Source organism: Desulfofalx alkaliphila DSM 12257, assembly GCF_000711975.1.
Lineage (GTDB): Bacteria > Bacillota > Desulfotomaculia > Desulfotomaculales > Desulfohalotomaculaceae > Desulfofalx > Desulfofalx alkaliphila.
In genome coordinates this window covers 1-57,671 of sequence record NZ_JONT01000012.1, presented here as the reverse complement: position 1 = coordinate 57,671, position 57,671 = coordinate 1, and the positions used below count along the sequence as shown (strand labels likewise).

General features: G+C 43.5%; 63 protein-coding genes (1 of these 63 running past the window's edge). 13 read left to right on the top strand and 50 right to left on the bottom strand.

The window, feature by feature from the left end; all coding sequences use genetic code 11:
• From BR02_RS0107970 to BR02_RS0107950, 5 genes are all read right to left on the bottom strand, one after another.
• A protein-coding gene (locus BR02_RS0107970) for a hypothetical protein (protein ID WP_031515942.1) crosses the window boundary here: on the bottom strand, positions 1-168 show its 5' end (the start). The gene continues 372 nt to the left of window position 1, outside the view; 168 of the gene's 540 nt are visible here — the first part of the coding sequence; its start codon is at positions 166-168; its stop codon lies beyond the left edge, outside the window.
• Between the two features lie 125 nt (positions 169-293).
• Entirely contained in the window at positions 294-776 is a 483-nt protein-coding gene (locus BR02_RS0107965) for a hypothetical protein (RefSeq protein ID WP_051688218.1), read from the bottom strand.
• 151 nt (positions 777-927) lie between these two features.
• Positions 928-1,377 carry a universal stress protein gene (locus BR02_RS0107960; RefSeq protein ID WP_031515938.1) on the bottom strand — a complete coding sequence of 150 codons (450 nt, stop codon included), beginning with the start codon at positions 1,375-1,377 and terminating at the stop codon, positions 928-930.
• 107 nt (positions 1,378-1,484) lie between these two features.
• Entirely contained in the window at positions 1,485-1,652 is a 168-nt protein-coding gene (locus BR02_RS15435; RefSeq protein WP_157834944.1) for a hypothetical protein, read from the bottom strand.
• A 27-nt stretch (positions 1,653-1,679) separates the two neighbouring features.
• The gene (locus tag BR02_RS0107950) at positions 1,680-2,759 is read right to left on the bottom strand and encodes a YeiH family protein (RefSeq protein ID WP_238442430.1); all 1,080 of its coding nucleotides are present in this window, start codon (positions 2,757-2,759) and stop codon (positions 1,680-1,682) included.
• A gap of 375 nt (positions 2,760-3,134) precedes the next feature.
• Between BR02_RS0107950 and BR02_RS15630 the strand changes: the two genes are divergently transcribed.
• Positions 3,135-3,272, top strand: a complete 138-nt coding sequence (locus BR02_RS15630) for a hypothetical protein (RefSeq protein WP_169738589.1) — start codon at positions 3,135-3,137, stop codon at positions 3,270-3,272.
• Here BR02_RS15630 and alr read toward each other — a convergent pair.
• The 8 genes from alr to BR02_RS0107910 form a co-directional block, all read right to left on the bottom strand.
• Positions 3,269-4,393: an alanine racemase gene (alr, locus tag BR02_RS0107945; protein ID WP_031515934.1), complete on the bottom strand. Its 1,125-nt coding sequence runs from the start codon at positions 4,391-4,393 to the stop codon at positions 3,269-3,271. The two genes, BR02_RS15630 and alr, sit on opposite strands and share 4 nt — an antisense overlap.
• 16 nt (positions 4,394-4,409) lie before the next feature.
• Positions 4,410-5,957: a bifunctional ADP-dependent NAD(P)H-hydrate dehydratase/NAD(P)H-hydrate epimerase gene (locus BR02_RS0107940; protein WP_031515933.1), complete on the bottom strand. Its 1,548-nt coding sequence runs from the start codon at positions 5,955-5,957 to the stop codon at positions 4,410-4,412.
• A 6-nt stretch (positions 5,958-5,963) separates the two neighbouring features.
• Positions 5,964-6,338: a holo-ACP synthase gene (gene acpS / locus BR02_RS0107935; protein ID WP_031515931.1), complete on the bottom strand. Its 375-nt coding sequence runs from the start codon at positions 6,336-6,338 to the stop codon at positions 5,964-5,966.
• 120 nt (positions 6,339-6,458) lie between these two features.
• Positions 6,459-7,238, bottom strand: coding sequence for a LytR/AlgR family response regulator transcription factor (locus BR02_RS0107930; RefSeq protein ID WP_031515929.1), 780 nt, complete (start codon positions 7,236-7,238; stop codon positions 6,459-6,461).
• The gene (locus BR02_RS0107925) at positions 7,210-8,490 is read right to left on the bottom strand and encodes a histidine kinase (RefSeq protein WP_420795387.1); all 1,281 of its coding nucleotides are present in this window, start codon (positions 8,488-8,490) and stop codon (positions 7,210-7,212) included. Before BR02_RS0107925 ends, BR02_RS0107930 begins: the two co-directional genes overlap by 29 nt.
• Positions 8,491-8,731: 241 nt before the next feature.
• The gene (gene acs, locus BR02_RS0107920) at positions 8,732-10,678 is read right to left on the bottom strand and encodes an acetate--CoA ligase (RefSeq protein WP_031515925.1); all 1,947 of its coding nucleotides are present in this window, start codon (positions 10,676-10,678) and stop codon (positions 8,732-8,734) included.
• Between the two features lie 251 nt (positions 10,679-10,929).
• Positions 10,930-11,880 (bottom strand): NAD(P)H-dependent flavin oxidoreductase, encoded by a 951-nt coding sequence (locus tag BR02_RS0107915; RefSeq protein WP_031515923.1) that lies wholly within the window; start codon positions 11,878-11,880, stop codon positions 10,930-10,932.
• Between the two features lie 153 nt (positions 11,881-12,033).
• On the bottom strand, positions 12,034-13,113 hold the full coding sequence (locus BR02_RS0107910) for a branched-chain amino acid aminotransferase (RefSeq protein WP_031515921.1): 1,080 nt from the start codon (positions 13,111-13,113) through the stop codon (positions 12,034-12,036).
• A gap of 185 nt (positions 13,114-13,298) precedes the next feature.
• On the opposite strand from BR02_RS0107910, the gene BR02_RS0107905 reads away from it, so the two are divergent.
• Both BR02_RS0107905 and BR02_RS0107900 read left to right on the top strand, forming a co-directional pair.
• Positions 13,299-13,994: an MtnX-like HAD-IB family phosphatase gene (locus BR02_RS0107905; protein ID WP_051688217.1), complete on the top strand. Its 696-nt coding sequence runs from the start codon at positions 13,299-13,301 to the stop codon at positions 13,992-13,994.
• A gap of 69 nt (positions 13,995-14,063) precedes the next feature.
• Entirely contained in the window at positions 14,064-14,531 is a 468-nt protein-coding gene (locus tag BR02_RS0107900) for a glycoside hydrolase family 73 protein (protein WP_051688216.1), read from the top strand.
• A gap of 51 nt (positions 14,532-14,582) precedes the next feature.
• Here BR02_RS0107900 and BR02_RS14800 read toward each other — a convergent pair whose 3' ends face one another.
• From BR02_RS14800 to BR02_RS0107860, 7 genes are all read right to left on the bottom strand, one after another.
• On the bottom strand, positions 14,583-16,442 hold the full coding sequence (locus BR02_RS14800) for a patatin-like phospholipase family protein (RefSeq protein ID WP_051688215.1): 1,860 nt from the start codon (positions 16,440-16,442) through the stop codon (positions 14,583-14,585).
• A gap of 128 nt (positions 16,443-16,570) precedes the next feature.
• Complete coding sequence (locus tag BR02_RS0107890; RefSeq protein WP_031515914.1) at positions 16,571-16,924, bottom strand: NifB/NifX family molybdenum-iron cluster-binding protein; 354 nt, start codon at positions 16,922-16,924, stop codon at positions 16,571-16,573.
• A 12-nt stretch (positions 16,925-16,936) separates the two neighbouring features.
• Positions 16,937-17,803 (bottom strand): nucleotide-binding protein, encoded by an 867-nt coding sequence (locus BR02_RS0107885; protein ID WP_031515912.1) that lies wholly within the window; start codon positions 17,801-17,803, stop codon positions 16,937-16,939.
• Positions 17,781-18,644 (bottom strand): nucleotide-binding protein, encoded by an 864-nt coding sequence (locus BR02_RS0107880; protein WP_031515910.1) that lies wholly within the window; start codon positions 18,642-18,644, stop codon positions 17,781-17,783. Before BR02_RS0107880 ends, BR02_RS0107885 begins: the two co-directional genes overlap by 23 nt.
• A gap of 23 nt (positions 18,645-18,667) precedes the next feature.
• Complete coding sequence (locus BR02_RS0107875) at positions 18,668-19,030, bottom strand: NifB/NifX family molybdenum-iron cluster-binding protein (protein WP_031515908.1); 363 nt, start codon at positions 19,028-19,030, stop codon at positions 18,668-18,670.
• Positions 19,031-19,347: 317 nt separating this feature from the next.
• Complete coding sequence (locus BR02_RS0107865) at positions 19,348-20,349, bottom strand: hypothetical protein (RefSeq protein WP_051688214.1); 1,002 nt, start codon at positions 20,347-20,349, stop codon at positions 19,348-19,350.
• Positions 20,350-20,455: 106 nt separating this feature from the next.
• The gene (locus BR02_RS0107860) at positions 20,456-21,088 is read right to left on the bottom strand and encodes a metallophosphoesterase (RefSeq protein ID WP_051688213.1); all 633 of its coding nucleotides are present in this window, start codon (positions 21,086-21,088) and stop codon (positions 20,456-20,458) included.
• A gap of 171 nt (positions 21,089-21,259) precedes the next feature.
• Here BR02_RS0107860 and BR02_RS0107855 point away from each other — a divergent pair, with 171 nt between their 5' ends.
• Positions 21,260-21,541 carry a transcriptional regulator gene (locus BR02_RS0107855; RefSeq protein ID WP_031515902.1) on the top strand — a complete coding sequence of 94 codons (282 nt, stop codon included), beginning with the start codon at positions 21,260-21,262 and terminating at the stop codon, positions 21,539-21,541.
• A gap of 59 nt (positions 21,542-21,600) precedes the next feature.
• Here the strand turns inward: BR02_RS0107855 and BR02_RS0107850 are convergent, their stop codons facing one another.
• Positions 21,601-22,125 carry a protease complex subunit PrcB family protein gene (locus BR02_RS0107850; RefSeq protein WP_031515900.1) on the bottom strand — a complete coding sequence of 175 codons (525 nt, stop codon included), beginning with the start codon at positions 22,123-22,125 and terminating at the stop codon, positions 21,601-21,603.
• Positions 22,126-22,288: 163 nt separating this feature from the next.
• On the opposite strand from BR02_RS0107850, the gene BR02_RS0107845 reads away from it, so the two are divergent.
• On the top strand, positions 22,289-23,053 hold the full coding sequence (locus BR02_RS0107845) for a hypothetical protein (RefSeq protein WP_031515898.1): 765 nt from the start codon (positions 22,289-22,291) through the stop codon (positions 23,051-23,053).
• A 73-nt stretch (positions 23,054-23,126) separates the two neighbouring features.
• Here the strand turns inward: BR02_RS0107845 and BR02_RS0107840 are convergent, their stop codons facing one another.
• Complete coding sequence (locus tag BR02_RS0107840) at positions 23,127-23,453, bottom strand: YlbF/YmcA family competence regulator (protein ID WP_051688212.1); 327 nt, start codon at positions 23,451-23,453, stop codon at positions 23,127-23,129.
• 74 nt (positions 23,454-23,527) lie between these two features.
• A complete protein-coding gene (locus BR02_RS0107835; RefSeq protein WP_031515895.1) occupies positions 23,528-24,256 on the bottom strand; it encodes a YkgJ family cysteine cluster protein in 729 nt (242 codons plus the stop codon).
• 173 nt (positions 24,257-24,429) lie between these two features.
• Here BR02_RS0107835 and BR02_RS0107830 point away from each other — a divergent pair, with 173 nt between their 5' ends.
• Positions 24,430-24,765: a DVU0772 family protein gene (locus BR02_RS0107830; RefSeq protein ID WP_051688211.1), complete on the top strand. Its 336-nt coding sequence runs from the start codon at positions 24,430-24,432 to the stop codon at positions 24,763-24,765.
• Positions 24,766-24,783: 18 nt separating this feature from the next.
• Here the strand turns inward: BR02_RS0107830 and BR02_RS0107825 are convergent, their stop codons facing one another.
• The 3 genes from BR02_RS0107825 to BR02_RS0107815 all read right to left on the bottom strand — a co-directional run bounded on the left by BR02_RS0107825 (position 24,784) and on the right by BR02_RS0107815 (position 26,143).
• Positions 24,784-25,107 (bottom strand): hypothetical protein, encoded by a 324-nt coding sequence (locus BR02_RS0107825; RefSeq protein WP_031515891.1) that lies wholly within the window; start codon positions 25,105-25,107, stop codon positions 24,784-24,786.
• 83 nt (positions 25,108-25,190) lie between these two features.
• Positions 25,191-25,763, bottom strand: coding sequence for a stage II sporulation protein R (gene spoIIR, locus BR02_RS0107820; RefSeq protein ID WP_031515889.1), 573 nt, complete (start codon positions 25,761-25,763; stop codon positions 25,191-25,193).
• Between the two features lie 80 nt (positions 25,764-25,843).
• Positions 25,844-26,143, bottom strand: coding sequence for a hypothetical protein (locus BR02_RS0107815; RefSeq protein ID WP_031515887.1), 300 nt, complete (start codon positions 26,141-26,143; stop codon positions 25,844-25,846).
• Positions 26,144-26,662: 519 nt separating this feature from the next.
• Between BR02_RS0107815 and BR02_RS0107805 the strand changes: the two genes are divergently transcribed.
• The 5 genes from BR02_RS0107805 (at position 26,663) to BR02_RS0107785 (ending at position 30,220) form a co-directional block, all read left to right on the top strand.
• Entirely contained in the window at positions 26,663-26,899 is a 237-nt protein-coding gene (locus tag BR02_RS0107805) for a hypothetical protein (RefSeq protein WP_031515883.1), read from the top strand.
• Positions 26,900-26,932: 33 nt separating this feature from the next.
• A complete protein-coding gene (locus tag BR02_RS0107800; RefSeq protein ID WP_031515882.1) occupies positions 26,933-28,093 on the top strand; it encodes a THUMP domain-containing class I SAM-dependent RNA methyltransferase in 1,161 nt (386 codons plus the stop codon).
• A gap of 39 nt (positions 28,094-28,132) precedes the next feature.
• On the top strand, positions 28,133-28,639 hold the full coding sequence (locus tag BR02_RS0107795; protein WP_031515879.1) for a flavin reductase family protein: 507 nt from the start codon (positions 28,133-28,135) through the stop codon (positions 28,637-28,639).
• A 127-nt stretch (positions 28,640-28,766) separates the two neighbouring features.
• On the top strand, positions 28,767-29,765 hold the full coding sequence (locus tag BR02_RS14795) for a M23 family metallopeptidase (RefSeq protein WP_051688210.1): 999 nt from the start codon (positions 28,767-28,769) through the stop codon (positions 29,763-29,765).
• Positions 29,766-29,791: 26 nt separating this feature from the next.
• Complete coding sequence (locus tag BR02_RS0107785) at positions 29,792-30,220, top strand: bactofilin family protein (RefSeq protein ID WP_031515875.1); 429 nt, start codon at positions 29,792-29,794, stop codon at positions 30,218-30,220.
• Between the two features lie 45 nt (positions 30,221-30,265).
• Here BR02_RS0107785 and BR02_RS0107780 read toward each other — a convergent pair whose 3' ends face one another.
• The 4 genes from BR02_RS0107780 to BR02_RS14790 all read right to left on the bottom strand — a co-directional run bounded on the left by BR02_RS0107780 (position 30,266) and on the right by BR02_RS14790 (position 34,194).
• Positions 30,266-31,687 (bottom strand): RtcB family protein, encoded by a 1,422-nt coding sequence (locus BR02_RS0107780; RefSeq protein ID WP_031515873.1) that lies wholly within the window; start codon positions 31,685-31,687, stop codon positions 30,266-30,268.
• A gap of 106 nt (positions 31,688-31,793) precedes the next feature.
• Positions 31,794-32,123, bottom strand: coding sequence for an ArsR/SmtB family transcription factor (locus BR02_RS0107775; RefSeq protein WP_031515871.1), 330 nt, complete (start codon positions 32,121-32,123; stop codon positions 31,794-31,796).
• Positions 32,124-32,250: 127 nt separating this feature from the next.
• Positions 32,251-33,480 carry an NAD(P)/FAD-dependent oxidoreductase gene (locus tag BR02_RS0107770; RefSeq protein ID WP_031515869.1) on the bottom strand — a complete coding sequence of 410 codons (1,230 nt, stop codon included), beginning with the start codon at positions 33,478-33,480 and terminating at the stop codon, positions 32,251-32,253.
• A 162-nt stretch (positions 33,481-33,642) separates the two neighbouring features.
• Positions 33,643-34,194, bottom strand: a complete 552-nt coding sequence (locus tag BR02_RS14790) for a DedA family protein (RefSeq protein WP_169738588.1) — start codon at positions 34,192-34,194, stop codon at positions 33,643-33,645.
• A 126-nt stretch (positions 34,195-34,320) separates the two neighbouring features.
• Here BR02_RS14790 and BR02_RS0107760 point away from each other — a divergent pair, with 126 nt between their 5' ends.
• A complete protein-coding gene (locus tag BR02_RS0107760) occupies positions 34,321-35,529 on the top strand; it encodes an MFS transporter (RefSeq protein ID WP_084170981.1) in 1,209 nt (402 codons plus the stop codon).
• Between the two features lie 28 nt (positions 35,530-35,557).
• Here the strand turns inward: BR02_RS0107760 and BR02_RS0107755 are convergent, their stop codons facing one another.
• The 5 genes from BR02_RS0107755 to BR02_RS0107735 all read right to left on the bottom strand — a co-directional run bounded on the left by BR02_RS0107755 (position 35,558) and on the right by BR02_RS0107735 (position 40,976).
• Complete coding sequence (locus BR02_RS0107755) at positions 35,558-35,851, bottom strand: hypothetical protein (protein ID WP_031515862.1); 294 nt, start codon at positions 35,849-35,851, stop codon at positions 35,558-35,560.
• A gap of 88 nt (positions 35,852-35,939) precedes the next feature.
• Entirely contained in the window at positions 35,940-36,869 is a 930-nt protein-coding gene (locus BR02_RS0107750) for a peptide arginase family protein (protein ID WP_169738587.1), read from the bottom strand.
• Positions 36,870-36,879: 10 nt separating this feature from the next.
• On the bottom strand, positions 36,880-38,136 hold the full coding sequence (locus BR02_RS0107745; protein WP_031515858.1) for a hypothetical protein: 1,257 nt from the start codon (positions 38,134-38,136) through the stop codon (positions 36,880-36,882).
• A 36-nt stretch (positions 38,137-38,172) separates the two neighbouring features.
• Positions 38,173-39,141, bottom strand: a complete 969-nt coding sequence (locus tag BR02_RS0107740; protein ID WP_031515856.1) for an ABC transporter substrate-binding protein — start codon at positions 39,139-39,141, stop codon at positions 38,173-38,175.
• A complete protein-coding gene (locus BR02_RS0107735) occupies positions 39,138-40,976 on the bottom strand; it encodes an ATP-binding protein (RefSeq protein ID WP_207640999.1) in 1,839 nt (612 codons plus the stop codon). The genes BR02_RS0107740 and BR02_RS0107735 overlap by 4 nt, the downstream gene beginning before the upstream one ends.
• Here BR02_RS0107735 and BR02_RS15625 point away from each other — a divergent pair.
• On the top strand, positions 40,932-41,102 hold the full coding sequence (locus BR02_RS15625) for a hypothetical protein (protein WP_169738586.1): 171 nt from the start codon (positions 40,932-40,934) through the stop codon (positions 41,100-41,102). The genes BR02_RS0107735 and BR02_RS15625 overlap by 45 nt on opposite strands.
• Before the next feature lie 11 nt (positions 41,103-41,113).
• Here BR02_RS15625 and BR02_RS0107730 read toward each other — a convergent pair whose 3' ends face one another.
• The 15 genes from BR02_RS0107730 to BR02_RS0107660 all read right to left on the bottom strand — a co-directional run.
• A complete protein-coding gene (locus BR02_RS0107730) occupies positions 41,114-41,638 on the bottom strand; it encodes a hypothetical protein (protein WP_031515852.1) in 525 nt (174 codons plus the stop codon).
• A gap of 224 nt (positions 41,639-41,862) precedes the next feature.
• On the bottom strand, positions 41,863-42,738 hold the full coding sequence (locus BR02_RS14785) for a VanW family protein (RefSeq protein ID WP_157834943.1): 876 nt from the start codon (positions 42,736-42,738) through the stop codon (positions 41,863-41,865).
• 54 nt (positions 42,739-42,792) lie between these two features.
• A complete protein-coding gene (locus BR02_RS0107720; RefSeq protein ID WP_031515848.1) occupies positions 42,793-43,491 on the bottom strand; it encodes a Crp/Fnr family transcriptional regulator in 699 nt (232 codons plus the stop codon).
• Positions 43,492-43,592: 101 nt separating this feature from the next.
• Entirely contained in the window at positions 43,593-44,489 is an 897-nt protein-coding gene (gene rsiV, locus BR02_RS0107715; protein ID WP_031515846.1) for an anti-sigma-V factor RsiV, read from the bottom strand.
• Entirely contained in the window at positions 44,486-44,986 is a 501-nt protein-coding gene (locus tag BR02_RS0107710; RefSeq protein WP_031515845.1) for a sigma-70 family RNA polymerase sigma factor, read from the bottom strand. The genes rsiV and BR02_RS0107710 overlap by 4 nt, the downstream gene beginning before the upstream one ends.
• A gap of 204 nt (positions 44,987-45,190) precedes the next feature.
• Entirely contained in the window at positions 45,191-46,552 is a 1,362-nt protein-coding gene (locus BR02_RS0107705; RefSeq protein ID WP_051688207.1) for a TIGR02679 family protein, read from the bottom strand.
• A 21-nt stretch (positions 46,553-46,573) separates the two neighbouring features.
• Positions 46,574-50,743, bottom strand: a complete 4,170-nt coding sequence (locus BR02_RS0107700; RefSeq protein WP_051688206.1) for a TIGR02680 family protein — start codon at positions 50,741-50,743, stop codon at positions 46,574-46,576.
• On the bottom strand, positions 50,733-51,938 hold the full coding sequence (locus BR02_RS0107695) for a TIGR02678 family protein (protein ID WP_031515839.1): 1,206 nt from the start codon (positions 51,936-51,938) through the stop codon (positions 50,733-50,735). Before BR02_RS0107695 ends, BR02_RS0107700 begins: the two co-directional genes overlap by 11 nt.
• A gap of 12 nt (positions 51,939-51,950) precedes the next feature.
• Positions 51,951-53,429: a TIGR02677 family protein gene (locus BR02_RS0107690; protein WP_031515837.1), complete on the bottom strand. Its 1,479-nt coding sequence runs from the start codon at positions 53,427-53,429 to the stop codon at positions 51,951-51,953.
• A gap of 285 nt (positions 53,430-53,714) precedes the next feature.
• Positions 53,715-54,956 (bottom strand): HD domain-containing protein, encoded by a 1,242-nt coding sequence (locus tag BR02_RS0107685; protein WP_031515835.1) that lies wholly within the window; start codon positions 54,954-54,956, stop codon positions 53,715-53,717.
• Positions 54,957-54,970: 14 nt separating this feature from the next.
• The gene (locus tag BR02_RS0107680; RefSeq protein WP_031515834.1) at positions 54,971-55,261 is read right to left on the bottom strand and encodes an HD domain-containing protein; all 291 of its coding nucleotides are present in this window, start codon (positions 55,259-55,261) and stop codon (positions 54,971-54,973) included.
• Positions 55,262-55,275: 14 nt separating this feature from the next.
• Complete coding sequence (locus BR02_RS0107675) at positions 55,276-55,515, bottom strand: hypothetical protein (RefSeq protein ID WP_031515831.1); 240 nt, start codon at positions 55,513-55,515, stop codon at positions 55,276-55,278.
• 124 nt (positions 55,516-55,639) lie between these two features.
• Positions 55,640-56,752: an RNA-guided endonuclease InsQ/TnpB family protein gene (locus BR02_RS0107670; RefSeq protein ID WP_031515830.1), complete on the bottom strand. Its 1,113-nt coding sequence runs from the start codon at positions 56,750-56,752 to the stop codon at positions 55,640-55,642.
• 11 nt (positions 56,753-56,763) lie between these two features.
• Positions 56,764-57,162: an IS200/IS605 family transposase gene (gene tnpA / locus BR02_RS0107665; protein ID WP_031515828.1), complete on the bottom strand. Its 399-nt coding sequence runs from the start codon at positions 57,160-57,162 to the stop codon at positions 56,764-56,766.
• A gap of 242 nt (positions 57,163-57,404) precedes the next feature.
• Positions 57,405-57,671 (bottom strand): ATP-binding protein (locus BR02_RS0107660; RefSeq protein ID WP_031515826.1); only part of this gene is annotated, 267 nt, incomplete at its 5' end.

Here is a 57,671-nt window from a genome sequence, read left to right as displayed (position 1 = left end):
TTCCCATTTTTCTTCCTTTAGCCTAGCCACGGCTTTTTGATACCTATTTTCCACCATTACATTGGTACTTAAATACACTGCTCCCACAAAAAACAGTAGAGCCGTTATAATTATGAGTGTGTATTTAAAGTCTGCTTTATCAACCGATGTTCTAAATACACCTTTCAAAATAACCTCCCCCGTTTACAACCTATTCCTAAATCCCAGCCATATAGGAGAGCAAAGCCTCTGACAGCCTTGCTTTAAAAACAAAAACCAACCTAGTTGGGCAGCTGCCTGCAACTAGTTGGTTTTTAATAAACTGATAAGACCGGTTCTGTGGTGTATACTTTTTCCGTTTCTACAACTCTGACATTTCTAATTAAAAAGACCTTGTCTTCTTTGTCCATTTTTCCAGTTATTTCCAATAGGTTGGATTCTTTGATCTCCGGCAGTATTTTAGTATCTTTACCCACATACTTTAGAAAGGTACATTTTATCAATTGTCCTTCTTCATCCTGCACAATTATTTCACCCTGCACTGAATCTACACCGTCTTCATTTTTTAATCCAAAGTTTACCTCTTGTGCCCTGCCAGACAGCCAGTCAACTTCCGGCACCCGGGATTCTTTTAACATTTTATTGATTTTGCTGGTATTTAACATCAATAAAGGTAAAAACACCAGCACAAGGGGCGTAATACATATTACTAAAATGGTAATCCAGCCGTACCATTTAATTAATTTATCCTTTTCTTCCTTTGGTGTCTCAATATGTATTTGGGGTCTGCCGTTCAACGAAAGCACCTCACATAACTATTCTATATTTATTATATTGTCCATTGGGCAGAAAAAGATCTGGCTTTTTACTTACTTCTCCTTGCTCTTTTTAAAACCCTCCTTGCCATGGCCCTTTTGCTGGAACTGCGTCGTCTCTTTGATTTATCATCTATTTTACCATTAATACTGTGCAGAGGTGATCTTTGGCCAGTCTTTCCTTTACCCGGCTGGAGGTATTTCCCGGGCCGGGTTCTTTAGTGCCTAACACCACAAGATCATAGTTGTTCTCCTTTAATTCTTTTATTATTTCATCGGCGGGCTTGCCCTCTCTGGTTTTCCAATTGAACTGAATGCCTTTCTGGGAGGCTGACTCTGTAAAGGCTTGCAGCACCTTTTGGGATTGTTCCCTACCAATTTCATTTATGTAGTCAATAAACCGCTGTTTTGCAGTGGCAGTGAGAAGCGTATCCACCTCCCCGTAGTGAATTAAATTGGTTTCTATAACATTGAGCAAGGTAATCTTGCATTGGGACCTTTCCACCAAATACAAGGTTTGTTTAATAAGCTGATCAAAGTTAACCTCTTCCCCATGCATGGCCAGCAATATATTTTTATACATGGCTTTATCCTCCGTTATCAGCAAGTGTCAAAAATTGATATACAAATGGCAGGCGAAGCTCAACTTCTACCTGCCATTTGTTTCTCCCGGTAACCTACATTTTATACTTATGAGAAAAGCTTAGCCAGTAAAACCAGCGAACAGCCCAAAATTATTACCGCATAATCCTGTCTGCGCACCTTTCTGTCCGCTGCCCTAGCTTCTTCGAGAGCCTTTTTGTTATCTTCATCTACACTGTTATTTACAACGGTAGCATTTTTTTTCTCTTCAGTCATCAATGGCACCTCCTGCTCAGCTAATCATTATAGGGGTAAAATCAGTTTGATAACCGCCAGGGCAAGAACAGCTTTAATTAAAGCTACCATGAAGCCGAGAATCAAACCGTCTTTACCTGCGGCCTTCATATCACTAAACCGGGTGGTTAAACCAATACTGGCAAAGCCCAGTGTAAAGGCGTAATCCATAAGCTTAGATGCAGTTTTAAGTTCCTCAGGGCTAAATGCACCGGCAGTGTTCAGCGCCATTAGAGCTAAGAACGCCAACACAAACACGGGAAACTTATCCATAACAAACTGGGTTTTATTGATTTCACCGGCTTCTTTGGACTCACGACCCAATACGTGCATTACAATATATAGTACAACCAGGGGTAACAGAACGACCCTACCCATGTTATAGATACCGGCCACTAAACCGGCCTCTTCACCAAAGGCAAAACCTGCTGCCAACACCTGAGCGGAGTTTACAATGGCCACACCGGCCCAGGCACCAAATTCCACATCTGTTAAACCGATTAATTTACCAATGGGTGGCAGTATAAACAGCATTCCCAAACCAAAGATTAAGATAGCTGCAATGGCGTAAGCCATTTCTTGCCCCTTGGCCCGAATGGCAGGACCGGTGGCAACGGTGGCAGAAACACCACAAATTGAAAAACCTGCTGCTAAACAGCCGCCCAATTTATCAGACAGCTTAAACTTAGGCATAAACTTGAATAATACCCATACTGTACCGAATAAAAATACTGCGATGAAAACCATACTTACGGCACCCACCTGAACCAAGCTGGCCCAAGTGTATTTAGTACCCATAATTACGATACCGGTTTTGGTAAAAATTGTTGAGTATTTTAAACCGGGTTCAAATACAGTGGGCACACCCACAGTATTTCTAATTAGCATACCGGCAAGGATAGCTATGAAAACGTAGTTCAAGCTCAAGGCACTTTTAACGGATTTGGCGTTGGCTGACATCCAGCCGTCTGCTTGAACTGCCCCGTAACCCACCAGGGCCACTAAAATTAGTCCGGGTATAGATTTAATGACGGTATCTACCAAGCTAGTTTGTTGTTTGGCTAGTTGTGTCTGACCCAAAATAAACACCCCACATTCTTAAGTAAGTAATAATCAAGACAAGCAAAAAACTAAAAAACTAAGATTTTATTATAATATACTAATGTAATTAAGTCTTTAATCCACCTATCACCTCAATTCTATGGTATTAGGGATTAATATTAGTTGCAACTTTCCCTATGTAAAACTATTCTACTGCCTGCCCATTAATATTTGTCATCACTGCGACAAAATTAATAGCTTTGCATGACCTATGTAAATTTTAGTACAGCCATGACAAAAATGCTGTCATGTGAATGATAGTGGGGGTGTTTTTTTAAAAGATTTTATTATAAGCCTTCTTTTTGAGTGGTAAAGTTCCTTATCTCTCCCAGTATTTCTGGTTATTTCGCTGCAAGTTGACAAATGATGATAGTTATATGTTTCACATCCCGCAATCCTTCTACCATTTACCGCCATCATTTTAGCAGTGCCAGTATTCCTGAACGGGCATACCGAAATCCCCGCCGCCATTGGCCGTCGGGCCATTATATCACCCCTTAGGCGTGTATATACAGCCGCGGTACCCGGGCCGTCACCATGCATATTACTTCATAATTGATGGTGCCAAGTTTATTAGCCACTTCTTCCACCGGAATGGCATCCCTTTGTTCACCGCCAAACACCGCCACCTCATCGCCGGGTTTTACACCCTTTATGTGGCCCACATCAACCATGCACTGATCCATGCAAATGGTGCCCACCACCGGCGCCCGCACCCCATGGATTAAGACCTCACCCTTTGTTAGCATTCTGGTGAAGCCGTCGGCATAACCCACCGGCAGCGTTGCAAGTGTGGTTTTATGTGGCGTGCAGTAGCTGCACCCATAACTGACAAAGGTGCCCGCATCCACTTCCTTAACATGCCCGACCCTTGTTTTTAAGGTCATGGCCGGTCTTAGTTTTACCCTGTCTGTGTTAACATGGGGGGAGGGGTAAAGACCATAGACCATTATTCCCGGGCGTACCATATCCAGGTGCGTTTCCGGAAGATCTATTATGGCTGCACTGTTGGCTGCATGGCGAATTTCAAAGTCTATTCCCTCCCCATGCAGCCGGTCTAAAAAGTCCATAAACCTGGCAAACTGCATATGGGTATAACTTTTATCATTGTTGTCAGCATCGGCAAAGTGTGTATATATACCTTCAGCCTGTAACATTGGCAGCTCAAGCAACTGCTTTATTTCTTTTACAGTTTCCTCCTCCGGAATAAACCCTAACCGGGCCATACCGGTGTCAACTTTAATATGCACCTTCACCCTTTGCCCCTCTTGCAGGGCAATTTGGTTTAGTTTTTGTGCAGATTCAACGGAATACAGGGTTGGGGTAATATTATGATTAATTACTTCCGGGTATTGTTCCGACGGAATGTAGCCCAATACCAGTATCGGGCAGTCAATATCATGGCTGCGCAGTTCCAGTGCCTCATTGACCCGGGCCACCGCAAGGCTGTCTGCCCCACTGCGCAGGGCAGTTTTCGCCACTTCCACCGCCCCATGGCCGTAGCCGTTTGCCTTAACAGCCACCATCACCTTGGTACCGGGCTTGATCACTCTACACACTTCACCTATGTTATGAGCAATTGCCGCTAAATTCACTTCCGCCCAAATGGGATACAATGACATAGATCAGTCTCCTAAACTAATAATCTTCAACTTCCTTTATGCACCGGGGCAAGTTTTCTAATATATCGCCTGCCGTCAGTCCGGTCATGCCCAACTGCAAAGCCCCGTAATCACCGGCCATGCCGTGTAAATAAGCTCCGGCCGCAGCTGCCTCAGCCGGCGGCAGACCCTGGGCCATTAAGGCAGCAATAACGCCGGTAAGCACATCCCCACTGCCGGCGGTGGCCATGCCCGGGTTTCCGGTGGGATTAATATAAATTTCACCCTGGGGGGTTGCTACCAGGGTTCGCGCCCCCTTCAGCAACACTGTACAGGCCCATTTTTCCGCACACTGCCTGGTGAGAGATATGCGATTTTGCTGCACCTCATCCACTGTCACACCTAATAGGCGGGCCATTTCGCCGGGGTGCGGGGTTAACACCACCGGACCGGCAACCCGCTCCAGGACAGCAAGATCTTTAGCCACAGCATTAAGCCCGTCTGCATCTATAACCACCGGTATATTGACATGGGGCAGTAACTGGTGCACCAGGTCCACAGCTTCATCCCGCCGGGTTAAACCGGGCCCCACAGCCAATACGTCCATAAATTTCAATTTATCCACAAGGGCGCCTAAGGCCTTTGCCGTTAACACACCGTTCTCCTGGGGCAAAGGCAGCGTCATTACCTCGGGCGCCGCACCAACTATTCCGTCATGTAATTGCTCCGGCATGGCCAGGGTAACCAAGCCCGCACCGCTTCTTAGGCAGGCAGTGGCAGTAAGCAGGGCAGCACCCCCCATGCCCACCGAGCCGGCCACCACCAGCACCCGACCGAAGTTCCCCTTATGGGCTGCCAACCTGCGCCGGGGTATCCACTGCCGCACCCTATTTCTTTGCAGCAGATTCATTTTTCTTCCCGCCAAGAGCGGCTTAGGCAGGGAAATATCGGCCACCACCATCTCACCGGTAACAGCTACTCCAGCTTCCAACACCATTCCCAACTTGGGCAGCCCAAAGGTAACTGTCACATTTGCCCGGATACAAGGGCCCTTAATCTGCCCTGTATCCGCCTCCAAGCCCGAAGGTATATCCACTGCAATCACCGGCAGGCCGCTGGCATTAATTAAATCAATAATGCGGCCAATTTTTTCACTTACAGCACCCCTGAAGCCGGTACCATACATGGCATCCACCACAAGATCGGTGCTCATTAAGGAAACCTTAACCATGTTTATGCCATTGGGCTGATGCACCGGGTATACCTTCTGCCCCATTTTGTGCCAAATGTTTAGGTTTAGGGCTGCATCACCCACCAGCTGCTCAGGGTCTGCCACCATCAAGACCCGTACATCGGCACCTTTGTTTAACAGGTGCCGGGCCACCACCAGGCCGTCTCCGCCGTTATTACCTTTGCCAACAAATATGGTAACTACTCTGCCCTTAACACAGCCGCCCAACTGTTCACAAACCGCTTCCACCACCTTGATACCGGCGTTTTCCATGAGCACAACACCCGGGATGCCATACTGTTCAATGGCAGTCCGGTCAATATCTCTCATTTCCGCAGCGGTTACCACCCTCATCAAGCATCACTCCTTTACTGCCACAGCAAAGGCCACAGCACGTTCCTTATCATGGGAAATACTGAGCAGCACCCCACTGACCCCCTGTTTTAGGGCTGCTTGGCGGGCCCCTCCATAAAGTTTTACCTTGGGCGGCCCCCCTTGGGCTGCTGTCAATATTTCCACATCAACAAACCTGCACCCGGCCAAACCCGTACCCAAGGCCTTTAGCACCGCTTCTTTGGCAGCAAAGCGGCCAGCCAAACAAGGGTAAGGATTTTTACGGGCCAAGCAGTACTCTTGCTCCTGCCGGGTAAAAATTCGCTCTAAAAATCGAGGGTTTTTAGCAGCACCGGCTATACGTTCAATCTCAATAATATCTGTACCAACACCCGTTAACAATGAATTCATCATTCCCTTGTCAGAAAAAATATCCTACTCTAATAAAAAGTATCCCCTGGGATAGGCAAAGTCAATATCCCAGGGGGTTTTTTTATTGTTAAATATATTTATCCTGTTCCGTCAAAAGCCTAATATCTTTCTTAGCTTCTTAGCCTGGGCCCTGGAAACGGGCACTTCACTGCAGGATTCATCTTCCAACAGGAGGTTGTAGGTCCCGTTAAAAAAAGGTATAATTTCCTTTACCTTATGCAAATTTACCAAATAACAGCGATGGGTTCTAAAAAACATGGCCGGATTAAGCCTGGCCTCTAACTCTTTCAAGGTAAACTTAGTGAGCAGTTTGTCATTGTTGGTTTTGATATATACATAATCCTTTTCAGTAAAGGCATAGAAAATGTCCGCCATGTCCACCAGCATTGTTTTGCCCATTTTCTCAGCCGGTATGCGATCAATTTTTATTTCTTTACCGGTGTTAGACTTTTTCCTCTCCGCCACTGCATTCCCCTGCCGGGCACTGCCGTCCTGATCACAATCCTGACATGCCTTCCATACCTTTTCCACCGCCCTGCGCAACCGCTGTTCCTCCACCGGCTTTAATATATAGTCCACCGCATTAACCTCAAAGGCCTTTAAAGCATGTTCATCGTAGGCACTGACAAATATCACCTGGGGACGTTTGGGCAATTGCTGTATTACCTCTCCCAACTCCAATCCATTCATTCCGGGCATGGAAATATCTAAAAACAGCAGGTGATAGTCCAAAGCCTTTATTAGTGCCAATGCCTCATTGGCATTTGTGGCTTCACCCACAATTTCAACATTGTCAAATCCACTTAAGAGATAGCGCAGTTCCTGCCGAGCGGGGTATTCGTCATCGACTATTAACGCTCTCAATTTCATTGACTTCTCCCCCTTTCTCAGATATTTCAAGCAGTAAGGGTATTCGTACAAATACCGAAGTTCCTTTGCCGGGTGTACTGGTTATGGTAATACCGTACTCCTCACCAAATAATATTTTTAATCTTTCATGAACATTACTTAAACCGACCCCGCTGCCGGAACCAAATCCGGGCTTCAGTACCTTAGACAACATTTCGGGCTGAATCCCCACCCCGTCATCGTGAACGGCAATGTGTATTTCGCCATCGGATATTTTGGCTGTCAGTTTTACGGTACCCTCCTCCACCTTGGGCGTAATGCCGTGGCGAATGGAGTTTTCCACCAGCGGCTGTAAGGTCAGCACCGGAATTTTATACTTCAGCACCTCACTGTCTATTTCCTTTTTAATCCGCAGTTTTTCCCGGAAACGGGCCTTTTCCAAAACCAGATAGTGGTGCAGGTATTCCAGCTCCTCCTCAAAGGTTACCAGGTGCCCGCGGCGTTTTAGTGAATGGCGGAAAAAAGCCGCCAACCTTTGTAATAGCCGCCTGGCAGTTTCGGGATCGGTGCGTATAAACATACTAATGGTATTTAAGGTATTAAACAGAAAGTGGGGGTTAATTTGTGCCTGCAGTGCATCCAACTCGGCCTTTGTCACCAGCTGTGTCTGCCGATCCAGCTCTGCCAATTCCATCTGTACCCCCAACAACTGAGCAATGCCCACCGCCAGTTTAACCAAATTGGTGGGCACTTCACCTTCCTTAGTCTGGTACAATTTAATGGTGCCCATTACCTCTCCTTTGCATATTAGCGGTGCAATAACTGCAGATTCCAAGGGGCAGTCACATTGGTCTTGGTAAGGGCAGTTAAAATCTTGTTTTTTCTCTACTATTTTCAGCCTGCCGGAAGCAATAACCTCCTTGGTGGCATTGGTAATAATAGATCCACCGGGTGGATGCCGCTCACAACCGGCACCAATAAAAGATAACACCTGCTGGCGGTCAGTCAATGCCACCGCCGGCACATCACTGATCTCCTGAATAATTTCCGCTGTCTGTTGGGCTGTTTCCTGATTTAGGCCCCGGCGTAAAAAAGGCAAGGTGACGTTAGCAATCTGCAAACTGCGATCGAAGGATTTGGAATCTATCCTAACCCGTGATAAGCGGTTAAAGTGGGGATAAAGTATCACCAAATACACTAATAGGGCATTGCCCAACACTATAATTAAAGTCAGCTCCCAACGCCGGGTAACTATCAGTGCCACTGCCAGCATAATCAGTTGCATCATTAAAAATATCCAAAATATTTCCTTTGGCACCTTGTTTTTAAACTGCAAAAATATACCCTCCGTTATATATATTAAGAAACAGACACAATTTTCTCAATTTTACTATTCTACATTAAAAACTATTTTCCTTTACATAATAATAAAGCGGCATATGTATACACTGCCCGATAGTTAGAAAATCCGAGGCTTAGCCTCGGATTTTCCTATACAGTTAAGACTTGTGGTTTTATTCTGCATATTTTTCTTTTAGACCGGACACCACGTCTGGGTTAGCCAGGGCGGAGGTGTCACCCAATGCACGGCCCTCTGCAATGTCCCGCAACAGCCTTCTCATAATTTTTCCACTGCGGGTTTTAGGCAGTTCCGCTGTGAAGAAGATATCGTCGGGTCGGGCCAAACCACCTATTTTTTTAGCCACATAGGCCTTTAACTCGTTAACCAGTTGTTCATCATAGGTAACATTATCCTTTAGGGTAACAAAGGCCGAAACCGCCTGCCCCTTCAGTTGGTGATCCTTACCTATTACCGCTGCTTCAGCCACCGCAGGGTGCTCAACCAGGGCACTTTCTACTTCCATGGTGCCAATGCGGTGACCGGATACGTTAATTACGTCGTCCACACGACCCATTATCCAAATATAACCGTCTTTATCCCGTCTGGCACCGTCCCCTGTGAAATAAACTCCCTCAAAACGGCTCCAGTACTGATCTATATAACGCTGTGGGTCATTATAAACGGTGCGGAGCATGGCGGGCCAAGGCTTTTTAATTACCAAAAAGCCGCTTTGGCCGTTGGGCACCGAAAATCCCTGGGCATCCACAACGTCCACCTCAATACCGGGAAGCGGCAGCGTTGCCGAACCCGGCTTGGCTGGCGTAATGCCCGGCAGGGGACTAATCAGTATTTGACCGGTTTCGGTCTGCCACCAGGTGTCCACAATGGGGCAGCGTCCGCCGCCGATATTTTTATGATACCACATCCAGGCTTCCGGGTTGATGGGCTCGCCCACAGAACCTAAAAGCCTTAAACTGGATAAATCACGGCCTGCCGGCCACTCTTCTCCCCACTTCATAAATAATCTAATGGCAGTGGGTGCAGTGTAAAGTATTGTTATGGCATACTTTTCTACAACGGCCCAAAAACGATCCTGGGCAGGAAAATCCGGTGATCCCTCATACATCACTGTGGTTGCACCGTTGGACAGCGGTCCGTAAACAATATAGCTGTGTCCGGTAATCCAACCGATATCTGCGGTACACCAGTAAATATCGTTTTCTTTTATATCAAACACATATCTATAGGTGGAGCTGGCGCCCACCAAGTAACCGCCGGTACTATGTACCACCCCTTTAGGTTTTCCAGTGGTGCCGCTGGTATATAGTATAAAAAGCATATCCTCTGCATCCATCGGCTCGGCGGGGCATCCAATGGGTGCATTTTCCATCAGCTGGTGGTACCACAGGTCTCTGCCCTCCACCATATTTACCTCACCGCCGGTGCGCTTAACCACAATTACCTTTTCAACATTGGGGCAAGAATCCAAGGCAGTATCTACATTCTTTTTCAAAGGTAATTGCTTACCGCGGCGGTAGCCGCCATCGGTGGTAATCACTATTTTGGCTCCGGCATCGTTGACCCTGTCCCTTATGGATTCCGGCGCATAACCGCCGAAAACAACACTGTGCACCGCTCCGATACGTGCACAGGCCAGCATTGCAATGGGCAGCTCGGGTATCATAGGCATGTACATACATACACGGTCGCCTTTCTTTACCCCTAAGTCCTTTAGCACGTTGGCAAATTTAGTTACCTCACGGTATAGATCCTGGTAGGTTAAAATCCGCGAGTCGCCGGGTTCACCTTCAAATATAATGGCCGCCTTGTTTTTGCGTTCTTTTAGGTGGCGGTCAATACAGTTATAGGATACATTTATTTTCCCACCGGTAAACCATTTAGCAAAGGGATGGTTCCACTCCAATATCTGATCCCACTTGTTGAACCAGTCAAGCCTTTCCGCTTCCTGGGCCCAGTAATTTAAATAATCTTCACTGGCATCTTGATATATACGGGCATCGGTTATATTTGCTTGTTCTACAAATTCCGAACTGGGGTTAAATACCCTCTCCTCAAAGAAGGCCTCCAGCAAATTTGCATCTGTTGCTTTAGCATTCATTGTATTTGCCTCCTTAAAAATAATCAATGTGTTATACAATATAATACACAGTAAAACACATTTGCGTAATAAATCGCCGCTGAATTAACTTATTTGGCCCCCCAATGACAATTAATCTTGTGTATACCTGTATACACCCATTTACAAGCAAATAATAACCATTCGGGCCCGTATAGAACCATTTGGCTGAAATGATAGGCGAACAAGCCTGCTGTGATCCGGATAATGAAAAAAGGACGCCTTTAGCGTCCTCAGTTAGCTGCCCGGTATTCCTTCAGCAATCTATCAAATATGGCTTGTACCGGTAATATGTCTTTTATTTTATAAACATTTTGCCCGGCAAAAACAACCCCTTGATGCACCATGCCGTCCCTTGTGTTGGTGAGGGCCTTTAAAATACAATACTCCTGGGAACAGTTTTTTAAACAAGCAAAGCATTCTTCAGGTTCCGGTGCTTGGCCCCTTTGTATGTTGTTATAAAACTCATTTTTCAATGCCCTGCCAGGCATGCCTACCGGGCTTTTTATCAAGACCACATCATCTTTACTTGCATTAAGGTACATTTGTTTGAACTCGTCTGCAACCGAACACTCTTCGCTGAGCACAAAGCGGGTGGCCATTTGCACACCGCTGGCCCCCAGTTTAACCATATCGGCCATATCTTGTCCCGTTACTATTCCCCCGGCAGCAATTACCGGTATCTTAACCGCCTTTACAACTTCAGGCACCACTTCTTTTACCGACAGATCTGTGCCCAAATGCCCGCCGGCCTCGGTGCCCTCGGCCACCACAGCGGCGGCCCCGTATCTCTCAGCAACCCTGGCAGCCTTGGCCGATGATACAATGGATACGATTGGCACCCCGGACTCTTTGGCCCAGCGGAAGATATCACGGGAAAAACCGGCACCGGTAAATATAAGATCAATGGCTGCCTCAATGGCAGCTTGCACCAGCTGGGCAAACTGGGCAGAGGCATACATGACGTTAACACCAATTATTCCCCCATTGGCAAGGGCACGGGCCTTCTTTATTTCGCTCTTTAACTCATGGGCATCCATCCCGGTGGCCCCAATCACACCAATGCCCCCGGCCCTGGCCACCGCCCCGGCCAAGGAAGATGTGGACACTCGCACCGCCATGCCACCCTGTACTATAGGATATTTAGGCGCCAAAGGTCCAATACGCAGCTCCGGCAAATTCAATAAAGTTCCCTCCAAAACAATCGATAATATGCTAATATTAACAGTTAATCATAATAAACAACAATTTTCAACTATTATTATAACCAAATTGGCAAATTGCTAAATAAAAAAGGCGCTTGGTACAGGCGCCTTAGTAATGTAGAAAAATATAACTTATTTTCTTCCCAATACATGTACCCAGCCATATTTATCTTCGGCCCTGCCATACTGTATATCCACCAGTCCATTATAAAGGGTGCGGGTTATTTGGCCAACCTCATTGTTATTTACAACATAGTTCTTGTCTTTATAGTACAGTGAACCCACCGGGGAAATCACAGCCGCCGTGCCGGAACCAAATACCTCTTTAATTCTACCCTCTGTTATGCCTTCGATGGCTTCATCTATGGTGATGGGGCTTTCTTCCACTTGGTATCCTAAATCCCTGGCCATTTCAATGATGGATGCCCTGGTAATGCCGGGCAAGATCGATCCGGTCAGCGGTGGGGTAACAAGCTTGTCTTGGTATACAAAAAAGATGTTCATTGCGCCAACTTCTTCAATGTATCTTTGCTCTTTGGCATCCAGCCACAGTACCTGGGAAAAACCTTTTTCCTGGGCCTTTAAACCGGCCATTAAGCTGGCAGCATAGTTTCCGCCGGTTTTTACATCACCTACACCGCCTACCACCGCCCTGACCAGCTTGTCTTCCACATAAATGCTCACCGGGTTAAAGCCTGCCTTAAAGTAAGGCCCCACCGGTGAAAGAATGATATAAAACAAGTATTCAGCCGACGGATTTACCCCTAAAAAGGGCTCTACCCCCAGCAGGGTGGGACGTATATAAAGTGACGTACCCGGGGCATCGGGTATCCAGCGCCTTTCCATCAGCACCAACTCTTTCATGCCTTGGAGGAAATATTCTTCGGGAATCTCCGGCATACATAGTCGCTTAGCACTGCGGTTCATACGGCGGGCGTTTTGCTCCGGCCGAAACATTAGCACCTTGCCGTCTTCTGAAAGGTAGGCCTTTAGCCCCTCAAAAATTTCCTGGGAATAGTGGAGCACACAGGCCGCCGGATCTAAAGAAAAGGGCTTATATTTTTCAATTTTCGCATCATGCCAGCCCTTATCTTTGCTATACTTCATGGTAAACATGCGGTCAGTAAAAATACTGCCAAAACCCAGCTGCTTTGGATCGGTAAATAAGGGTTTTAATTGTTCTTCTTCAATTGGTTCGACGTAGATGTCCATTTAATTTCACTCCTAATATATTATAGGTTTATATATTCCGATAAGTTATTAGTATTCTACAGAATAAGCAAATGTTCCTTCAGGTGTCAGAGGTATTTTTGTACTATTTTTATAATTTGCCTGTCCAAAATACTGACACACCTATTTGCTTGTGCAATACGGCAGGGTTGTAAGTTAGTATAACCATGGGTTATGATATTGACTGCCAGATTATTTTAAATAAAGAAGGGGAAGTAATGAGCAGGGTGTTTTTTTTAGACTTTGACGGCACTGTAACAAAAGAAGACGTGGTGGCATCCATGGTGGTTAAGTTCAGCCGCAATGATGGCTGGAAGGAGTTAAACCGCCGCTGGCAAAGGGGGGAGCTCTCCACCAAAGATTGTGCAGAGCAAACCTTTGCCTTGTTTGACGCCACCCTTGATGACCTTTATCCCTTTCTTAACACCATCGAGCTCGACGACTATTTTGTGGATTTTGTGGCACTGTGCAAAGCAAATAATTATCCCCTATACATTATCAGTGACGGCTACCGCCTGTTGATTGATTATATACTGCAAAGGCATGGCTTAACCGACCTGCCTGTATTTGCCAATAAAATGTTGTGCGAGGCTGACCGGTTTTCTATTGAATGTACTCACTTTAATCCCCGCTGCGGCAAGTGTGGCACCTGTAAAAAAGTATTGTACAAGCGGCTTAAAAAACAAGGGCATCAAAACATTTATGTGGGGGACTCATATTCAGATATGTGTGTTTGCCATTATGCCGATGTGGTTTTTGCCAAGGATGCTTTGTTAAAGTACTGCCGGCAAAATAAGGTACCCGCCATACCCTATACCACTTTTAAAGATCTTATCGATTGGGTAAACAAGGAGAGTTTTTAGCAGCCATTGGTAACCACTTTTTATGCCGGAGCATAGTGTATAAGAGCACAATTTAAGGAAGGTGATACCTTGTTGCATCCTCATGAATTTATTAAGAAAATCGCGCCGGCAGCCCAGGAACGGTACAAAAGAACAGGCATTTATGCCAGCTGCACCATTGCCCAGGCTGCCCTGGAAAGCGGTTGGGGTAAAACGGTACCGCAGGACATGAAGACAAAAAAATACAGCTATAATTTGTTTGGTATAAAGGGCGAAGGGCCGGCCGGTTATGTTGAGTGCCCCCACGAGGAATTTATTAAAGGTAAAAAGGTAAAGCAAATGGCTAAGTTCCGTTGTTACCACAATTATGAAGAATCTATCGCTGATAACGAGAGAATATTAATGTTGGACCGCTATAAGCCCTTTCGGGAGGCAGCCACCGCCGACGAGGCGGCCCACCAATTATATAAATGCGGCTACGCCACCGATCCCCGCTATGGGCAAAAGTTAATTTCCATTATGAAACAATACCGCCTGTATGATTATGATATTGATTAACCGCCCGGCTTGTCTTAATCCGGCTATAAAATCCACTCCCTTTCTTGCCAATCATCTCTGCCAGGCGTTAATTAGTTCTTTAATTCTTGGTATTGCCTGTTCGGCCGCCTCTTGGCCGGCCTCAATGTATTGTTTTGCTTCTTTGAAATTGTAACCGCTTAAGCCCGGTTTGCTGACTTTTACCAACACATCTGCCCACTGACCCTCTGCTTCCAGCACCTGTTTTTTCATAATCATATCCATGTAGTGCAGCACGGACATGTAGATATTTTTCGGCGGCCCGCTTTCAAAGGAAAAGTCGTTAACCGATACCGCTATCACTATGTCTGCCCCCATGGATTTGCATACGCTGGCCGGAACCATGTTTGCCGGGGCACCGTCCATCAGTGTACGCCCGTAAAGCTCCACCGGTTTAAAAATCACCGGTATGGCGGTGGATGCTCTTACCGCATCTGAAACCTTGCCGTAACTAAGCACCACCTCTTCCCCGGTATAGGCATCCGTGGCCACCGCCACAAATGGAATGTTAAGCTGGCAGAATTCTTTTTTTCCAATAACCCGCTCTAGGTACTGTCCCAATTTGATGTTATCCAGTAGCGATCTTTTGGGCCACAGTGGGCTGGCTATGCGAGACCAGCTCATGTTTTCCACTATTTTTTCCAGTTTCTCCGGTTCCACCCCTGCAGCTAAACAACTGCCCACCAGCGCCCCGGCGCTGGTGCCGGCAATCATGTCGATGGGTATGTTGTGTTTATACAGCACCTTGGCCACGCCAATGTGGGCCACACCCCTCACTGCACCTGCCCCCAATGCCAACCCAATTTTGGGCCGTTCTGTGGTTCTAATGGTTTGGGCCTTAAAAACAATATCCTGCTCACTTACCACCGGTTCCCTGGACAGTATCACCGCGCGCTCCACTATTTTAGCCAGCTGCTCAACATTGCCGTCCAGATAGCTGTAGCGGCACAGTTTATTTATGGCAGCGTCGGAAAAGTAGTATACCCGCAAGTTATGCTTTAAGGCATAGTGCTTTAGGAACATGGCTGCAAGTTGTGGTATATCCTCGCTCCGTTCCCTCAAGGTCGGCATCTCTATGTAGGTTACGTTGCCAACCAACTTCTTGCGAACTAAATCCACTGCGGCATTAACCCGGCGGCAGCTTAGAATAAACCGGGGCGGCTTTTGTTTTTTAGACTGGAGTTCTACCGCCTCAGCCAATTGGTAAGCCAGGTTATATGGCAGCAGCTCCGGCCGGTGAATAATCACAGTGCCGCCCTGGGCGGCATTAACTGTTTGCAGCAGGCTGCCGTGGTCCATTGCCTCCACTTCCACTAAAGGATCTAAACCACTGCCCTGCTGAATGTGCCGGGCTAAAAATCTTTTTCCCACACCCCTCTCACCTATTATCAACAAATGATGGCCGGATTCCTTATGAAACTCTGCTCTGTCTTTTATGGCCCGCATTGCTGCACTGTTACAAATTAATTGTTCCGGGTCCAAAAGCCCGTTATTTTGTTGACTAACAGATATGGGCTGACGGCCCTGCTTGAATATATTTATTTTTTGGCAGAGGGAATTAATAATATAGCTGTTGAATTCGGGAAGCTCCGCCGTTAGTTGTATTAAGGTATCTCTGGGGGCCCGGTATAGGTCCACCTCATTGGCTGCCACCGCAGAGTAGGGGTAAGGTTCCCCCGTCAGACATTCCACTTCCCCAAAACACTGGCCCTGGGAAAGGTATTTAATATGTATTTTTTCGGCTTCTTCATTTAACATTTCCACAGTGCCGGCTTTGATGACAAAAAAATAATTGGCCGACTGGTGCTGGTTAATGATTTTTTGCCCGGGCTGAAACTGCACAGCTTCCCCCACTTCGGCCATACGCTCCTGAAGTTTTGGAAAGGTATTCATTTAGATCACCTCATAAAAAATCATTCAACAAAAGAATGATATATCCTGCGAAAGAAGCATTGATTGAAAGGAATTAAGGGACCCAATAATTGGGCCCCTTCTAAAAATAAGTATTAAATTTTAACTTCCTAGTGTCCGTGATGGCCGCCGCAGCCGCATACCACCGGCTTAGTTTGTAAAGTACCGGCGGCATATGCCTCTGCCACCTCTACCACTTCACCGGCCGCACCATTAACAACTTTTACGCCCATCTGCTGCAGCGCTTCTAACATATGCCCGCCAATGCCGCCCATAATGGCCACGTCCACACCTTCATTTTTAATTAATCCGGCTAAGCCACCATGGTTATGCTGTAAGCCTTCCGCCGAAATAATCTTTTTGTCTACCACCTTGCCTTCTTCCAATTGCAAAATTGCAAACTCTCTGGTGGTCCCAAAGTGCGGGTTAATTTTTCCCTCTTTAATAGGCATAGCAATTTTCATGTTCTCTTCCTCCTAGCTTATGTTTTTTATAATACGCTCTACCCCATGCCACAGCTTCTTTATTTGCTCTTGTACAGCACCGTCAGGCAGTTCTGTCACCGGTTTTCCTTTAATCACTGCATCATGCATAAGTTTTTCATAGGGCAGGCGTGCCAAAACCGGTACCCCTAAGTTTTGGGCAACTTCTGCAATGGCATTACTATTATCTTCACTGAGATCGGCCTTGTTGATACACACCCCAAGGCGACAATCAAAATTGCCGGCCAAGTCACATATTCTTTTTAAATCATGTATACCCGACTGGGTGGGCTCAGTGACCACCAGGGCCAGGTCAGTCCCGGCCAGGGAAGATATTACAGGGCAACCTATACCGGGCGGGCCGTCGGTGAGAATCAGCGATGCCTTTTTCTCCTCTGCCAACTCTCTGGCAGCCTTTCGCACCTGGGCCACCAGTAGGCCGGAATTGCCCTCGGCCATGCCCAGTTTAGCATGCACAAAGGGCCCATAGGCGGTTTCCGAAATATACCAGTGACCGGAAAGATGATCAACCATTTCCACCGCCCCCCGGGGACATACATGATAGCACAATTTACAGCCCTCGCAGGCCAGTGTTTTTACACTGTAATCCACAATGGCATCAAATTTACACAGCTGTGCACAGGTGCCGCACCGATCACACCTTTCACTGTTAATTACCGCCTTTTGCGAACCGATAAATTCAGCGGTCTTATGTACCTTGGGCTTTAGCATTAGGTGCAAATTTGCGGCATCCACGTCACAATCACAAATTACAGCATTTGAAACCAATGTGGCCAAGGCCGCTGTAATGCTGGTTTTACCCGTGCCCCCTTTTCCGCTAACCACTGTGACTTCTTTCAAGGAGATGCACCTCCTCTGCAATGGCCTTGTATAGATTGTTAAATGCCTGCTGCCAGTGGGCTTCTTCATCCGCCGGCAGGGCTCCACGGGCGTAACTCTTGGCGATATCAACACTAAGGGGAATCCGCATTAATACCTTGATGCCATGCCGGCTGCAAAAGCCATCAATAAGATCACTGTCGGGACCGTCCCGATTAATGACCACCCCGCAGGGAACATTAAGCTCCTTCAACATTTCTAAAGCCAGCCTTAAATCGTTCAGGCCGAAGGGGGTTGGCTCTGTCACCAGCACACAATAATCTGACCCCTCCACCGCCTCCATGGCCGGGCAAGAGCTTCCCGGTGGCCCGTCAAGGATATTAACGGCATGGTCACTGCACCGGGCTTTAACAGCCTTAATCAGCGGCGGGCTGATGTGGCTGCCCACCTTTAATCTGCCGGTTACCAAAGTAATGTTATTTAACTTGCTTTCTTCCACAACACCGATTTCCCTTGGCACCGGTTCTATACATTGATGGGGGCAAAGATGCCAACAGGCACCGCAATTATGGCATAGGTCCTCAAAGGTTACCACCGCCTTATCAAAGACCGCTATGGCATTAAAGGCACAGACCTCGGCACAGGTGCCGCAATAGAGGCACAGTTCTTCCTTCACCCCGGGAATTGAAGCATATACCTTACTTTCCTTCAGCCTATCACCCTTGATAAACAAATGGGCGTTGGGCTCTTCCACATCACAGTCCAATAGCCGAACAGGATACTCTTTAATAGAACGGACCAGGTTGGTGGCCACCAGCGTTTTGCCGGTGCCACCTTTTCCACTGGCTACAGAGATACGCATTAAAACACCCCACCTAATGATATTTACATACCGCTATGGGCACCGGCGTTTGGCGACTGCGCTATACTAAGTTTATTTTGCCTAAACAGTTCATAGGTCTCTTCAACTGTACCCCGGGCTCCGGTATACATGGTAATACCGGCCGCCTTTAAGGCACTAAAGGCCTTAGGGCCGATGAACCCGGTAACCACTGCATCAACACCCATATCCGCCAGATTTTTGGCAGTGGCAATACCCGCTCCCCCCGGGGAAAAACGAGCCTTATTCTCCACCCTTTCACTTTTGCCGTTTTCAGTATTATAAATAATGAAGTACTGGCATCGCCCTAAACGTGTACTGACCTGGCCGGTGCTTTCTTTGCCCGATGACGAAATTGCAACCTTCATTGATTAACCTCCTTTGCCAAGGCCTCCCCTGCGGCAGTTTCCATTACCTCTACCTCCGGCCCTACCGTTAAAAGCCCTTGCATTCCTACAGTGACTCCTGTGTACCATCCCACCGCACTGGGGGCACCTTATCTGCCGACCGCTTTGCCCGCTTCCATATGGAAAGGTCATTTCGTGACCGCAGTTTGAACAGATAAAAGATCTCACAACAAACACCCCCCTTGTTATGGACACTTGTTCATAACCATAATAATACTGTTTTGAAATATTGTCAATAACATAAATAAAAAAGATTCTGTTCTTCATTGAACAGAATCTCAATAACCGCTTCTATCTAAGTTCCTTTCTAGCTCAATAATTTTTTCCCTGGTTTTTGCACTAAGTTTGGCATATAGCTGTTCTCGATAATATTCACCGGATTTTCTCCGGCCAAAGGGGGTCCTTTTGGCAATGGATGCCCATTCTATTTTGCTGCGCCGGTGATACAAATCTATATCCACAAAACGTTCACCCTTATGGTCGTACTCCATGCCTAAGAGCATTATCTTTAATTCTAAGGGATCGATGATGGTAAACAGTCTAATTTGATAGGCCACCACCGAGAATAAAGCCAAGGCGTGGTCCTTGGTCCAGGTTTCCCCCAGTATTAATCCCGCCTCTAAATCTTCAAGCACCAGCTCTAATCTGCGGGCATGTATTTCATAGTTTTCATCTGCATCATAGATGTTGATGCGCACCTCATACCATTCACTTTTTTCCAGCCCATGGGTAAAGTAGCGCACTGCCTCCCTTCTCAGTTTGCGGTACATTTTAGTAATGGGCTGATTAATTAACAAACAGGGCTGTACCATTCTTTCGTTTTGCACAGCCTTTAGCAAAGAAGCATCGGTAAAGATTATAGCGGTATCATCAGCCCGGCCGGTATTGATGGCATCCTTTATTTCAAAGGCTTGGGCCTGATAATCTTCTTTAATCATATCTATAACCTTGGTACCGTTCTTAGGCAGACGCTGTACAAGCAAACCGGCACCCAATTCTGCCTTGTTTATTAAATCCGTTGTCTTTATGTTTATTAGCTTGGCAAGGATTAACGAAGAACCCATGGGGATTAGCACAGTGTGTCTTGCCTTCGTTACCCGCAGCTTGTCCACATCCCGGTCATTGATCATCACAATGGTGTCATTTTCCCCGGCAATACCTATGGCCTCGTTAAAATCTACCTCTATGCCGTCAAACTGTTCCAAAAGCAGTTTATTAAGCTGACGGGTTTGATCACTGGCTAAAAACAAAAAACGAGGACCTGTCCGCACAAAAATCATATGCACACCCCCTCTATATCAGTAAAAAGACAGACTATGGCAGCCCAGGTGAACCCCTGCTGCAGCCACGGTCACCGACACCCATAGCCCTTATAATTAAAGGAAGTCAAATAGAATTAGGAAACATATATTTACCCTCCATTTTCCGGTGATAGTTAGTACCCATGGGGTAAGGAATTACTGCCACCTTGCCGGACTGCAGTAATATTACATGGGCATTTTTAATCCCGTTCAAATATACAGCCCTTTCGTCTTTATTTATATGCTCTTTAAAATTATGACCATACAGGTTATAACTGACCCCCCTTGGCAGCAAACCCACCCTGTGGGCCACACCAATTTTGCCAAAGCCGGTGTCAATAATGTCTCCTTCCTGTAAAATTATAATGTTTTTGATGTTATCTCCAATGACCTTCACATCATCGTGGTTACCCGGCACTATATAGACCTGCTCTGCGGAGCACTGCTCCAACATGTTAATAAAGGGCACCACCTGCCGCTTATATCTATACTCACAATAGTTGTCATTTCCTAACTTAATATCGTCGGCTAAATCCCCGGTATGAATAATTATCTCCGGTTTTAAAGTGGCCAGCAAATTATTAATGGCAGGATATAAAAAAGTAGGGGTATCACTGATATGCAACACCTTAGTGTCATTGGATTTCAAAACCTCTTGGGGTACATACAGGTGGCCGATTAATTGCGAAAATATGTTTTTCAGTTTTTCAGAATTCACTGTAGTACAACCCCTCTCACCACAGATGCCAGGCTATTATTTGAACTTAATATAGACTTTTAATTATACCCTGTCAACAAATTAGCTCAAAACTAATTGAGTTATTGTTTAATTAACGAGCTTTTGGTCAATACTATATGTAAACACCATTAATTAGGAGGATTATAATTGATGACCATGACCCTTTACGATTACTTTAAAAAGGCTTCCGGCCGCTTGCCAGAAGAGGCACATCGGGTGCTAAACACACTGCTTAATGCCGGAAAAATGAACAAAGAAGATTTAAGCCTCATGTCCACCACCAAAAGGGCGGTGCTGGATCACGTACTCTTCCAGCTCTATGCACTGGGCCTGGTGGATATCAGCAGTGAAGGTAAAAGCAAAATGTGCGAAATAACCAAACTGGGAGAACAATACCTGGATATAGTAGCCGACACTGACGAGGCAATGTAAAAAGGGCGCCTTGGCGCCCTTTTTACATTATCAGTTTTATTGCCGGACATTATGGTTTTTTATGGTGCCGGTATTAAGACGCTCTTTTTACTACTACCTTCTATTATATTTAGGTTTACATTTAATTTATCATCGTGGACAAAAATTATTTCATAGGGATAGGTTATTACTTGAATGGTAAAGTCATTGGGTCCGGGGCTTTTGAACTCTGCATTTATATGGGCAGTCCCCTCCTTCAGCTCCGGTTCATCCACCAGCACCCCATAACCCCCGGTGGGCTGCTCACCCATGGCAATCATTATCACCCGGGCATCACGGTGGCGGTAAGTCCATACGCCGGGGTTTTTCTTTTGATTATCTATCCACTGCTCAAGTTCTTTATCGGGCTTTGCCTTTAGCCCAACACTCACTGCCTCACGGGCCACCGCTTCCAACTCCTCATCCGTAAACTTTTCCGGCTGAACGGTAACACTGCCTGCTTCACCGCTTGGGGCATCATTACCCTGTGCAAAACCGCCGGCGCCGCAACCCGATGCCAGCACCAGCAAAACCGCCAACAGAGCCGCCATCACCTTTTCTTTCATATGCCATTTCTCCCTAAGCTTATTTTATATATATGACGGAATATACCACAAGTGCGTTTCCAAAGCCAAAATCTTTTTATATAATGTTACTATAATTATTATAACAGCAAAACGGCAGTTACCTATACTGTCATTTATACCCATAAGCGGAGGTGCTTTATCCTTGTTTAAATCCCCTTGGGCACAGGGCATAGCATTATTTTCTGCCCTGGCGGCGGCAGCTTGGCTGGTGGCGGCACGGGCGGCATTTCCCCCAGTAATATTGTCAGCCGCTTTTTTTGTTGGGGCAGTGTTTTATTTAACCTACACCCGGAAATCAGCTTTATTACTGCCAATTGCCTTACTCAGTGCAACGACCCTGCTCACCGGATATTTATATTACATATATGCCGACAGCTATCAGTCAAGGGTGGCATTGGCGGTCATTCCCTTTGTTCTATTACTGATTGGCCAGATAATGGTACACCTATCCAAGCATAGGGTTAATAGCGGCCGGCATTTTGCCGCCGTTTTTAAGGTGATGGGTGTGGTGGCGGTGGCCTTTTCCCTTTTGGCAGCATCCTTCACCTTTTTTCACTATGGCTTTGCAGAAATACGACAGCAGGGTGTAATTGCCATGGGGCCGCTGTGGTTATTATACCTGGCTTCAGTTGTGGTGGGGGTTCAAGGAGTCGGTGTAGAAAATGAGCGGTTTTCGATAATTTTAAAAGATAATTCCAGCTGGTTATTGCTGGATGCCCTGGCTTTTTTCCTTTTGCTGCTGCCTCTTACCCAGCAAGGCTTAATGATATTAACAAATATCTTTATTTTTGTGTGGGCTGTATCTCTTATCAGACTCGGCCGCCGGGTCAAGGACAAAGTATACCTTTACACCGGCCCATTGGTAATCATGCTGGCCCTGGTTTCTCTCTTCTATAAGTTAATTTAAAATTAATTACTGTATAAATAGTTGAAGCCCCAATTTCAACAAGAGAAATTGGGGCTTTTATACTCATATTTAATTACCGGCTGGCAGCAACAATTTCTTTCATCACTGCATTTAGCAGCGATTGAAAGGCAGTTTGTGCCTCATGTAATTCTCTAATTTTATCATTTTCCAACATTGATAACTCAGCTTGCTCCACCGCTTTGATATCTTCCTCGGTCAGCGTGTTGTTTTGCCTTTTAGCATAGTTTTCCTTTTGCAGCTTTTGAAAATTCATTAACAAACCCATGGACTCTTCATCTTCCATCATGGCAGCTTGCTTTTGCTTCACTGCTTTGTACTCTTCGGTATGGGTGATCAGTTCACCTAATTCTTTAGCCTTTGCTTCTAATTTTTCCATCATAAGTATTGACCTCCCTTGCAAAATTTTGTTTTATTACTATTTTTATTGCTATGGGGTGTAAACCCATCAATAACTTAGCCAAACACCTGGTCCCTAACGGCAATGGATTTTCTTATATCCAGGTGATTTACCAGCCAATCAAAACCAAATTCCATCAACTCTAGGTCATTATCTTTTATCCTCTCGGCCACATCCTCGGGAATCTCAAACAAGTGTAAAAAACTGCTATCAAAAATAAAGCGGCGAAACTTGTCCAGGTTATAGCAGGCCATCAAAAACATTTCTCTAATATGCCTGTCTATGGCAGACAAACCTGTAAACTTAACCCGGGCGGGTATCTCATTAAAGGTTTTTTCTATTTTTTGTTCCAGGTCAACCCCTTGGTTTTCTGCCCACTCATTAACGGTCCACTGCTTATTTTCTAAAAGCCCCTGGCATTGGCTGCTGTCAAAACAAAATCCAAATTGATTTTCTCCTTTGATATCCACCGGTGCCATCCTACAGGACCAAGGCCTCGCTTGATATACGCTGCAGCCCTTATCAGTGACAAAGGGGCATCGTTTGTCATTTTCTTCCGGCATGCGGATCACCACCATGGGAAAACCGGATCCGGTATTTATTATGTATGTATATTGGTCTAAAAATTGCTGGGATGATATTTGCAGGGCCTTTTTTAACCGCAACACGTCATAGGGCGATAAAAATATACTGATGTCACGGCAGCAGCTATTAAAGCAGGCAAGCCCTTGATGGCAGGCAAAGTTAAATTTATCCTCTTTAGAAAAGTATCTATTATCGCTCATATTCCATCACCTGATTTTTTGTGTATGCTATATCGAGCACATAAATTTACTTCGACATTCATCAATTAATACCTTTAAAAACTATAAAAACGGGCAAAATATTGATAGCCGGAGGAATAATTTTCTTTTTTACCTTGATTCTACCCTTAACTATGAAAAGGTGTGTGATAACTATGTATGCAAGGGATGCCCTTCCCCACATTCAATGGACCTTTGATCTGGAAAATGAATTTAAAAATAAGCGCCAGGTGGGTATTACCTTTGTTATAGACCTGTATAAGGGAACCCCCCGTTTGGTGCTTTACCGCATTGGGCCCTACAGCAGTTACACCGTAACATTAGAAAAACAGCCCCCTAAGGATCTGCTGCTGCAGGCGGTCCGCAATCAATGCACCACCGCCTGCGGTGATATTGATGTGTCCCATGACGGCTTGTACAACATTGACGATGAAATAAAAAGCTGGATTGAAGACAATTACCTCAATAACGAACAAAATGACACCCCTTAGAAGCAGGGGTGTCACCATTTAACCGGCACTGTTTTCATCTTTGTAACTGTCCTTGTTATATAAGTCTAAAATATAATCTGTGGCCACATCGTTGCGGTGAAGTATGATGCCAAAGGCCAGGGCTGTAATTAAGTACCTTCTAATTGATTCCACCAGGTCTTCCACCGCCAAATTGTTTTCCAAGTAAGGCAGTAAAAAATGTGTTGTCAGTTGTGCTGTCATCACATGAATTAAGTTCTCCACACCGGGATAGGTGTCAATAATCTCCCTAATGGTGGGAGCATCCTTAAGCATTTCAAAAAATTCCAAGGCTGCCTTCTCATCAATCTCTTTAAAATTCACGCAATCACTCCTTTAGGTGGTAAATATTTTCAGTCTTTCCGAATTTAATAAATTTAAACCCCTAATTTACAAATTGCTAATGGCTATTTGCCATTAAGGAATTCTAAAGAGCGCAGCCGAAATTCAATGTCATCCCGTTCAAACACCTTTACACCCTTTGCCTGCCGGCCTTCGGTAAGGCTTTCTACCCCGTCCACAAAGCACAGGGGCGGAAACAAGACACACCACCAGTTTTGTCCCTTACCTTCGCCAATTATCAAGCGCACAGCCTGGTATTTGCCCTGGGGCAGCCTTATATCTCCATAGGTCCGTTCAGGAAATTGATAGTCCCCCAGCTGAACTTCTACCTTATAGTTTTTACCTGCAAGGGCAATTTGCTCCTCGGCCAATTTTTTAATTTCACTTAAATTTTCTTTTGTGACCAAGATCGCTTCTTCTTTGCTTTCTACCTTTTCAAACTTTGCCTTCATTTCCTTTATCACAATATCCCTAATGGTAAGTTTAAGCATTTGATCCTCTATGGTGTCACTATTGGGTATAACATGAAACCTTATTAAATCCCGGGCATAGTCTTGCTGTGCATTATAGTTATACACTGCCGTCATCATTGCCATTACTAAAAATATAATTAGCACTGCCTTTTTAGTATTACACATAATTAAAACACCCCAATACCACTAACTAATTAGTAATAGTATGGGGTGTTTACAGGTTTCTTATACATCCTATGTAAAGTTTATAAGGTTTTTAAGTAGCCGATGTTTATTAAAAATGATGCCAGGTTGCCTATCAAAGACAAAATGAGGAACATATAAAACAATTTGACAACCCTGGCCAGTGCAGGAGCTCGCTCTTCCGTGACAAAGGTTCTTATGGCCAAGCTACCAATAAAGTATATTAAGGCCGGCATTATCACAATTCCTACGGCAGGGCCCATATCTGCATACCAAATGCCTATTTGGGCCAGCCCACTACCCAAAGCCTTTAAAACCACCATGATAGTAAATTGTTTCTTTACCCACTCCAGTTGACTCAAAACCCTTAACCTCCTTACCAAAAGACCGTATTAATTAATCATATCTGATTGCCCCGGATAAAAACAAGTTATTTTAAAAAATTTACCCACTATTTTGCCAAAGGGACTTTAGGTTGCAATTTACCACCCCTTGGTATAAAATTTTAGAAAAACTTGGTTTATACCCAAAGGGTAGAAACCTTAGTTTTTCTTATACTATCTTCCTTAAATTCTTTTTAAAGTCAAAAGATAGTGTTAGAAAAACTTGGTTTATACCCAAAGGGTAGAAACCTTAGTTTTTCTTATACTATCTTCCTTAAATTCTTTTTTAAAATCAAAAAGATAGTGTTAGAAAAACTTGGTTTATACCCAAAGGGTAGAAACCTTAGTTTTTCTTATACTATCCTCCTTAAATTCTTTTTTAAAATCAAAAAGATAGTGTTAGAAAAACTTGGTTTATACCCAAGGGGTAGAAAGATAGTGTTGGGAAAACTTGCTTTAGATCTTTTTAAATAATGGAGAAAGGGTTGGTGTATTACTATGGGTGATCAAGGGTTTGAACTAAACATTACGGAAGAAACAGGTCAAAAGATAGAGCAGATAGCTAAGAAAAACAATCAAACTGAAGAAGAAGTTTGTGAATACATCTTAAAAGAGTTCCTGCAAAATCAGCTTCACGTTATAGAAAAAAGGGCCAAAGAGGTAAACGAGCCCGTGGAGAAACTTGTAAACATGCAGTTCGAAAGACTTGTAGATTATTTACATAGCCAAAAGTAACTATAATATTAACTGCAAAATGGAGAAAACAATATGGCAAAACTGGAACTAATAGCCACGGCAGCCTTTGGACTAGAAGCAGTGGTAGCACATGAACTAAAACAGCTGGGATACAACAACACTAAAGTAGAAAACGGCAGGGTAACCTTTGTTGCCAATGAGCAGGCCATTTGCCACACCAACCTGTGGCTTCGCAGTGCAGAGCGGGTCTTGCTAAAGGTGGGTGAATTTAAAGCCACCACCTTTGAAGAGCTTTTTCAACAAACAAAGGCACTGCCCTGGACTGAATTACTCCCCGTTGATGCCAACTTCCCGGTGGAAGGCAAATCAATTAAATCAAAACTCTTTAGTGTTTCTGACTGTCAAGCCATAGTTAAAAAGGCCATTGTGGAAAAAATGAAAGAGGTTTACGGCCTGGAATGGTTTACTGAAACGGGTCCAAAGTTCACTGTTGAGGTGGCCCTGTTAAAAGACGTGGTCACACTGACCATAGATACCAGCGGTGCAGGCTTGCACAAAAGAGGGTACCGGAAGTTGACCGGTAAGGCACCCATAAAAGAAACACTGGCTGCGGCCATGGTTATGCTCAGCTATTGGAATGCTGACAGAATTCTGCTGGATCCCCTCTGTGGCACCGGCACCATCCCCATTGAGGCAGCTTTAATCGGGCAAAACATCGCACCGGGCTTAACCCGAAATTTTGCCGCTGAAGAATGGCCTTGGATACCCAAAAAAATTTGGCAAGAACAAAGACGTGCTGCCCACAAGGAGGCACGTTATGATTTGCCCCTAAAAATTATTGGTTCTGATATCGACAAAGAAGCCCTTAGTATGGCCCGCTATCATGCCGGGGAAGCCGGAGTGGATGAATTTGTTTCTTTCCAGCCCATGGATGTAGCTAATCTTAGCACCAAAAAGAAATACGGCTGCATTATCTGCAACCCCCCCTATGGTGAAAGATTAAAGGAACGCCCTGAGGTGGAATTGTTATATCAGCAAATGGGTAAGGCTTTCCTGCCCTTGGATACATGGTCCTATTACATTATTACGTCAAACACTGACTTTGAAAAGCATTTTGGAAAAAAGGCAGACAAAAAGCGAAAAGTCTATAACGGTAGAATACGCTGCGATTATTACCAGTATTTTGGCCCTCGGCCGCCCAAAAGAAATGAAAGCCCGGAACAAGATAAATAAACAATAGGTGATACCTATGGCAAAGGAGCTGTTTACAACATGAGAAAAGATGTGCCTTACAATGAATATGCCAAAGAAGTACTTGAACAACTGCCAAAGGGTGCTTTTCTTACTGTAAAGGATGGGGACCGGTTAAATACCATGACCATTGGCTGGGGCACAATTGGTTTTATCTGGCGCAAGCCAATTTTGATGGTGCTGGTAAGGTATTCCAGGCACACCTATAAAATGCTGGAGAATGCCAAAGAGTTTACCGTCAGTATTCCCATCAATAAAGACCTTAAGAAAGAGCTGGCCCTGTGCGGCACAAAATCCGGCAGGGATACAGACAAGTTCAGTGCCTGCAACTTTACCCCGGAGCCTGCCAAGGTGGTCAACACTCCAATAATCGGTGAATGTGATTTGCACTATGAGTGCAAGGTGGTTTACCAGCAGGCCATGGAGCCTGCACTGATAAGCGAAAAGATCGATAAGGATTGTTACCCCAAGGGCGACTTCCACGTAATTTATTACGGAGAAATAGTAGCCAGCTACATTAAGGAATAACTATGGGCGGACAAAAGTCCTGTTATTAAACGGGACTTTATTCTTTTTAAGCCTTTGCGGGCAGGATTTTGTCATAAGGTGTATAAGATATAAGACTTAATTAAGGTCAATTAAGAGGTTGGTTGATTTGTTAAAAGAGAAGCTGAAGAACATTTACTTGAAACTTACTAATTCATTTACCATTATGTATGTTCCCCATTCAAAAGAATCCACATATAGCAGACGCATCCCTTACCTGCTGCCGGTCATTTCACTGCTATTTATGGCCGGCATGGTAATAGCCCTTGTTGGCTTTTATTTTCAATACACTGCCATGAAGGCCAACATGGCCGAACTAAAAACATTGCAGGCAGAAGACACCACGCGCCAAAAACAGCTGGATGAATTAAAGGCCCAAGCCCAGGAACTGGAACAAAAGATGCTGGAGATAAGGCTTTTGGAAAAAGACGTGCGGGAGATATTGGACAGAGGGGAAGCAGTAAGCAGGTCAGGCTTAAATGTAAGCAGGGATATTGCGCAATTAAACCCGGAAGACCGGTCAGATAATACAAACAATGGCGATGACAAAGGAGTCCTTTCTTTCCTGGCATTTAAGTCATCACCTAAGGCCGAAGATTGGCACACCTCTTACACAAGGGTTAAAGGCAGCACCGAGCAACTGCTGGCACAAACCGATGAGATTAACCAAATTTTAGTGTCCTTAAAGGAGGATGTGTCAGAGAGAAATGCCTATTATGCCGCCAAGCCACAAGGGTTACCTGCTGAAGGCAGCATAAGTTCAGGCTATGGTTACCGCAAATCACCTTTTAACGGGCGTTCTGTTTTCCACCCCGGCATAGACATCGCAGCATCCCACGGCACCCCTGTGGTAGCCACCGGCCAAGGTGTGGTCACCTTTGCGGAGTATCGCAGCGGTTATGGCAGAACGGTAATTATCGATCACCCCTATGGGTTTAGAACCTTGTATGCCCACAATTCCAGGCTTAATGTATCGGTGGGAGACCATGTTGCCAGGGGTGATGTTATTGCTTATGTGGGAAGCACCGGAGCTTCCACCGGTCCCCACCTTCATTACGAGGTACACTTGAACGGCCAGCATGTAGATCCCGCTGATTACATACGTTAAAATCTTTAAGAACAGGAGCGATTATTATGTTTGGAAAAAAGCAACAGCCCATGGGCGAAAAGGTTGATACAATTATCGGCAAGGGAACCCATTTTATCGGCAGTTTAAATGTGAAGGGGAGCGTACGGATAGACGGGAAGGTTGAAGGCGAAATGGTGATAAGCGGTGATACCGTCATTGGCAAGGACGGTTCTTTACACGGTAACATCAAAGGAGCCAATGCCACCATCGCCGGTGAATTACATGGAAATATTACCTTGGAAGGAAAATTGGAAATCAGCAACACCGGTAAAGTTTATGGGGACATCGAGGTTTCATCACTGGTAGTAAACGAAGGGGCCGTCTTTAAAGGCAATAGCATCATGCACAGCGGCACCGATAATTCCAATAACATAGAACATTCGAAAACCAGAGAAAGAAAACGGAAGGAGCTTAAAGCCAGTCAGGCTTCATAGGCTAAAGCCATGCCCGCGGGCATGGCTTTTTAGCTGCCATGATATTTAATCCTTTCCTTTAATCACTGCCAACGGGCGTAACCGGGCCACCTTGGCGGTGATGCCGATATCAGCCAGGGTATCCACCACCACATCGATGTCCTTGTAGGCATCGGGGGCCTCATCCAGCAGTTCTTTGTAATTCCTGCTGTTGTACAGCACCCTGCCCATGCTGGTATCAAACTGCTCCTTGGTGATCCCCTTCACCGCAGCTGTGCGGGACATGGTGCGGCCTGCCCCGTGGTTGGCAGAATAATAAGTTGCGGCCGCCTTTTCCGTACCCACCAATACATAGGAAGCTGTACCCATGCTGCCGGGAACCAACACCGGATGGCCGGTTTGTTCATATGCCCTGGGGTTCTGTGGATGACCGGGCGGCAGTGCCCTGGTGGCCCCTTTACGGTGTACCAACACCCGTTGACCCCGATGCTTTTCCCACTTAGCAATGTTGTGGGCCACGTCATACACCAGCCTTAACCCCATATCACCGGCAGCACCTTGAAACACATCTTCAAAGGCCCGGCGAATATCGTAGGTAATCAATTGGCGATTGGCAAAGGCATAATTTACCGCACAGGCCATGGCTGCATAATAGTTTTTACCTTCTTTGGAATCCGCCGGTGCACAGGCAAGTCCCCGATCGGGAATTATAATGCCGTGCTTTTTAGCCGCCGCTAACAATCCTTTACTGTAATCGTTACATATTTGATGACCGAATCCACGGCTGCCGGTATGGACCATTACCGCCAACATGCCCTGCTGCAAACCAAATTTATCTGCAACCTCCGGCCGGTATATTTCTTCCACAAGCTGCAGTTCAATAAAATGATTGCCCCCACCCAAGGTGCCCAACTGTCCTTCGCCGCGCTTATATGCGGTTGCACTGACAGCAGCCAAATCGGCCCCCGGCAAGCTACCTTCCTCTTCAGTGTTTTTTAAGTCATCGGGCCAACCATAGCCCCCATCAACAATGGCCTTGGCACCTTCATGGGCCACCTGCTCAAAAAATTTTCCGCTGATGGTGCGGTGCTTACCCTTTTTTCCCACCCCTGTGGGCACATATTCTTCAATTTTTTCAATTAGCTTGCGCAGTGTGGGTATAGAAAGTTCCCGGGCTTCAATATTGGTTGACAGCAGCCTCACCCCACAGTTAATGTCCATACCCACCGCTCCGGCAGAAATAACCCCCTTGGAAGTGGTGGCCATTACACCGCCAATGGGTAGACCAAAGCCTTCATGAATGTCCGGCATCCCACAGACCGGATCAACCACACCCGGCAGGCAGGCAGCGTTGGCCAACTGCTGCAAAGACTTGTCCCTTTTAACCAGTTTTAAAAGGTCTTTAGAAAGATACACCACACCGTCAACAAGCATATCCCCCGTCCGCCTTAAGCGGTATTTGTTAAGACTCTCCCTCTCCAAATCCATTTATTTAAACCCCCTTCGAAAGATAGGTATTAATTGGCCTTATCAAAACCGTAAGTGTAAAGGCCCAGTCACCGGCCCAGCCGAGGTGTAAAAAAAGCAGGCGCCCCTACCTGCTTTTTTTATATTTATTTATTGTGTGGGCCCTTTCCTCTGCCTGCATAACAAGTATTTTATCCGCGATATTTAAAATATCTATCACCTCATTATGCTTGATACAATAATAAACCCGCAGGCCTTCCTTCCTCCTCTTTAAAATATCTTGCTTTTTTAATATGGCAAGGTGCTGCGAGGCATTGGCCTGCTCCACCTCCAGTTTCTCAAAAATATCGCAAACACAAAGCTCACCATGCTTTAATAATTCCAATATCCGCACCCTGGTGGGATGAGCAAGGGCCTTTAAGAGATCTGCCTTCATTTGTGCAATCTTTTCAGACAAAGTATCACCACCCACTATATGCTAATATGATTATATAACAAAACACCACAAAATACCATAATATATGGCTTTTAGGGACTATGCACTGTGCCTGCACAAAAAAAGCGCCTGTTATTTATACAGACGCTCACGATTTTTTATAGGCGCTTTGCCAACAATTATGCCTATTAACCTTTTCCTTTTCTTGCACACAAAACATTTTAAGCCCACCGATAAAATACTTGTATTTAATAGGCACCGCCTTCTTAAGCCAGGAGGCAATTCTGCCGGTGAAGGAGATTTTTTCTGACTCACCCAGGCCACGGCCTTTACCAACAGAAATAAGCAGTAATATGTTGCCCGGCCTGAATTCCAGCAGGGGTTTGCCAAGAATATCCCGGTATATATTTTGGGCCACCAGGGTGCCGTGCTGCAGGGCCGCCTGGGCGGTGGGTATCATCGGTCGACCGGTTTTGGGATTAATCACCAAGGCACTGTCACCCACAGCGTATATCATTTTATCTTCAACATACTGCAGGTAGCGGTTGGTCATTAATCTGCCGCGGCCCTCGGTTTTAAGGCCTGACTTAGCCAGCACTTCGCTGCCGCTGACCCCCCCTGCCCAAACAAACACTGAATAGTTTATTTCCCGCCCTGAAGATAAATAAATGGTATCGGGAGTAACCTCTTTAACAAAATCACCGGTAATAACCTCTACACCCTGCTGCTGCAACGCATCTTTGGCATAGTCGGCAACCTTACCGGACATACCCGGAAGCAGCTGTTTACTGCCTTCTATCATAATGATGCGGATATGGGCGGGATTGATGTTATACTTTTCACTTACCGTCCCAAGCCAATGGGCCAATTCGCCGGCATATTCCACTCCGGTAAGCCCACCGCCCCCAATGACAAAGGTGGGGTTTTTCTGTTTTTCCTTTAAAACATGCTCCACCCGCCGCTGTATTCTTACCGCGTTTTGCAAAGAGTTAATGCTTATACTGTTTTCTTCCAGGCCAGGTATGTTATAATATTCCGTCCTGCTTCCCAAGGCAGCTACCAAGTAGTCAAATTGTATCTTTTCGCCATTTATCAATTTTACAAGCTTGTTATTGCTGTCTATTTCACTAACACAACCCTGTATAAAGTTAACTTTATGCTCTTCAATCAGCCCACTGTAAGGTGCCACCATGGCAGTGCAATCGGCTGTTCCGGCAGCCTGTTGATAAAGTTGAGTCATATAGGTATGGTAGTCATTTTTATCAACCAAGACAATTTGATAATCATCATTTTCAGTCATCAAATAAGACAATCTTTGGGCTACCCTAAGCCCACCGTAACCTGCCCCTAAAATGACAATGTTACGCTTTTTAACCACAGTTTTTCCCCCTATTCATTATCGCAAGCAAGATTTGAGTTTGTTAATTAATGCACTTATTGTTTTTTAAAATCTCTGTTTACTTACTATGTACCATTATCTCATAATGTCCGGCAATTTTTCTGTCGTCTGGCTGACAAGGGTCGAAAAAACTGCGGTCTTTTATGAAAGGAAACCCCATATATCACCTAAAAAATAGGTGGGTATATAAATAAACGATATCCATATGAGAGAAGCAGCTTTAGAGGCAATTACAAATTTTGTCCAGGGCATGGCGCTTACGCCCAGTATCACCGGAGTAACCAACCGTACACCGGGTATGAAGTAACTAATGATAATTGCCATTGTGCCATATTTATCTATTAAGCGATAACTGCGCTCGATATTTTCTTTCATTTTCGGTGAAGGATCAGCAAAAATACTATGGCGAAAAAATCTGCTGATAAAAAAACCAATTATATAGGCTACAAAGGTGGCGCATGTTAAAATAATATAGGTTGACAAAGGGCTTATGGCTCCGCTCGCAGCCACCAGCGCCATCAATATAACTATTACCTCCCGATTGACCGGTGCAAATATCAACCCGGCCACCAGGGTAAAAAACACCGTCCAAAGGCTGGCGCCTTCAACCAGCATCAACAGGCTGTCAATGCTATCAAAAACCCCGGTCATATTATTGCTTTCACCCCTTGTATCGGCAGCAGAATACCCCACTATTATATCTTAACATAAAAGACCCTTGCATACACTGCCATTTCAGGTCCGGGTCGCCCGTTGGCATAATATCAACAAATTAACTATAATTGTATTGACAGTTAAAACCGGAACGGAGGAATTGTTTTGAAGCTACCCAAGTCATCGTCACTATCTGATATGCGCATCAAAGTCTTGTTGCTGCTTTCTGCCGGGCACCTGGTAACCGACCTTGCAGCCGGTGCCCTGCCAATAATGCTGCCTATTATTCAAGCATCCTTAAATCTTTCTTATAGTGCAGCGGGTTTAATCGCATTAATTTTTAACGTCAGCTCATCGGTGATACAACCGCTTTTAGGCTACTGGAGCGACCGGGTTAAAAGCCGCTGGCTGATGCCCCTGGGCTGCTTTTTATCAATGGCAGGCCTGGCCATGGTGGGTGTTATCTCCAACTATTGGCTAATTTTATTGGTGGTACTCATTAGCGGCCTAGGTTCTGCGGCTTTCCACCCCGAAGGATCAAAGGTAAGCCGGCTGGCCAGTGGACAGCGCAGGGCAACGGGCATGTCTATATTTATTGTCGGCGGTGCCCTGGGTGCCGCAATTGGCGCTGCATCCATGGCCCAACTGCTCACCCTTTACGGCAACACCGCCGGTATATATTTCATATTCCCCGGCCTGGCAATGGTTTTACTGTTTTACATATACAGAAACAAATTACCCGATGAGCCCCGGCAAATAAGAAAAACAAGGGCTGACAATACTGCAAACAAGCCCTTAATTAAGGTGCCCCGCAAGATATTAATACCCCTTCTTGCACTTATTTTTGTGGTGGTATTGAGATCTTGGGTACAAGCCGGTTTAACACATTTTATGCCCCTGTACTTTGTCAACTACCTGGGTTACAGCCCGGCTTACGTCAGTTCCCTTTTGATAGCCTTTATGCTGGCCGGCGCCACCGGCACAATATTGGGCGGACCACTGGCTGACCGCTTTGGCAGAAAAAACACCTTGGTTACCTCAACGGCACTGCTAATCCCCCTAATGCTGCTATTAAGAATCAGCGGCGGAATATGGTCCTTGGTACTGTTCTTCATAATTGGCATGGTTATAGTATCTACCATGGCCATCACAGTGGTTATGGGCCAAGAGCTTATGCCCCACCGGGTAGGGGTGGCGTCCGGGTTAATGACAGGCTTCGCCATTGGCTTAGGAGGAGTGGGTGTGGTGCTGCTGGGTGCCATTGCGGACCATTTTGGCGAGCCCACCGCCTTATGGGTAATGACAGTGACGCCGGTGGTTGCATTGTTAGCCACCCCGCTGCTGCCAAAGGATAGCCACGGGAAGGAAAAATAATGGGCAAAAAATATAAGCTGCCATATCATTATGGCAGCTTATTGCCGTTTTTATCTAAGGTTTCATTTATCTTAAGACCGCCGACAACCAAATCTAAATCTTCATCACTAAGTTCATCAATTTCCCGGACCCTTGACCATATTTTTTCCTTCCGTCCTTCCATTTCTATGGAAAAATCTGCCCTTGCCAGCAGCTGGGCCAGGAATAACAGTTCTTTATATTCATCATTGCAATGCCGGTAGTCAGGCGGAATCACCAAGTCCCCGGATAGAATTTTATCTATATCCTCATTAAATGATTCCAAGTAACGCTTTTTAATCATTTGCACACCTCAAATCACAGTGCTCGGGCATTTGCTTCTTTATAGCATACTATGCTTGCAACAATTACACAAGTGAATTTATTATGTATCAACTATCAAACCTTTGTTTAAGCTCATCGATATGGGTGATGCTTAAATCATATAACTGACCTAAACCTTCAATTAATTTGTTTTCAATGTATTCCCACTGATCCCCCGGTGTATACCCGGAAAAACGGGAACGACAAATATCTATCAGTTTCGGTTTAACATCATTTTGTTTTAAAAAATCCACAAATCTACTAATTCTTTTGTCAATCACATCCGGCGAGACCTTTTTATAATTCGGTGTTTCCTGCCATTCAGTATAGTATAAATAATAACCGTCGCTTTCCTTTTTAGCGGTTAGAGCTGCATCGGGCATGATTCTAAAGGGGTTGTACTTATTATTAATAAAGTCATGATAAGCCCGCTCAGTAATCTCTATCCTTTTCACTGTAGATGATAAAGAATTGTCACAGGAGAAAAAGTCTAAATCTATGTCCAGTATTAGTGGTTGGCCGGTGGTAAAGCTGCTTCCCAGGCCAATTTCCTGATGACGGTAAAACTGATGCCTACCCCATGGATTTCCCTCTGACTGCAGTTGCAGTGGCAGGAAACCATTTATCTCACCGATTTTAAAACACTTACCCTCGGATTTATAGGAAGCCACGTATTTGTCAGTCCTTTTACCCTCATAGCTGCTATATTTACATAAGAAGGTGTAGTTATTGATTACCCCCCTGTAAATTGCCGGTATAATAAAGGTGGCAATGCCCAGTTGCTGATAAGTAAAACGGTATATTCTACTTAAGTCTTCCTCTAATTGGTCAACTGACTCACCTAAGCAGCCACACAACATATCCTCGTGGGAATCCACGCGCAGCAGTGTGTTGCCAAAGGGATTAATTAGCTTATTAAAATATCCGTAATGCCAAATAAAAAAAGCTTCATGGTGCTCCTCAATAATAAATAACGGAACAGTCAATACGGCAATCACATCCTTATGCCTATTTATTAAATAGCCATGATTTTTTTAGAAAGGGGGGCAGCACATAGGCACAGCCATCACTGTTGGCGGCGCCCTTTTCATCCTCCTCAATAAAATCTATTTCAAGCCAAGGCGGTACCCGGTCCTTTAGCATTTTTTCAATCGCCGCCCGGCTGTCCTTTAAACACAGCTGACGATAATCCCAGTCCAGCATCGACCTTTTGGCTATTTCTTTAAAAACATCCTGCATTTCCTTATATCCCCGCTGTTTTTGCTTAAATACTTCCTTTAAATATATTCCCGTTACCCTAAGGTAAGCCTTGGCCTTTATACCCTCCTCCGGGGAATAGCTTATTTTAAAGTGACAGACATCCCTTACCAACAGGGTAAAGCCATAACCCTTTTCCATAAAACAGCCCTGGATGCCCGGCCAATTAAGGACACCCTTTCTTTTTACATGGGTGCACAGCCGGTGCTTAACTAAATTTTCCATAAGGGCCGGCAAAGCTTTCTCCCTTGGCCTAAAGTTAATACCAATTTTTTTAGATATACCTTGTCCGGTGACATCGAAATCCACCTGATATTGTCCGTCGCTATATTGATGTACTAACTGAAATAATTCCTCCAACTCAGAAACGGGGCCCGGCCAAGCGATGGCAGATAAATAATCTATAGCCTGCACCCAGGTTAAGTCATCTGTAAATATCCTAACCCGATCTTTGTTTCTGGCCAGCATGGTACCCACTTGAAACAGGCCCACGGCCGGAGGCAGCTCCTTAATTACACTTACAATCTTGTCCTTTAGTAAGTTCAGCTGCTGTTCATCCAGTAACTTCCCCAGGACAAAAAACAAAAGCTCGGTGTCTGCATCCCTGCCCTTTATCATTTCACCGGCATTAAAGAAAAAGCATGGTTGCGGAAGCTGCCGGTCACACTGGCCGTAATCCATTTCAAACCAAATATCTTCTATGCTCCAGGGCCAGCAATTGACAAAATTAATGATTCTTAGCCAGACCTGGTCGCTAGATAATTGGTAAAAACTTTTATTATTTAATCCGTTAATTAAACAAGCCTTTTCTTCAGCAAGTACCCGAAAAGAAAAATCCACCTCGGCGGCCTCTGTATTTAAGTGTGTCTCCAGAATATAAGAACTGGCTGCAAAATCCCTGAATAAAGCCGTCATTTTATCTAGTTTACTGTATGTTTCTTGGGACATTATTTCTGCCGGCAAGCCGGGAGCCATTTTAATAAGATATTCCCTAACATTACCTTCCACAAATAATCCTCCACCCTATCGTCAATTTGCTTGCTTCTACAAGCCTTCAATATCTTTATAAGCTTTATCAACCACTATAAGCAATTCAAAGGGTAGTTTAAAGTCAATTTTTTTAGCCACCTCGGAATTTAGGATTATTACCGGGGCGCTTTGAAAAGATTGCTCTAATTGGCGGGGCTTGGCGCCCAGTAAACACTTACTGATATTATCCGCACCAAAACGACCGATGTTTACCTCATCCATCACCGAAACGGTAATCAAGGCTCCATGCTGCACTTCAATGTCACCCAACTGGGAAAAGATGGGTATTTTGTTTTCATAAAAGGGTTGAAACAAGTGCGGCAGTTTTTCACTCTCCAGCGATGCTATGGTCACATAAACGGCGTCAACCTCTTTTGCCAGTTTGTTGTAGGCATCCTGCACTTCTTGGTAGTATCGCGGGTACTCCTCGGGGCTCCGCGGCTCCCTGACATGGTAGCGCACTATTTCAAATCCATTTTCTTCAGCCAGTTTTTCCACTTCGTTTACAGCCGAATATACCCTGGCATTGTCAGAGTCTTCGTAAACCATGCCCAGTTTTTTAAATTGCACGATATCATAAAAAGCTTTAATTTGGCGTTCAAAGCGCTGTTCATCCATGTGGGCCCATACCTTATCTTTACCCGAGTCTTCCACTGAATCAATAATCCCCGATCTTACTGCATTGGAAGCGGCAAAAACAAAAATGTTTGTATCATGCTGGGCATTACTCAGTAAAATGCCGGCTTCGGCACCCATCACCAGCATGATATCTATATCCTTTCTACTGTTTAACCGTTCAATAATGCCTTCTCGATCAACATCGGCATCCCTCAGGTTATAAAAGGCATCCTCCACAAATTCAACATAGGGACTCACTTCTTCGTTGGCCAGCCACCGCCAAATGGCCCTACTGTCCCCGCTCGCCACTATCCTGTTAAACCATTTTAAATTATTAACCCAACCAATTTCCTCTAATCCCCTCACAATTGCCACCAGTGTGCTGGTATAAGTTGAAAAACTCTCACTTTCGCAATAACCGAAAACTGTAGTTCCGATGTAACCACTTGCTGCATTACTTTTTTCAAGGTCAATAATGTTTTTACCCTGGCCAACATTACTTTACTGTTAAAGGGCTTGGGTAAATAATCATTGGCACCGACCTCAAAGGCCAGCAGTGAATCTTCTGTTCTGTCCTTAGCCGTCAAAATCAGTATCGGTAATTCCAAAAGTGAATATTTCTCCCTGACCAACCGGCACACTTCATATCCTGATAAATCAGGTAACATGAGGTCTAAAATCATCAGATCAAAGCCCGGGCTTTCCTCAATTTTCCTTAATGCCTGCCGACCGCCGGTGGCAGTGGTAACCTGATACCGCTCCACAGAAAGCTGGCTCTCAACCACATGTAGGTTAATGGGTTCATCGTCCACAACAATAATGCGAAACTCAGAGTTTGTATCCGGAACAATGGCAGCAACATCTTCCTTAGTTTCCGGTAAGTCCAGTGTAGCTGCAATTTCCGCTCTACCTTCACTCATTTGAACCATTTCACTGCTGATTGGCAGGGTAAAAATAAATTTAGCCCCCCGATGACCGTCCGACTCTACCCAAATTTTACCCCCATGCAGCTCTACCAATCTTTTAGTAATACTCAGACCGATCCCCATCCCCTTATATTTTAAGGTCTGCTGCTCACCCTGCTCGTAGTACTCAAATATCCTGCTCTGCTGCTCCAAGGGAACGCCTATGCCGGTATCTTCAACGGAGATTACCACAAAATCGCCCTGCCTATTTGCCGATATAAGCACACTGCCGGCGGTGGTAAACTTAATGGCATTACCAATTAAGTTATCTAAAATCTGGTGCAGCCTATTTTCATCAGCCTTAACCGGGGGTATCTTGTTACCCACATCATTAATAAGCTCTATATTCTTATTGGCAGCCACAGGCCTAGCCAGGGCCAAGGCCCTGTTTACAACTTGTTTAAGATCTATGGGCTCAAGCTCTAAAACAATATTGTCGTTCTTCAACCTACTCAAGCGCCTGCCACTGGAAACTATCAAAGATAGATTGGTACTCTGCTGCTGATTTAAAGCTCCTGCTGGGCCGTTTAAAATAGATTCAGCAATGCCAATGATGCCGTTTAAGGGCGTTTTTAACTCATGGGAAACACTGGCTAAAAATTGGTTCCTCAGTTTATCCAATGATAACAATTTTTCCGACATTTGTTCTATTGTTTTATAGGCATTAGAAAAACGTCGGGCAATAATAAAGGATTGAGTAAAGATAGCCACAAAAACGCCCAGGGGGAAGAGGTCGCCCACAGCGGATTTTTCGGTATAGTACAATATATCATTAACAGCGGTGCCGGTAAAAATAAGAAATCCGATGATCACCAGTGCGGCACCGTCTCTTTTTCTAATCAGTGCCAGTATCACTGCAAATAACATATACAAGAAGACCGCTAAGGTTATTACATCATAACTGATTAAATAACGGCTAAATACAATGGGCTCAGTTAAGAGCACATGTATTGAATAGCCAACCGATATTATAAAATAAATATAAGCTACCTTTTTTAATACTTCTCCCGGAAATAGGTAGTAGAGAAATAAAACAAAGAAGGGTATACCCAGGTAAAATGTTAAGTACTCCAGCTTAAGAATAATCTCTTGGGGTATTTGTGGGTAAAAGTTCAGCAGCATTACTTGTCCCACCAATACAATCCTCAAAGCCATCAGTATGCAAAACAAGCCAAAGCATAAAGTTGCCATGTGGCTCCTGCGCAGCATAAAAATGGCCAGGTGATGAAGCCCCATGATCATCAAAACGCCCAGCAAGACCATGTCAAAAACCAGTTCTTACTCCCTAATTGTGCTGATTTGATCACTGTTGCCCAAAGTAATTGGTTGCCAGATACCGCCCCGGCGGTGGCTAAAGTTTGATACCTGTAATACTATGTCGGCGGAGTTTCTTTCAATGATAGGTGGATGATTTTAGGAAAGTACTTGGGGTCGCTTTGCTCCCTTTGGGTTGCCACTTCACCCTGGGCAGATACCAGCCGTCCGTTTACCCATAATTTATGTGCAGTACTGATGGCAGAAAGACCCAAAGATTTCGATTGTTCATCTTCAGGCAATAATACTTTTAAACGAAAGGTGGCATACCCTTCACCGGTCAGTATTTGGTCATTTACCCGATAGCCGTTCCATGACTGGGGAACAGAGAATAGATGCTTATCAAAACCGCCTTGCCCCTCGTTAAAATCCCCGGGGGTCAGTAACTGGCCCCAATAAAACTCCCAATCCCCGTTCAATTCAACCGGGCCCATCTGTTCAAAGTCCCAACCGGTTAGGTCTAAGGTGCCTTCCAATGCCCTAACTTCATTTTTTTCGGGCTGTGTTGTCGTACATCCGCTGACAAGCAGCCCAATCACCATAAACAGCATTAGTAATAAATAACCTCTACCAAAACGGTACACGACACTCCCCCCGAACCAATACTCCTTCAGCGGTGGATAGAATCTCCTCTGAATATTTAGTCAAGTAATAATAGATAATTGTCAAATTTAACATCCTAGATTCAATATTTATGTCGAAAGTCCATTTAATAATTGAAAGTTCACCATGGTTGTGCCTTGCGGGCATTACCGGCAGAAACAAAAAACCCCGACTTTTTAAAGTCGAGGCCTTTAGCTAAAAATTATCATGTATAATTTAAGGTTTTAGTTTCATTGTCCCATTCAACATTATAGCCCATTGCCATCCCCAGGTATCTGGCAGCCATAAACATTGTGCCGTTCTTAATTATTATTTGATTATCAACACCGCCTTCACTATCATTAACACTTAAATTGACAGTATTATGTCCGTTTGTAATAATTGCCGCATTTATTGTATTATCCCAGCTAACAATAGCCCCCAGTGCCTCGGACACTGACCGAACCGGTACCATTAAACTGGACTGATAGATAAAAGGGGCTGCATTTAAACTTACATATTGACCATTTAACATAACACTTATCGGGGATTTTTCCTCCAATGAAATTATCAGCATCTTGTCTTCCACCGCAGCATTGATTTTAATCGGATTATCTTTAGTGTTTTTAAACCGATAGTCTAACACCCCGTACCATACCGTAGCATCATTACCGCGTTCAGCGTAATCTACATCCAATGAGTGGCTATGCCTTTCCAAAATCTCTAACCCGGCATTTAGCACCGTTTGATGAAGGGCAGTTGAAGTTCTGCAAACCCCACCGCCAACATCCGGAACATATGTAAGTTCCCCGTTTAGCCAACCAATTGCTTCACTCCATGCAAAACCTCTCTCTAAGGTTCTCGGCCCAACTATTTTGTTGTAAGAGAATATTTCACCGGGTTCTAAAATCACCTGGTCAATTAGTTGTGCTGACAGTGCTACATTTTTAATTCCGCCTTCATCATCCTCCGGGGGCATGGGTAGAACCTGCCGGGATAGCTCAATAAACTGTGGCCCGGCATTGGCCGGACCAGTGCTAACCAAGGGTATTGCCAGCAATAAAAAGCAAATTAATATTAACCTTTTAAAACTTATTTTCAAGATTTCATTTGCCCCTTTCTTAATTGTGCCGCATTTCAACTGCCACAGGGAACCCTAACCCTTTCTGGCATTAACCAGGCTATGCCGGTCAAGAATATCAATTTTTCTCTGCCCGCTTAACTTGATCCACCCTTTACTTTGAAAATAAGAAAGTTTTCTACTGAGGGTTTCTTGTGATGTTCCGATGTGGGCCGCCAAGTCTTTTTTGCTCATGGACAAAGTCACCTTATCTTCCTCATCTGCCATACTTAAAAGTACATCCACCACCCGCTGCTCCACATCATGAATACCCAATTGTTCTATTAGATTTTCCGCATTCTCCATTCGTTCACTTAGTTCTTGCAATATTTTAATAGAAATGCCCGGGTTTTTATATATAAGGTCCTTTATTTTTTTGCCGTCAATAATACAAATGGATGAAGTCTCCATCACTTCGGCATTACTCTTGCTCCTTGAGTGGGTAAATAGGGATAATTCCCCGACAAAATCTCCTGCTCCAAGAACCCTGATAATTTGTTCTTTACCTTCATCGGACGTTCTTGAAATTTTCACCTTTCCTTTATGTATGACATAGAGGTTATTAACTTGATCCCCTGATAAGAATAAAAACTCACCTTTTTTAAACTGCCTACTAATTTTTATTTTAGCAATTTCATTTACCTCTTGCTTACTGAGACCATGAAATATCGGAACTTGCTCTATACAACTCTTACCGGCTTCATCGGTAAGTTCCTTACAGTGATTACATTTCATAACCCAAGCACCCCTTGTTTTCTCTGCCCGCTTCCTCTTATTTCTCCATCTTTTATCAAAACTCCTTTTTACAACAGCCCGGCAATACTGCCAATGGGGAATTAGCGTATATACTCCCGCCCCACCAGAATATCGGCCAGCACTTCGGTGGGAATGATAAACTCCGGTGTGCCCATGTAGCCGGGGGCCACTTGGTACTCGTCAAATACAATTACCAAATTACCTTGGGAGTTGATGTAGAAATTTTGATCCGGTTCTATGGTTTTAAATGGTTCGAACATCATTTCTTGACCGGGCATTTCCACCCAGTAAATTTTGTTTTCATCTTCATGCATCTGAGCCATCATTTGTTCTTTAATATTTTCGCTAATGATATGGATATAGCTGTCATCTTTAAACAGGCTGGGCAAAGTAATTAACAGCTGCTTTTTTTTGTCAATGGTATCATAACGTACCGTTTCGGCGGCAGATGCCTTAATTACCAATTCATAACGCTTAACTGTCAATAGCTGTTCATTATCGGTAATAATCTCGTAACCGCTGCTTACCGCCACATTTCCTGCCTCCTGCTGTTTCAACTGTTCCATTTCCTCAATAAACTGCCCATATAAGTCTTCATTTTCTGCTAAATACTTTTGATTTAAACTGTTCTCCAGTTCCTTGTTTTCTAAGCCCTCAATTTTAGGTACATCAATATCGGCCCTAAACCTTTCCTCATCAACAAAGTAGTTTTTAACGGTTAATACTTTGACAATGCCGCCCACCACCGGCAGTTCCGTTACAGACTTGGCCACTGCCGGGCTAATGTTAACTGCCACTACAAATAGCACCAGTGAAGCGGCTATGGTGGCAATTATTTTGCCCATTTTAGTTAAACCTCTGCCATGGGAGCCAACCCCACCTTGACGCAGTGCCTCATTTACCACTTCGTCCAATTTCGAGGGAATTGGTGTGTTTTGATATTCTTTTTTTAATTGTTCTAATCTCTTATCCTTCATAATTGACTCTCCTTGTCGTCCATTTCTAAGCGCAGCCTTTTCAGTGTCCGATACAACTGCGTTTTAACGGTGTTGACATTTTTATCTAAAATTTCTGCCACGTCTTCCAGCCGCAGGTCCTCAAAATAATGTAAAATGATGATGCTGCGGTAATCTGCCGGCAGCGCATCCAGCGCCCGTCTCAAGTCTATATCCTGGTAATGATCCAGGGCGCCGCCATCCAAGCTAATCAGTGTGCCTTCTTCGGCCACCTTCAGCCTTTTCCGCCGGCGCAAAAAATCCAAGGCTGTATTTACAATAATTCGATAAAACCAGGTTTTTAAGTAGGCGGTGTCCTTAAGTGAATTCTTAGCCGACAGGGCTTTATAGATGGATTCTTGCACCACATCCAAGGCATCCTCTGTATTTCTTACATAACTATAAGCCAGCCGATAGTGATTCTCTTTATATTGAATGACGTAATCGGCAATTAACCGGTCAATGCTGTGATTTGGCATATAATGAAACTCCTTTAATCTAAGATACGTATCTTCCATTACACCTTAGACGCCTAAGGTACAGTAAAAAGTTTCACCTTACAAACAAGAAGCGAGCCAAATTGCTGGCCCGCATAATCAATACTTTATCTTGCATCTATCTTCACTTCCGTCATCTGCAATAATTTGCCATTATTAGGAATGTAAGGTTAAACAAAATTGAAATTACAAAGAGAAAAATTTATTAATATCTTCAATATAATCGTTAATTAAATACTCTTGATAACCGGCCTTATGGCTATGTATTATTAATTCCACCAAAGGTAGAAGTTCTGCCACTTTAATGGTTTCCAGCTTCTTTAGTCGGCTTTTTCCAATAGTCACCTCAGAAATGCACTTTTTATAGTCGCTGGGGTGATATCTCCACAATATTACCTTTTGCGGATAGCGCATTATTAACCGCTGTGCCATTTGCAACCCTTCGGGGTCAAAATCACCCGAGTAATAAATGCTTGCACCGTTTTTTACCAGGTTATCCAACAACAACCACCCCGCAAGCTTGAACTGGCCATGGGTACAAATTAGCGGTGGGGTAAAACCTTGCTGGAAACTATCCATCAATGAGGAAAATACACCGGAGTTTTCTACCACAAATACCGCTTTTTCTTTACCTGCAGGGGTGCAGGCAGGAGAAAACCTCCTCAGCTTAACCAACTCACGAAGCGGTACATTCATTACCACCCCTTGATTACAGGCATTCTTCCACAAGACAAGGGGGGCGGAATCCTTGTCATAACCCATAATACCAGCGCAGGTTACAAAATTTAGTATATCATCCCGGGCCAGGCCAAAATAAGCATAGAGTTCAGTCAGCTCTTCCGCCGATAGGTTAGATACAAAGTTGTAGTCTTCATCTTCTTTTTTTCTGATAAACTTCAATGCTGCCACAAAAAACCTGCCCTGCTCAGTATCTAAATCAAAACCATGGGGATCCCCGGTGATATTAACAGCGAAAGATGATATTCTCTGATATGCCCGCACGCCGTTCTGTTGATACTTTGGCAGCTGAATGATGGCTTTAAGGACATTTTCCAATTGAGATTTTAATAACTCCCTTTGCCGATCATAGGCCATGTGGATGGCCCGTGTGCCACCGCCCTTATCTTCAATATGCTTAAGCCATAAACGACAATATGGATGATTATAGTTATCAGCCAGTTGAATAAAAAATTTTTCCTTTAGGGTTTGATATTTATCTTGCTCCTCTGCCTTGGTAATTAAGGTCCTTCCTGCAAAGGCTTCTAAAAACTTCTTAATATCCACTCCGGCATATTTTGTTTTTTCCAGCGCCTTGGCAAAATCCTCCAGTCTAATGGTTGCAGATATCTGGCCATCATAATCCTTCCTAAACAATACCGAAAGGGCCTCTTTTTCGCATTCTGTTAGATTTTGCAGTTTGGCGCTGCCACCTATCCTGCCTAAACTCTGATATTTTTCAATGAATTGTTTTAACAATCGATGAAATCCCTGTTCTTCCTTAAAAAATTTCACCGCCTGTTTAAGCATAATTTGGTGCTGCTCTACCAACTGTTCTACCCCCAAAAGACTTTAATTACTTGCTGCCTGTGACGCTGTCTGCTCTGGAGCTTTTATATCAAGCCCATGCAGCAGGGTTTTCATTTTGCCATCCCAATGATAGCGAATCACCGTAACATAGGGTGCATTTTTCGGCCTAACTAACTCACAAATAGATAAGGCCGATACTGTATCATAATCCCCCCACAGTGCCTGGGAGTTCATAATATAGTTAAAACCTAACTTTTCCACCAAATCAAACATATCACGAATGTTATTCTCATCTACACCGGCAAAGGCTTCATCAAGGGAAATGATATACGGTGCATCTTGCCGTGCATCTAAGTAGCGGGAGTATGCAGCAGAAAATAGAGGAATATACATGGCCATAGCCTTTTCGCCACCGCTAAAGGTATAGAAAACGTTATTTGTCAACTCTTTGCGCTGTTCACCCTCCCGGCGGTAATACAAGGTAAAGGAAAACCACTTGCGGTAATCCAGTATCTCTTTAAACATTTGGTGCAGCGTTTCGCCATATCCCTTTTCAGCTAACGCCTCTTTGGCTCTGCCAATCTTAGAGCGGAAGTGCTGCGTAATCTGCCTAATATCTTCTTCTTTTAGCATCCTGGGATTGGCACGCAACAAATCCACCAGGTCTTTGGTATCCAATTCCTCTTCATGCTCTGCAGTGCGGGGCTTCCAACGGATAGAAAAAGTTAAACCGCTTGAGGTATCCCGCTGCTCCATCAATTCACTTATTTGTTTTACCCACCGTTGTGCCCGGTTAATCCTTCCCCTAATAATCCGGCCCACACTGTTCATAATGATTTCTTCATAAAGTTCTCTGTCTTTATCATTTAAGATTATTTTTTGCAGCTCAACTTCTTTTTCCATTTGTTCCATTACATAATAGGGGCTGACACGCTTACCTTGATACTCCATCAACAAATGAGTTCTACGTGATTTCTGCATTAGTTGTTCTGCTTGTATTTTTAATACTTCGCTTTCTGCAGGCACCTCAATTGCAGTTACCTCCCCCATCACCTCCTGGGTTAATCGGTATTCCACAAGCACTGCCTGCTCTTGAAAAAAAGCATTATTTAAACGGTTGGTTACTTTTTCTCTATCGCTATCCCGCAATAACTCTCTATACTGTTGCAATACCATCTTGGCGCTTTTCATAATATCTTCATCATCATAAGCTGCATCTACCAATCCAAGTTTCAGTTCATCGGCAAAGACCTGCTGCCATAACCGACACAACTGTGCTGTGTATTTAATATTTTTTTTTATTTCCCCGAGTTTGTTTTGGGTGTTGTTAATCTGGCTCTTTAATTCTACAGTCCCGGTGTTCACCTTTATTATTTCATCGGGAAGTTCCATAATCCTTGATTGCACACCGGCTATTCTCTCTCTGATCTCATCTGCACCTAATTGTTGTAGACGCTGCTGCACCTGCTTCAGACGCATATTATAGCCCTTTATTTCGCTTTCTAACACATTCAGTTCGCCCGTTAACTCATCTACATCGTATATTACATCATCCAAGTTAGTTTTTAATTGAATAAGTAATGTATTACTATTAGCATAATCCTTATGCTTTAATTCAAGTCTTTGCAAATACTTCAGGTAGCTTTGCATAGCAGCTTGGGCCTTTTTATAGGTTTCTTCGCTTGCTTTTAATGGCATCCCCTCGGTTAATTGCCGCAGTTTACTGCGTATTTCTTGCAGTTCCTGCCAAGCTCGTCTTACCTGATTATTTTTAGCTTCTACTTCTTCTTGCCGCACCCTAACCTGCTCATTAACATTAATGAGATTGCGGTACGCTTCATTTACGTCATTATCCGCCGGGAATGCATGGTATTCTTCCTCCAATTGCTGTGCCATTGCTATAAGATCTTCCTTTTTGTCTTCTAAAACAATTAACTCCCTTTGCAATTCTTTCAATTGGGTATTAATTTGTTCTATCATTTGCAGACGATACTGACGGCGGGACTCTTTGCCAATATATATCGAACTACTTTCCCGGGGAGCATGCCCTTTTATTAATGCCACCCGATAACTGCCATCTTCACTAACAAAGGCCGAACCATCACCGGCATCGTCAACCAGCACACTGCGCAGCACATTTTCAATATCCTTAGCGGTAACCGCAATTCCTTCCACCGGAGTTGGATAAAGAAATTCGGCCAGCGTATGGGCAAAAATATTGGCATTGGGTTTGATAACCCGGTCATATTCCCTCACCTGCTCCATATACTTATCCGGCACTATCAAAGCATCCAGCAAACCCATCTGGGTTATAGCAGATTCCAGCCGCTCCCGTTGTTCCGGGGGCACCCCTTGTAAAAACTCCACCGCTGCAAAAAACGGTAGATAAGGAATGCCCGCCTTTTTCAGTTTGCTACGTGCTGCCAAGGTGTCCGGGTGACGAATTGGCTCCGGATCTTTTTTACTCTTCCATTGATTTAGTTCAGTTGTTTTAAGTTCAATATCTTGTTTCTTTGCCTCTATACTGTGGTTTATACCAATTACGTCCTGCTGCAGCTGCTGGTAATACCGCTTATACGCTTTTACTATCGGCTCTTTGACCTCTTCCAAACGATAAGGTTGATAAATCTCATTTATTCTTTGGGCAGTTAACTGTATCTCTTCACTATCAAGTCTTAGATAAAGATTTTGTTTGTTCCATTGATGGAAAGAGTGTAGGTAGTTGCCTTTTTCTTCCTCAAAAAAAACTTCCCAATTTTTTTGGTCTAAAACTGCCAAATCCAATTTTTTATTGGCTTCTGCCAACTCCCGGTCAAGGGCTTGATACCTATCTTTTACCCGGCTGTGCTCTTCCATAGACTCTAAAATAAATTCTAGCTTTTCCTTATAACGATATGCATCAGCCTTCCATAAATCAAAATAGTATTCACTTTGATAGTTCTTTTTAAACTCTTCCCGGGCCAGTGGATGGCCGTCAAAGGCTGTATCTACAATCTCCATATCCAAAGCATCTAACAGTTCAATAATAGACTTTTCAGTGGCACTTATCTTTTCTTCTTCCTCCTCGATACGCCTCTTCAACTGCCGTTCACTATTTTTCTTTTGTTCCAGTACCTGTTCTTTATGTTGAATCTTATTTTTCTGTTCTTTAATACTTTTCTCTATAACACCTTTTTCTTTCTCTGCTTTAAATACATCGTGGTCTTTTAGTGCCCTTTCCTCTTCTTCTAAAACTTCCTGCTCACGTTTGAGTTCTTCCATTTGCTCTGTCAGCATTTTTAACTCAGTATAGTTATTTTCCAGCTGCCCATTAAGCTCTTTTTCCTGTTGAACTAATTTGTTCAGCTTCTTATCTAAACTTAAAAAACCATCAGCCTTTTCAGCTAATACAAATTGGTTGTACACCCGGTATTGTTTACATAGCCTACTTAAAGATCGTGAATCCCGCAGCAACTGATCCAGTTGCTGTTTGGTTTGATCCATATTTTCAATTGTATCAGACAATGGACGTAATTCATCGTCGGAAAGGGCCGGCAGTGATTCATTTAGTATTTCATAAATAACGGTGGGTTTAAAATCCTTAGAAAGTTTTGGACTTCTTAATTGTATAAGTAGCTTTATTAGTTCTTCATATGATTCCAGCGATTCAAAGCCAAAAACATATCTGTTCACAAGCTCCATATATTCGCGTTGGCCTTTTACCACCCTGCCCCCGGTTTCCAACCGTCTCTCCAGCTCTTTTCTGGTAAGGGGAATTTTTTGTTCCTTACCCTCCTCTGCACTGTATTCCGTCTTATATAAAAACAAATCATGACCAATCCTGCGGTTATCTAAAATTACGAACCCCCAAAAATTCATATTACTGTGGCGTTTAGCCCTTAAGCCAATGCCGGTGGTAACATATTGATTTGTCTTTTCCCGCTTGTATTCAAAATAGAGGTACCCTGTACGCTCATCTCTATCAACCACTCCCTTTTCGCCTAGCAAATAGTCCTCCATTTTCCGAGCCCTAGAGCCAAAGGGATCTAACCGCTCAGCACTCTTTCTGCCGTCTAACAGTACCGGTATTAAACTTTGCATAGTAACTGACTTGCCGGAACCATTACTCCCCCGTAACAGTAATTTACCGTCTGAAAAATTAAACTCTTCATCATCGTAATACCAGAAATTTAATACGCCCGCCCGGTTAAGCTGCCATTTTTCATTCTTCATTAACTTCCACCCCAATCTCATTCTTAGCCACAAATTCTTTCGGATACTTTCCGGTAATACGGGCCAACAAGGGTTGCAGAAGAATAACTCCTGTTTCACTGTCCCGGCGGGCCATTTTCCAGTTCTGTAAATATTTTAACAACTCACCGGCCACCACCGGAACAGACGCCTCCCGAAACTGTTTGCTCCAACCACTGCCAAATCTTTCTTTACACTGTTCCACCCATCTTTGATAATCAATTGGTGTAAGACACAAGCTTCCGTCATGATGTAGTGGAATATTATTGTCGGTACGCTGTTTTCGGACAATAAAGGCAAACTGAACAGCAATGTCAGATATCCCTATGTTTTCGGGATACAAATTAAACCTTGCTCTTCTTTCCGGCATTGTAAGCATAGCGGCATTTCTATACAGCTCGAATTCAAAATCACTATGTTTTTCTATGTCCTCCCTAATACGGTTACGGTAATTCCTTAGATACAAAAAGTCCGCATCATTATTTTCCCTGGAATACATAACCGGGGATAAAAATAACTGCCTGTACACCCGGTACCTTCTCCTTAAGCCATTACCCTCGCCTTGGCTTACCCACTCAGACTCCAAAATCTCTTCTTTGGTATTAAACTGAAAAAGATCCTTTGGATAGGAACGCATAAAATACCGGGAAACCACCGGCACATCATACAATACTTCGTATTCCTCATTATAATTAAAGGCCGATATATCCCCTTCCTCCACCTTCAACAGCCCAATTTCAGCGGCAAACTGAAGCACCCTAACCAAAGATTTGCGATGTTCAAAATGGGTCCAGTCCAGCCCTTCCTCCCCAGGATATAAACCCAACAAATCCTCACAAAGATCAGATAGCAGAAACTGTTCATCAGAACTCTTATTCTCTAGGAAGGCCAATAGACAGCAAAGTAATGCATAATCCCGAGGATGTAAAAAATTCCCAATTCCCATCCATTCTTCGGGTTCCACCGGAATCTTCTCCAACTTGGCAAAATGGCGGTGAATAATTAACTGGTAACCTAACTTGTCCAAAAAGAAAGTTCGCAGCGCTTGTTCCCTTTCCCTAACCAGTTGATATTTCTCTGGTTCCCTGTCTCGCAAAATCCAAAACTGTTCTAATAGATGCTCTGCAGCCTCTTTTGCGGTTTCATCAAATACACGTTGTCGCTTGCTACCGTACATACACACCATCACCTAATCCAAAAATTGAAATACATAATTGGGCATTCGTAAATTACCATCCCGTGATCGCAGCACAATATAGCTGTCATCTTGCTTTAGTAGCCTCAATTTGCGGCCGGCCTCTGTTTTCGCAGTCATATTTTTATCTGCCATACATTTACCAATCCAATTTAGCAGTGTTTTTCTAATATAAGGATCAACCACCGGTAAATTCTTAAAAACAATATAATCTTGATTGATTAATTGTTCTATTAATTGTCGTTCCGCCTCTCTTTCACGCAAATATGCAGCCATCATTCTTTCCTTCTCTTCTTTATGTCCTTCAATGGCGCCTGGTTTGGTTTTACCCTTGTAGGTTCTCACCCGGGGATTAACTGTAATCTCGGTCGGTTTTTCATCCCATACCTCCGCATAAATATCTTCCGTTCCTTTTACCGGTGTATAAATATGTCGGGTGTGAAAAACCCCAAACACACAGGCAGATATCTTATGGGCCTCAGAAATATCGGTACACTGCTCAAACCAAGCGGCTAAGTGTAAATAGTCTTTGCGCCTACTTCTAAAGTTGTGATGCCTCTCCCCTAAGCGCTGCGCAAAACGGGTAATACGACGGATAGTTTCATTGGTGGCATTTTGTAAAAATAAAAGGTCGCTCTCTCTTCCGTCACTGCCTAAAAACCAAGTCTTTAAACTCAACCACTGGAGCATGTATTTTTTAACTAGTTCATCCTTTGTTTGCCGCCGGTCTAATCTGGGAATACTCAGGTAATAATCTGCCAGACGATTTGCAATAAGTTCTATCTGTTCTTTAGAAGTTTGCTGTAACACCGCCTCTATACGAAATGAAGTGCGTTGAAGTACAGACATAAAATTTCGCAAGTATTCGGTAATGGCATCTTTATAACTTAGAAAAGCTTCTGTCAGCATCATTTCTTCTACCTTTTCACTTTGCATATGTGCTAGATAATCGGTGGCATTTTCCGTCAACTTGCGAAAATTGCCATACAAATCATTCCAGAATGTATTTAGTTCTTCATCAGATACTTCTTCTATCTTTTGCTGATCCACAAGTATTATCAAGGCATCCAATATCCGGTCAAATAGTGTTCTCTCCAGTGAGCCGCCAAAGGACTCACCCATCTGCTCCAGGCCATGTACCATCCTTTCAATCTCAATGGTGTACGGTGTACATTGGTAGCGGAACTTCTTCTTTTTAAACTCTTCGATGGTATTTACTTTACCAGTATCCTGCCTAGGAATTAAATTTTTCCAATGCACAAGCTGATTCAGATCTTGCTGCAGTTGTTCTTCTGTATAGTCAATAAAGTGCTGGCTTTTCTTTAAGTATTCTAACACCTCTTCAGGAAACAAATAATAACGCATTCTTTCATGTTGAATATAAAAGAAGCGTAAGATAGATCTGTAACGCCAGGCATTACCGGCTGTTAAATAGGCAGCCTCAATAATCGGTTTTAATAGCTTTTCATCCATTTGTTAACCTCACTTTTCCTAATTATTTACTTTTTTTGATTTTATCATAGAATCTGTTATATTAACATCAAAAAAGCGAGCCAAATTGATGGCCCGCCTGCAGTATCTGACAAAAATTAGAAGGTAAAAAATCTATAATTATATTGAGAAAGTAATAGTGGTGATGATAATGATACAACCAACTATATAATAAAAAATGCGCCTTGGGAGTATGCAAAATGGGTATGTACATTGATTTTGGAGGTTTTATGGTGTTTTTAAATGAATTGTTATTAAACCCTAGGTTTATCCCTTACGGGCCTTTTGTAGTATTGCATCACGCAGAAGCTTAATTTTTTCTTTATCATCGTAACCAAAAATAAATATATCAAGAGTGTTGCATGTATAGTCCACCATTTTATTTATTAGAGACTTGCTATCCGATGCCAAGAAAGAAATTACCCCTTCTTTGTCAATTATACGAATTGCGCCTCGAACCTCATCAGGAAAATTATCAAGCGAACAGTCCTCTGCCCTTAAATGTGATGGGATAGACTCTAAATGTACTTTCGACTCAACATAACCAATGCGTGACGGATCTATACCTACCTCTTCGGCCAATTCCCTCTGCATATTTTTAATTAACCATCTTGTCAATAGATACGTTGAATTGTTTACAGGCTTTGCCTTTGGATGACTTGATACTTTCGGAATAATATCCGTTAATGAAAGAACATTAGAGGGCTTTTTCCGTTGGCTTAAACAATCCCATAAAGCCTTGATATTTTCGTCTTTTGATGACTCTGCAAAAGTACAAATTTGTTGCCACATAAAATCATCCGTAAACATATAAAACTCATCTGTTCCAATAATATCAACAATACTTTCATAGCTTTTATACGAGGAATCGGGTATGTTTTTTAATACACTATACATTAAAGCTTTCGCAATTGCCTCAAAAGCAACCGATGTTTTATGTTGAACCACCTGTGTATATTGAAAATATCTCCCCATTAAAAAGTGCTCAATTGCATGTTGCCCCCGACAATCGAAAACCACTAGTTCAACGATTTCTTCAGTTCCATTATCCCGGACAGGACATCTCTCTATTCGCATTTGCCGTAAAATATATTCTAATTCAACACTTCCAAATGATACTCCGGCTTGCCTTGAATCCCTTAACAAATAATCAAGTCTATCTGCATCCAAACTTGAGTGTAGTAATTGAGCGTGAACAGGTTTAGCCTGTGTATCACCTACGATAATTTCACCAACGGCATTAGGTGAAATGCCAGCATCTTTTAATATATTTGTTATTTCAGGATCTCGTTTTATGATTTCTGCCCCTAGATGTTCATGATCCTTCGCTTTGCGTTTTTTAAAATTAGCAATATCACTTAAAAGAGATATATTATCGACAGTAGATATATTAAGTCCTTCAATCATATCATCTGAGTTATTTACCGTATCAATATAGCTATAGACACATTCACTCAAGTGTGAGAATGGAAAATGGCCAACATCATGAAGTAAAGCTGCAATTCTCATTAACCTGACATCTTCTAAGGAAAAACTATTTCACCGCCCGCTGAACCATATTTCCTATAAAGGTGATCACACATCTTCCCCATTATACATAAAACGCCGAGAGAATGAGCAAATCTTGAATGCTCTCCACTTGGAAAAACATATGAAGCGAATCCCATTTGGCGGATTCGCCTCAGTCTTTGCATCGCTCTAGTATCAAGAATACGCACCTCTGTTTCAGACAGCCCTACACAACCATAAATAGGATCATTAATTATTTTATAATTAAATTCTGAGGAGTATTGCCCTAATTTTTTCGGTAACACATCATTTCTCCCCCTTAAACATAAAACTTAAAATCAAGGTAGGCATTATACGCTGACTTTATTTCTTTCTCAGAAAATTGTGGTTTCGTATCTTTGATTATCTTTATTATGAGGCTTTCATCTTTATTGCCACGCTTATACCAATAGGCAATAGATGCAAGTAGCTCATACCATTTAACCTTACTTATATTAAGATTATATTTATTAATTTCATCCTCTAATTTATTAACCCGGGTAATCATCTCTGCATACATTTCTGTGAACTACCCTCCACTTACCACCCTTGCGGGTCGCTTGAAGTGGGGGCTTCTCGGGTAATCCTATCTAACGATAAGAAATTGACCGAGCTAACCCTCTCGTTCCGAAAGTTATTATTCTTTATGCTAATAAGCGTAATCCTTCATTTTTGATATTGATTGCTGAATTGTGATCACGATCTAATACAAAACCGCAAGAACATTCATATATACGTTCAGATAATGGCATTTCTTTTTCCTTGCCACAACAAGAACATTTCTTAGTAGAAGGGAACCATTTATCTATTTTTACAAGTTGCTTCCCTTGTTCTTTTAGCTTGTATTCTAAGAAAGTAGTAAACATACCCCAGCCGTTATCATGAACACTTTTTCCAAAATTGAGGGCTTGAGACATTCCTTTCATATCTAAGTCCTCAATGATAACTGCGTCATAGGTTGATGCTAATTCTTTTGATTTATGGTGAAGAAAATTCTTGCGTTGATTGGCAATTTTCTCTTGTAGCTTTGCTACTTTCAAACGTTGTTTTTCCCAACGTGCAGAACCTTTTTTTCTGCGAGAAAGAATTCGTTGTGCTTTTGCCAGTTTGTCTAAGGCTTGTCGATAGTACCGTGGGTAATTGGCTTTCTCACCCTGTTCACTCTCGACATATAGACCGTCCATTGCAAAATCTAAGCCAACTACTTTTTGAATCTTTACTGACTGAATATCTTTCTCGTATTCTGTCAAAATCGAAATATAGTATTTACCTGTCTTTGTTTTAGAAATAGTACAAGATTTGATTTTGTAATCAGCGGGTATTTCTCTATGTTGCTTCATTTTTATTGGCTTTTTGATTTTTGGTAGTTTGATATGACCATTTTCTAGCTTAATATTGCCGTTGACCATATTGGTTGTGTAAGATTGTTTATTTTTCTTGCTTTTGAATTTAGGAAACTCCGCACGACCTTCAAAAAAGTTCTTATAAGCATTTTGCAAATTGATCTGTGCGTTTGCTAAAGCTAAAGAATCCACTTCTTTTAGGAATGGAAATTCATCTTTGTATTTCGCTGGTGTCGGGAATGCTTGTTGTTTAAGCGTTTCTTTATCGTTTTTGAATTTCTCATACGTTTCTTTACGTTCTTCCAGCATCTTATTGTAGACAAAGCGAACACAGCCGAAAGTTTTAGCTAAAAGTATTTTTTGCTCTTTATCCGGCAATAAGCGATATTTATAAGCTTTATTTTGCTTGGTCATATCAAATCACCTCACTTCTGACCTTGATTTTCAATGTACTTTTTTATGACAGCTATTGGTGCACCGCCTGTTGTAAGCAGGCAAAAACTTCTTGACCAAAACATCTCTTTCCATAGTCTTTTTCGGATATGAGGAAAGTTTTTCTTTATCAGTCGAGAACTTGCACTCTTATAAGTATTGATGAACTTCGATAATTCAGAATTAGGATGTGCTTTGAATAGAATGTGGATATGATCCTTATCATGATTCCACTCTGTCAAAGTAATGTTGTATTTTTTTCCGATCTCAATGAACATATCTTTTGCAAAATCAGATATTTCATCGGTGAACACTTCTCTACGATACTTTACAACTAATACAAGATGATAATGTAATAGGAACACTGAATGATTATTACTATCCAATTTCATTGATATATCATTCCTTTTATATATATAAGACTGATTATATCAAATTATATTAAAACCTTTGGCTAAAGCCAACCGAAATTCATCTCCCACCTACTCATTGGGCTACGCCCTGCACATTCCTTGAGGATGGGAGACTTCTTTCGGAAATCCGTTAAACAAAAACCGCAGTTCTACCTCTGTATCTGTCAACTGAAAACTGCACCAAAATATAATTAAAAACTACACCACCTGGGTCAAAAAAATTATTGTTGCTCAATCCACTGTTTCGTTTCCTTTAGCCTAAATGAATTGCCGTTCATATTGACTATGTAGGCCTTATGAGTTAGGCGGTCAATCATAGCTGCTGTCATCACTGGGTCTTGAAAAATCTCATCCCATCTATCAAATGATAAGTTAGTTGTGATAATAACCGACTTTCTACCAGCTCTTAGAGATAAATGTGTAAATAATAGCTCTGAACCCTCCTTATCAAAGGATATGTACCCTAATTCATCTGCCACAACCAAGTC

Coding starts and splice junctions, on each gene's coding strand:
- spoIIR (WP_031515889.1), bottom strand. CDS start 25,763: ATGTGTAATACTAAAAAGGCAGTGCTAATTATATTTTTAGTAATGGCA.
- BR02_RS0107785 (WP_031515875.1), top strand. CDS start 29,792: ATGTTTGGAAAAAAGCAACAGCCCATGGGCGAAAAGGTTGATACAATT.
- BR02_RS0107910 (WP_031515921.1), bottom strand. CDS start 13,113: ATGGACATCTACGTCGAACCAATTGAAGAAGAACAATTAAAACCCTTA.
- acs (WP_031515925.1), bottom strand. CDS start 10,678: ATGAATGCTAAAGCAACAGATGCAAATTTGCTGGAGGCCTTCTTTGAG.
- BR02_RS0107930 (WP_031515929.1), bottom strand. CDS start 7,238: ATGAAATTGAGAGCGTTAATAGTCGATGACGAATACCCCGCTCGGCAG.
- BR02_RS0107685 (WP_031515835.1), bottom strand. CDS start 54,956: ATGAGAATTGCAGCTTTACTTCATGATGTTGGCCATTTTCCATTCTCA.
- BR02_RS0107690 (WP_031515837.1), bottom strand. CDS start 53,429: ATGGATGAAAAGCTATTAAAACCGATTATTGAGGCTGCCTATTTAACA.
- BR02_RS0107840 (WP_051688212.1), bottom strand. CDS start 23,453: ATGATGGAAAAATTAGAAGCAAAGGCTAAAGAATTAGGTGAACTGATC.
- BR02_RS15630 (WP_169738589.1), top strand. CDS start 3,135: ATGATGATAGTTATATGTTTCACATCCCGCAATCCTTCTACCATTTAC.
- BR02_RS0107755 (WP_031515862.1), bottom strand. CDS start 35,851: ATGATTAAAAAGCGTTACTTGGAATCATTTAATGAGGATATAGATAAA.
- BR02_RS0107865 (WP_051688214.1), bottom strand. CDS start 20,349: ATGATTTTTGTGCGGACAGGTCCTCGTTTTTTGTTTTTAGCCAGTGAT.
- BR02_RS0107670 (WP_031515830.1), bottom strand. CDS start 56,752: ATGACCAAGCAAAATAAAGCTTATAAATATCGCTTATTGCCGGATAAA.
- alr (WP_031515934.1), bottom strand. CDS start 4,393: ATGTCATTGTATCCCATTTGGGCGGAAGTGAATTTAGCGGCAATTGCT.
- BR02_RS0107875 (WP_031515908.1), bottom strand. CDS start 19,030: ATGAAGGTTGCAATTTCGTCATCGGGCAAAGAAAGCACCGGCCAGGTC.
- BR02_RS0107880 (WP_031515910.1), bottom strand. CDS start 18,644: ATGCGTATCTCTGTAGCCAGTGGAAAAGGTGGCACCGGCAAAACGCTG.
- BR02_RS0107735 (WP_207640999.1), bottom strand. CDS start 40,976: ATGGGGCTTCATCACCTGGCCATTTTTATGCTGCGCAGGAGCCACATG.
- BR02_RS0107800 (WP_031515882.1), top strand. CDS start 26,933: ATGGCAAAACTGGAACTAATAGCCACGGCAGCCTTTGGACTAGAAGCA.
- tnpA (WP_031515828.1), bottom strand. CDS start 57,162: ATGAAATTGGATAGTAATAATCATTCAGTGTTCCTATTACATTATCAT.
- BR02_RS0107960 (WP_031515938.1), bottom strand. CDS start 1,377: ATGTATAAAAATATATTGCTGGCCATGCATGGGGAAGAGGTTAACTTT.
- BR02_RS0107805 (WP_031515883.1), top strand. CDS start 26,663: ATGGGTGATCAAGGGTTTGAACTAAACATTACGGAAGAAACAGGTCAA.
- BR02_RS0107925 (WP_420795387.1), bottom strand. CDS start 8,490: ATGCTGGCAGTGGCACTGATAGTTACCCGGCGTTGGGAGCTGACTTTA.
- BR02_RS14800 (WP_051688215.1), bottom strand. CDS start 16,442: ATGAATACCTTTCCAAAACTTCAGGAGCGTATGGCCGAAGTGGGGGAA.
- BR02_RS0107855 (WP_031515902.1), top strand. CDS start 21,260: ATGACCATGACCCTTTACGATTACTTTAAAAAGGCTTCCGGCCGCTTG.
- BR02_RS15435 (WP_157834944.1), bottom strand. CDS start 1,652: ATGACTGAAGAGAAAAAAAATGCTACCGTTGTAAATAACAGTGTAGAT.
- BR02_RS0107695 (WP_031515839.1), bottom strand. CDS start 51,938: ATGTACGGTAGCAAGCGACAACGTGTATTTGATGAAACCGCAAAAGAG.
- BR02_RS0107675 (WP_031515831.1), bottom strand. CDS start 55,515: ATGTATGCAGAGATGATTACCCGGGTTAATAAATTAGAGGATGAAATT.
- BR02_RS0107795 (WP_031515879.1), top strand. CDS start 28,133: ATGAGAAAAGATGTGCCTTACAATGAATATGCCAAAGAAGTACTTGAA.
- BR02_RS0107780 (WP_031515873.1), bottom strand. CDS start 31,687: ATGGATTTGGAGAGGGAGAGTCTTAACAAATACCGCTTAAGGCGGACG.
- BR02_RS0107835 (WP_031515895.1), bottom strand. CDS start 24,256: ATGAGCGATAATAGATACTTTTCTAAAGAGGATAAATTTAACTTTGCC.
- BR02_RS0107890 (WP_031515914.1), bottom strand. CDS start 16,924: ATGAAAATTGCTATGCCTATTAAAGAGGGAAAAATTAACCCGCACTTT.
- BR02_RS0107720 (WP_031515848.1), bottom strand. CDS start 43,491: ATGAAATGTAATCACTGTAAGGAACTTACCGATGAAGCCGGTAAGAGT.
- BR02_RS0107905 (WP_051688217.1), top strand. CDS start 13,299: ATGGGTTATGATATTGACTGCCAGATTATTTTAAATAAAGAAGGGGAA.
- BR02_RS0107710 (WP_031515845.1), bottom strand. CDS start 44,986: ATGCCAAATCACAGCATTGACCGGTTAATTGCCGATTACGTCATTCAA.
- BR02_RS0107940 (WP_031515933.1), bottom strand. CDS start 5,957: ATGAGGGTGGTAACCGCTGCGGAAATGAGAGATATTGACCGGACTGCC.
- rsiV (WP_031515846.1), bottom strand. CDS start 44,489: ATGAAGGATAAGAGATTAGAACAATTAAAAAAAGAATATCAAAACACA.
- BR02_RS0107850 (WP_031515900.1), bottom strand. CDS start 22,125: ATGAAAGAAAAGGTGATGGCGGCTCTGTTGGCGGTTTTGCTGGTGCTG.
- BR02_RS0107700 (WP_051688206.1), bottom strand. CDS start 50,743: ATGAAGAATGAAAAATGGCAGCTTAACCGGGCGGGCGTATTAAATTTC.
- BR02_RS0107830 (WP_051688211.1), top strand. CDS start 24,430: ATGTATGCAAGGGATGCCCTTCCCCACATTCAATGGACCTTTGATCTG.